The organism is Kitasatospora sp. NPDC101155, assembly GCF_044768305.1.
GTDB lineage: Bacteria > Actinomycetota > Actinomycetes > Streptomycetales > Streptomycetaceae > Kitasatospora.
On sequence record NZ_JBIWPN010000010.1, the window covers coordinates 1 to 55,384 of the forward strand.

Here is a 55,384-nt window from a genome sequence, read left to right on the forward strand (position 1 = left end):
TACTGCAGGGGGGACCCTGTGGGAGAGTAGGACGCCGCCGAACAATCATTCAGAAAAGGCCCCACCCGGTTTCCGGGTGGGGCCTTTTCGCGTTTTCGCGCCTTAGGGCACGGCTTGATTCAGGGTTCGATTCAGAGCTTGAGCTTGAATCCGAGGTGCGAGGCCACGAAGCCGAGTCGCTCGTAGAAGCGGTGCGCGTCGGTCCGCGTCGCGTCCGAGGTCAGCTGGACGAGGTCGGCCTCCAGCGCGCGGGAGCGTTCGACGGCCCACTGGATCAGTTCGGTGCCGAGCCCGTTGCCGCGTTCGTCGGCGTGGATGCGGACGGCCTCGACGATCGTGCGGGTGGCGCCCGCCCGGGAGAGGCCCGGGACGACCGTGAGCTGCAGGGTTCCGACCACGCGGCCGGCGCGTTCGGCCACCACCAGGTGCTGGTGCGGGTCGCCGTCGATGCGGGCGAAGGCGGTGCGGTACGGGGCGAGGTCGTCGGGGCTCTCCCGGGTGGCGCCCAGTGGGTCGTCGGCGAGCATGGCCACGATTGCCGGCAGGTCGCCTTCGCCGGCCCGTCGAATCGTCAGAACAGCCGTTTCAGTCATGATCAGAGGCTAGAGCGGCCCCGGGAGGCGGACCCACCCCTGTCTACGCCCGTAGCACCCCTTCACGGCCTTTCTGAGGGGTAATGCGCGGTAATGCGGAGTCAGTCCCCGGGCTCGGCACTCGTGATGACGGCGAAGACGGCGCCGTGCGGGTCGAGCAACTGGGCGAGGCGGCCGACGCCGTGGACGTCCGTCGCGGGGATCCGTACCTTCGCGCCGAGGGTGTCGGCGATGGCGAGGCTGGCGTCCACGTTGGGGACCTCGAAGTAGGGGAGCCAGTGCGAGCCGGTGCCGCGCGCGGTGTGTTCGGGGCCGAGCTGCATGATGCCGCCGTGGGCGTCGTCGGTGCCGCCGCCCGCCGGGGTGAGGACGGTGTAGATCACCTCGCCGAGCGGGACGTCCTGCTCCTGCCAGCCGAAGACCACGCGGTAGAAGGCCTTGGCCCGCTCGGCGTCGATGCTGTAGCACTCGGCCCAGCAGAGGCTGCCCTCGTCGTTGACGAGGTCCAGACCGCGGGTGTCGCGGGGTTGCCAGACCGCGAAGTCGGCACCGGTCGGGTCGGTGTAGCCGGCCATCCGGCCCGCCGTGAAGACGTCGAAGGGGGTGAACCGGACCCGGCCGCCGGACTGTTCCACGAGTTCGGTGGTGCGGTCGGCGTCGAGGGTGGCGAAGTACAGGGTCCAGCCGGGCAGGGCGCCCTCCTCGGCGAGCGGGCCGAGGGCCCCGACCGTGCGGCCGTCGAGCTGGAAGAGGCCGTAGCCGCCGGCCTCGGGGCCGGCCGAGTCGAAGGACCAGCCGAACAGCGCGGTGTAGAAGTCCACGGAGGCCCTGGTGTCAGGGCTGCTCAGGTCGAGCCAGTCCGGGGAACCGGGGCGGAAGGCGGTGTTGAGCATGGCGGCACTGCTCCTCGGACGGGGCCCGTGCGGTCGCGGGCGCGGTCGAGATCCCCTGGACCTCCCAGCCTGACACCTCGGAGGGGCCGGTGCACGGCGGGCTTCCGTCGGATTCCGCGCGGTTCCGGGCTTGTCGGCGGGGGGCGGTACGGTGCGTAACGGAAGGGTCCACCCGTACTGGTCGAAGAGGGGGCTCCGGTGGGCAAGCAGCCGCAGTCGGGGCAGCAGGCGCAGCAGGCGCCGCGCCAGCTGGCGCAGGTCGAGGGCGTGCTGGAGCGGATCACCTACGCCAATGAGGAGACCGGCTACACCGTGGCCCGGGTGGACACCGGCCGGGGCGGAAACGACCTGCTCACGGTGGTGGGCGCGCTGCTGGGGGCGCAGGTCGGGGAGTCGCTGCGGCTGCACGGCCGGTGGGGCTCGCACCCGCAGTACGGGCGGCAGTTCGTGGTGGAGAACTACACCACGGTGCTGCCGGCCACGGTGCAGGGCATCCAGCGCTACCTGGGCTCGGGGCTGATCAAGGGAATCGGGCCGCGGTTCGCCGAGCGGATCGTGGAGCGCTTCGGGGTGGACACCCTGGAGGTGATCGAGAACGAGCCGGGTCGGCTGATCGAGGTGCCCGGACTGGGACCGAAGCGGACCAGGAAGATCGCCGAGGCCTGGGAGGAGCAGAAGGCCATCAAGGAGGTCATGGTCTTCCTGCAGGGGGTCGGGGTGTCGACCTCGCTGGCGGTGCGGATCTACAAGCAGTACGGCGACGCCTCGATCGGCGTGGTGAAGAACGAGCCGTACAAGCTGGCGGCGGACGTCTGGGGCATCGGCTTCCTGACGGCGGACCGGATCGCCCAGGCGGTGGGCATCCCGCACGACAGCCCGGAGCGGGTGAAGGCGGGGCTGCAGTACGCGCTGTCGCAGAGCAGCGACCAGGGGCACTGCTACCTGCCGGAGGAGCGGCTGATCGCGGACGGCGTGAAGCTGCTGCAGGTGGACGTGGGGCTGGTGATCGACTGCCTGGCCGAGCTGATCGCCGCCGAGGGAGTGGTGCGCGAGACGGTGCCGGGCGAGGCGGGCGAGCTGATCACCGCGGTCTACCTGGTGCCGTTCCACCGGGCGGAGATCTCGCTGGCCAACCAGCTGCTGCGGCTGCTGCGTTCGGACTCCGACCGGATGCCGTGGTTCGCCGGGGTGGACTGGCCGGTGGCGCTGGAGTGGCTGGCGAAGCGGACGGGGGCGGAGCTGGCGCCGGAGCAGGAGCAGTCGGTGCGGCTGGCGCTGACGCGGAAGGTCGCGGTGCTGACGGGCGGTCCGGGCTGCGGGAAGTCGTTCACGGTGAAGTCGATCGTGACGCTGGCGCTGGCCAAGCGGGCGAAGGTGGTGCTGGCGGCGCCGACCGGCCGGGCGGCGAAGCGGTTGTCGGAGCTGACCGGGGTGGAGGCCTCGACGGTGCACCGGCTGCTGGAGCTGAGGCCGGGCGGGGACGCCGCGTACGACCGGGACCGGCCGCTGGACGCGGACCTGGTGGTGGTGGACGAGGCCTCGATGCTGGACCTGATCCTGGCGAACAAGCTGGTCAAGGCGGTCCCGCCGGGCGCTCACCTGCTGTTCGTGGGGGACGTGGACCAACTGCCCTCGGTGGGCGCCGGGGAGGTGCTGCGGGACCTGCTGGCCGAGGACGGGCCGATCCCGTCGGTGCGGCTGACCCGGATCTTCCGGCAGGCCCAGGAGTCGGGGGTGGTGACCAACGCGCACCGGATCAACGAGGGGAAGCCGCCCCTGACGGAGGGTCTGGCGGACTTCTTCCTGTTCGTGGAGGACGACGCGGAGCGGGCGGCCGGGCTGACGGTGGACGTGGTGGCGCGCCGGATCCCGCAGAAGTTCGGCTTCGACCCGCGCCGGGACGTCCAGGTGCTGGCGCCGATGCATCGCGGCCCGGCGGGGGCGGGGAACCTGAACACGCTGCTGCAGGCGGCGGTGACGCCGGCCCGGGAGGGGTTGGCGGAGCGGCGTTTCGGCGGGCGGACGTTCCGGGTGGGGGACAAGGTCACCCAGATCCGCAACAACTACGACAAGGGGCGGAACGGCGTCTTCAACGGCACAGTGGGAGTGGTGACCGCCCTCAGTGCGGACGACCAGCGGCTGACGGTGGTCACCGACGAGGACGAGGAGGTGGTGTACGACTTCGACGAACTGGACGAGCTGGCCCACGCGTACGCGGTGACGATCCACCGCTCGCAGGGCAGCGAGTATCCGGTGGTGGTGATTCCGGTCACCATGTCCGCTTGGACGATGCTCCAGCGAAATCTGCTTTACACCGCGGTGACCAGGGCCAGAAAACTCGTCGTGCTGGTCGGGTCACGGAAGGCGATCGCGCAGGCCGTGCGGGCCGTCAGTGCAGGTCGGCGGCATGCCGCCCTCGATCATCGGCTTGCTTCTGGATGATTATCCAGCAGGATGGTTGCCTCTAAGGTTCTCTTGACGTGAAGAGATTTACGGCAGAGCCTAGGGTGGTGCCGATCTTGTCCGGTTCGTACCGGCTGCGGCGGCAGGTTTTGTAGGGGCGGGCCCTTCCGGGCCACCCCGGGTGCGCGACTGTCCTCCGGATGGGGGATGGTAGAGACAGTCAGGGCACCTTGGAAGAGGATTCATTTCGTCGGTGAGGAAGACGTGAGCGACAACTCGGTAGTACTGCGGTACCAGGACGGCGAGTACGAGTACCCCGTCGTCGAGAGCACTGCGGGCAACTCCGGCTTCGACATCTCGAAGCTGCTCCCGCAGACCGGCCTGGTCACCCTGGACAACGGCTTCGGTAACACCGCTGCGTACAAGTCCGCGATCACCTTCGTGGACGGCGACAACGGCATCCTTCGGTACCGCGGCTACCCGATCGAGCAGCTCGCAGCGCAGGGCGGCTTCATCGAGACCGCGTACCTCCTGATCAACGGCGAGCTGCCCAACGCGGACCAGCTGGCGGAGTTCAGCCGCGAGATCACCCAGCACACGCTGCTGCACGAGGACGTCAAGCGCTTCTTCCAGGGCTTCCCGCGGGACGCCCACCCGATGGCCATGCTGTCCTCGGTGGTCGGTGCGCTCTCCACGTTCTACCCGGAGAGCCACAACCCCTTCGACGCGGCCCAGCGCCACCTGTCGACCGTCCGCCTGCTGGCCAAGCTGCCGACGATCGCCGCGTACGCGTACAAGAAGGCGATGGGCCAGCCCTTCGTCTACCCGCGCAACGACCTGAGCTACGTCGAGAACCTCCTGCGGATGACCTTCGCGGTCCCCGCCGAGGACTACGAGCTCAACCCGGTCGTCGTCAACGCCCTGGACAAGCTGCTCATCCTGCACGCGGACCACGAGCAGAACTGCTCGACCTCCACCGTGCGCCTGGTCGGCTCCAGCCACGCCAACCTGTTCGCCTCGATCTCGGCCGGCATCTCGGCCCTGTGGGGCCCGCTGCACGGCGGCGCCAACCAGGCCGTGCTGGAGATGCTGGAGAGCATCCAGAAGGACGGCGGCGACGTCGACGCGTTCATCACGAAGGTGAAGAACAAGGAAGCCGGCGTCAAGCTGATGGGCTTCGGCCACCGCGTCTACAAGGCCTTCGACCCGCGGGCCGCGCAGGTCAAGCTGCTCGCGCACGAGGTCCTCGGCCAGCTCGGCAAGAACGACGAGCTGCTGGAGATCGCGCTCAAGCTGGAGGAGCACGCCCTCAAGGACGACTTCTTCATCTCGCGCAAGCTGTACCCGAACGTGGACTTCTACACCGGCCTGATCTACCGCGCCATGGGCTTCCCGACCAGCATGTTCACCGTGCTGTTCGCCCTCGGCCGGCTGCCCGGCTGGATAGCCCACTGGCACGAGATGATCAACGACCCGACCAGCCGCATCGGCCGTCCGCGTCAGATCTACACCGGCACCGCGATCCGCGACTACGTCGCGCTCGACCAGCGCTGACGCACCGCGAGTGAACGGAGAGGGGCCCGGCCGCTGCTGAGCGGCCGGGCCCCTTCGCCGTCCCCGCGCCCCGGACCCGGAAGGGCCCGCGCGGGGACGGAACCGTACAGCGCACGACTCCGGGGCCGGCCGCAGCCGGGGACGGCCGCTCAAAGCGTCCCTGGCCCGCCACAACCCCGGCGCCGTGCGCGAAGGCCGTCGAGACCGACGACCGTTCCCGGGGCCCGCCGGAGCCCCGTCGGCGACAGCCGCTGGATGAGGGACGCATTGCCGTTAGTCGCGCCCCGACCCATCGGAAAAACTGCCGCACTACCAACCTAAGACGTATCAGCGTGCGAGAAGTTACGGCCGAGGGGTGTGAGCTGCCTCTCGCCACGCTCCGTAGGCGCGTCGTTCCGCGCTCATATCACACCTTCCCTCGCGCCCGACGTCACCCTCCCCGCAGTCACGGCAACCGAGCGTGATAGGAATCGTGGCATTCCGGTACGGACCGCCGCGCACCCTTGCAGCCCGGCGGCGGAACTGGGGAGGGAGTGCGCAGATGGCCAGGAACGTCGTCGTCACCGGCGGTGGTACGGGAATCGGGTACGAAGTCGCGCGGCGGTTCGCCGAGGCGGGCGAGCACGTCGTGATCGTCGGTCGGCGCCGGGAGGTCCTGGAGAAGGCCGCGGCCGAGCTCGGACCGAACGTGACCCCGCTGGTGTGCGACCTCGCCGACCCGGACGCAGTCGAGGTGGCGCTCGGCGGACTGCCCGAGCGGATCGACGTGCTGGTGAACAACGCCGGCAGCCGGGAGACCGTGGTCGGCGGCGGACCGCACGCCCTGCTGGCCCGCTGGCGCGGCGACTTCGAGCGCAACGTGCTGACCGTGGTGCTGCTCACCGAGTCGATTCGGGACCGGCTCACCCCCGGTTCCGGCCGGGTGGTTACCATCAGCTCCATCGCCGCCCTGCGCGGGGCCGGCTCGTACGGCGCCGCGAAGGCCTCGCTGCACGCCTGGAACCACTTCCTGGCCGCCCAGTTGGGGACCTCGGGGATCACCGCCAACATCGTCGCGCCCGGGACGGTCAGCGGCACCGAGTTCTTCGGACCGCGGCTGGACGATGCCGAGGTGGCCCGCCGGGCGGCGCGCACGCTGCTCGGCCGGATCGGCGAGACCGGTGAGGTCGCGGCGGCGGTGCACTTCCTGGCCTCGCCGGAGGCCGGGTTCATCACCGGCGAGATCCTGCACTGCAACGGCGGCGAGCTGCTGGGGCGTTGAGGCACGGCGAAGGCCCCGGACCGGTCGTCGGTCCGGGGCCTTCGCGCTGTTCGGGCGCGGTGTCGTCAGGCGGGCTGGAAGCGGCGCAGCCGGAGGCTGTTGGTGACCACGAAGACCGAGGAGAAGGCCATCGCGGCCCCGGCGATCATCGGGTTGAGCAGTCCGGCGGCGGCCAGCGGGATCGCCGCCACGTTGTAGCCGAAGGCCCAGAACAGGTTGCCCCTGATAGTGGCGAGGGTGCGGCGGGAGAGCCGGATCGCGTCGGCCGCCGAGCGCAGGTCGCCGCGGACCAGGGTGAGGTCGCCGGCCTCGATGGCGGCGTCGGTGCCGGTGCCCATGGCCAGGCCCAGGTCGGCCTGGGCGAGCGCGGCCGCGTCGTTGACGCCGTCGCCGACCATCGCGACCGTCCGGCCCTCGGCCTGCAGCCGCTTGACGGTGTCCACCTTGTCCTCGGGCAGCACCTCGGCGACCACATCCTGCGGGTCGATGCCGACCTCGGCGGCCACCGCCTCGGCCACCGCCCGGTTGTCGCCGGTCAGCAGCACCGGGCGCAGGCCGAGTGCCCGCAGCTCGGCGATGGCCTCGGCGCTGGTCGGCTTGACCGCGTCGGCGACCTCCAGGACGGCCCGGGCCTCGCCGTCCCAGCCGACCGCGACCGCGGTGCGGCCGGCCGCCTCGGCCCCGGCCTTGGCGCGGGCCAGGACGGGCGGCAGGTGCTGCGCGCGGTCGGCGAGCAGGGCCTCGCGCCCGGCCGTCACCGTACGGCCGTCCACGACGCCCTCCACGCCCCGCCCGGGCACGTTGCGGAAGTCCTCGACCACCGGCAGCGCACCGGTCCGCTCGGCGGCGGCGTCCGCGATCGCGCGGGCGATCGGGTGCTCGGAGGCGTGCTCCACGGCGCCGGCCAGGCGCAGCGCCTCGGCCTCGGTGACGCCCTCGGCGGTGTGCACGGCGAGCAGGGTCATCCGGCCGGTGGTGACGGTGCCGGTCTTGTCCAGCACGACGGTGTCGACCTTGCGGGTGGACTCCAGGACCTCCGGGCCCTTGATCAGGACGCCGAGCTGGGCGCCGCGGCCGGTGCCGACCAGCAGCGCGGTCGGGGTGGCCAGTCCGAGGGCGCACGGGCAGGCGATGATCAGCACGGCCACGGCGGCCGTGAACGACTCGGTGGGACTGCTGGTGGCCAGCAGCCAGCCGACCAGGGTGGCGAGCGCGATCAGGATGACCACCGGGACGAAGACGGCGGAGATCCGGTCGGCCAGGCGCTGGGCGGCGGCCTTGCCGTTCTGGGCCTCCTCGACCAGCTTGGCCATCCGGGCCAGTTGGGTGTCCGCGCCGACCCGGGTCGCCTCGACCACCAGGCGGCCGCCCGCGTTGACCGTGGCGCCGGTGACGGCGTCCCCGACGGTGACCTCCACCGGGACGGACTCGCCGGTGAGCATCGAGGCGTCCACGGCGGAACTGCCCTCGACCACCGTGCCGTCGGTGGCGACCTTCTCGCCGGGGCGCACCACGAAGCGCATGCCGACGGCCAGCCGGTCCACCGGCAGCCGGACCTCGCGTCCCACCCGTCGCCCACCACCACCCTTGTCCGAGGCCGCTTCGCGGCCGCCCCCCTCGAACTGAAGGACGGTGACGTCCTTGGCGCCGAGGTCGAGCAGGGCGTGCAGGGCGGCGCCGGCCCGGCGCTTGGAACGGGCCTCCAGGTAGCGGCCGAGCAGGATCAGCACCGTGACGGCGGCGGCGGTCTCCAGGTAGAGGGCGGAGGAGGCGTCGGCGTCGCCGATCGACAGCGAGAAGTCGTGGCGCATCCCCGGCATGCCGGCGTGGCCCCGGAACAGCGCCCAGCAGGACCAGCCGAAGGCGGCCAGGGTGCCGAGCGACACCAGGGTGTCCATGGTCGCGGCGCCGTGCTTGAGGTTGGTCCAGGCGGCGCGGTGGAAGGGCAGGCCGCCGTAGACCACGACCGGGCCGGTGAGCGCGAAGGCCAGCCACTGCCAGTTGGTGAACTGCAGGGCCGGGACCATCGACAGCAGGACCACTGGGACGCTGAGCACGGCGCTGATCAGCAGCCGGTCGTAGCGGGGGTCCTGGTCGGCGGGCCGCTCGGTGGCGGTGGCGGTGGCGGTGGCGGTGGCGGCCGGCTCGGGGGCCGGGGGCGGCGGGAGCTCGGCGGTGTAGCCGGTCCGCTCGACGGTGGCGATCAGGTCCTCCACCGAGACGCCGGGGCCGTAGTCGACCCGGGCCTTCTCGGTGGCGAAGTTGACGGTGGCCTCGACGCCGTCCAGCCGGTTGAGCTTCTTCTCGATGCGGGCCGCGCAGGAGGCGCAGGTCATCCCGCCGATCGACAGCTCGACCCGGTCCCGGGCCCCGACATCCGGGGCGGACGTGCTCATGCGGATCAGCTCCTTGGTGGGGGCGTACGGCGGGGGCCGTTCGGCCGGGCCCCCGCCGTACCGTGGTGGCTCAGGCGCTGTGGCCGACCAGTTCGTAGCCGGCCTCGTCGACGGCGGCGCGGACCTGCTCCTCGTCCAGCGGGGCGGCGGAGGAGACCGTCACGGTACCGGCCTGGGCGTCGGCGGCGACCTCGGTGACACCGGCCAGCGCGGAGAGCTCCTCGCTGATCGCCTTCTCGCAGTGGCCGCAGCTCATGCCGGACACGGTGTAGGTGATGGTGCTGGACATCGGGGGCCTCCGGAGGGTCGGTGCGGGTCTTGCTCTCTCTCGAACAACACCATACCCCTCTGGGGTATTTCTGGGAGGGGTGGGTGAGGTGGATCGCATCGTAGGCGACCGGGGTGGTCAGGCCGGGGAGGAGGGGTACTGGGCCGGGATCGGCGCCGTGGGCTCGCGTCGCAGCAGCAGGCGCAGCCAGAGCAGCCCGACCAGGGACACCAGGAGCAGGCCGGCCGCGTCGTAGGCGGTGTACAGGTGCACCTGCTCGCTGGTCGGGTCGGGCATGTAGCCGAGGTCGAACAGTGCGCGCTGGAAGGCGCTGGTGGTGGTCCGGGCGACCAGCCAGACGGCGATGCCGCCCGTGGAGTCCCAGAGGGCGTGGAGCAGCGACACGCCCAGGTAGGTGAGCAGGGCCGGGACGGTGAACCGGAAGTGGCCTCCGCGCCGCTCGCGGAACAGCACCCCGCCGATGATCGCGGTCCACAGGATGTGGCCGACCGGCGCGAGCACTCCGCGCAGGATCTCGGTCTCCACCAGGTCGTTCAGTGAGAGGCCCTGGATGCTCAGCACCGCGTTGAAGGCGTACCCGGCGCTCTCGAAGGCGGCGAACCCGGCGCCGACGGTGGCGCCCAGCACCAGCCCGTGCCGCAGGCCGCTGACCCGCAGCCGTCGGCTGACCGTCACCAGGGCGGCCAGCTTGACCGCCTCCTCGATCAGGCCGACGCCGACGTGCATCCACACCGAGGGTGAGAGCAGATAGCTCTCCAGTACCGAGGCGCCCAGGACGCCGATGATCCCGCCGATGCCGAAGCAGGCGAGGATCCGGTCCGGGCCCAGGTCGGCGGCGTAGCGCTCGTACGCCCAGATCGCCACGGTGACCGGGACGAGGAAGCTGCCGAGCAGCACGATCGTCGGGACCAGGTTGCTGTTGTCGGTGAAGAAGGTGACGAGGGCGGTGCAGGCCCAGAGCGCCAGGCCGGTCAGGAAGAACGTGAACCAGTGGTGGGGCCTGGCGGCCGTAGCGGTCTGAGGGGTGGAGAGGCGGTGAGTGGGTCGGTAACCGGACACCGGGAAGGGCCTCCTCTGAGTAGCCACGTTGGTCGAACTTTATGACAAATCAGGCAAGTGGGTGCAATCTGGACGGGCGTGGGGAGGGGTGGCGGCCGATCGGGACGAGGGTGGGCCCGATGGGGCGAGTGGGTGGTTCGGCGCCGCGATCGTCCCTTATGTTCGATATGTGTCTCCGATCCGCGGTGCCCAGTCGCCCTCGGCACCCACCGCCGCCGGACTGCCGACGGACCGGCAGCGTGACGCGCTGCTGGCCGCCGACCTCCAGGACGTGCCGTTCTGGCGGCGGGCGACCCCCGCGCTGATCGCCGTCCTGCTGGTCGGACTCGCGGACCTCCTCTCCGGCAAGGACCGCTACCTCGCGCCTCTGATGACCGTCGTCCCGGCCGTCGCCGCGCTCACCCTCAAACCCCGCGAACTGCTCGCGGTCTGCTCGGTCGGGCTGCTCGCGGTCTACGGACTCAGTCGCTACGACCAGGTCGACAACATCAACGACGCACGCTTCCTCTACGGTGCGATGGTCAGCTACCTGGTTCTGACGGTCTTCTCGGCCTGGGTGGCCAAGATCCGGATGCGGCGGGCGGCGGCCTTCGCGGCGGTCAGCTCCGTCGCCGAGGCCGCCCAGCGGGCCCTGCTGCGGTTGCCGGGGCCGGCCGTCGGGCCGCTGCGACTGGCCGTGCGGTACGTGTCGGCGGCGGACGCCTCGCGGATCGGCGGGGACCTGTACTCGGTGCTGGAGACGCCGCACGGGACGCGGGTCGCGGTCGGGGACGTCCGGGGCAAGGGGCTGGCGGCCGTCCAGACGGCGGCGGTGGTGCTCGGCGCGTTCCGCGAGGCCGCGTACGACGAGGCCGGGCTGCGGGGCGTCGCGGCGCGGATCGAGGCCAGCGTCGAGCGGCACGTACCGGACGGGGAGTTCACCACGGCGCTGTTCGCGGAGTTCCGCACACCCGGGGAGATGGAGCTGCTGCAGTACGGGCACGTGGCGCCGATCCGGGTGGACGGCGACGGGCACGCGCACGTGCTGGACGCGCCGGACCCGTGGGTGCCGCTGGGCCTCGGCCGGCTGGCGGCCGGGAAGCCGGCCACCTGGGGGCAGCCGTTCGGGGCGGAGGACGTGCTGGTGCTCTGCACGGACGGGGTGATCGAGGCGCGGCACCGCAGGAGCGGGGAGTTCTATCCGCTGGCGGAGCGGGTCGGGCCGCTGGTACGGGGAGCCGCGCGCTCGGCGGGGGAGCTGGAGGCGGCGGTGGGGCGGGTGTACGCGGACCTGCTGGCGCACACGGGTGGGGAGTTGCGGGATGACGCCTTGTTGTTGCTGATCACGCGGACGGATTAGGGGGCGCGGGGCTGGGCGGGGCGCAGCGGGGTGCGGGAGGGCGGGTGCGGGTTGGGGACCTTCCGCTTCGCGCGGTTGGGTCGGGGGATCAGGGGACGGGGTGGGTGCGGCTCAGCCGGTGGTGACGTCGGCGAGGGCGCGGAAGAGCAGAGCGGTGGAGGTGGCACCGGGGTCCTGGTGGCCGATGCTGCGTTCGCCGAGGTAGGAGGCGCGGCCCTTGCGGGCCTGGAGGGGGACGGTGTCGCGGGCGCCCCGGTCGGCGGCCTCGGCGGCGGCCGCGGCCGCCTCGGGGAGGGCGGCGCCGGTGGCGGCCGCGTGGCGGAAGGCGGCGACGGCCGGCGTCCAGGCGTCGACGATGGTCTTGTCCCCGGGTTCGGCCTTGCCGAGGGTGCGGATGGCGTCCAGGCCGGCCGCGAGGGCCTCGGCGACGTCGGCCGGGGCGGCGGGCTCGGGGAGGGCGGCGCCGATGGCGCGGAAGGCCTTGCCGTAGAGCGGGCCGGAGGCACCGCCGACCTTGGAGATGAGGGTGGTGCCGGTCTTGGTGAGGACGGCGCCGGGGCCCGCCGGCTGGAGGCCGTCCAGGGCGGTCAGGACGGCGGCGAAGCCCCGCTGGAGGTTGCTGCCGTGGTCGCCGTCGCCGATCGCGGAGTCCAGTTCGGTGAGCCGGGTCTGCTCCTTCTCGACGGCCGCGGCGATCGCACGGATCCAGGCTTCGGCCAGTGGGATGTCGAACAGCGGGGTGTCGAAGTCCATCGCGTCTCCTTCGAACGGCTCAGGCCCGCTTGAGGGCGGGGGTGTCGACCGGGGCGTCCCAGAGTTCCAGCAGCTGGGTGTCGGCCTTGGTGAGGGTGAGTGAGAAGCCCGCCATGTCCAGGCTGGTGACGTAGTTGCCGACCAGGCTGCGGGCCACCCCGATGCCGCGCGCGGCGAGCCGGGCGGCGACCTCGCCGTAGACCACGTACAGCTCCAGCAGCGGCGTCGCGCCGAGGCCGTTGAGCAGGGCGATCACCTCGTCGCCCGGGGTCAGGTGGTGGTCGGTGAGGATGGTCTCGACCACCTCGGCGGCCAGTTCGTGGGCCGGGCGGAGCTTCTCGCGGCGGCGGCCGGGCTCGCCGTGGATGCCGACGCCGACCTCGATCTCGTCCTCGGGCAGCTCGAAGCCGGGCTTGCCGGCGGCCGGGACGGTGGCCGCGGTGAGCGCGATCGCGAAGGAGCGGGAGGCGGCGTTCACCCGCTCGCCCAGGGCGGCCACCTCGTCCAGCGGGGCGCCGCGTTCGGCCAGCGCGCCGGCGGTCTTCTCGACCAGGACGGTGGCGCCGGTGCCCCGGCGCCCGGCCGTCCAGGTGGAGTCCTCGACCGCGACGTCGTCGTTGACCAGGACGGTGCGGACCTCCAGGCCCTCCTCGGCGGCGAGTTCGGCGGCGAGCTCGAAGTTCATCACGTCGCCGGTGTAGTTCTTCACCACGAAGACCACCCCGGCGCCGTTCTCCACCGCCTTGGCGGCGGCCAGCATCTGGTCCGGGACGGGCGAGGTGAACACCTCGCCGGGGCAGGCGGCGTCGAGCATGCCGGGGCCGACGAAGCCGCCGTGCAGCGGCTCGTGGCCGGAGCCGCCGCCGGAGATCAGCGCGACCTTGGGGCCGGCCGGGCGGGCGGCCCGGGTGATCACCCGGTTGGGGATGTCGACCGTCAGCTCGGGGTGGGCGGCGGCGACTCCGGCCAAGGCGTCCTCCAGGACGCTCTCCGGGGTGTTGATCAGCTTCTTCAACGCTCTTCGCTCCCTAGGTGGCCTTGAGATCAGGACGCTGTGGCGGACGCTGCTGACGCCGACGCTACGCCAGACGGGGGTGCGGGGCACGGGGTGCGACACGCGCGATTCCGGTCACTCTGTCGGAGCAGCGGGACGGGGCCGTAGGGTCGCGGGCATGAGTGAGCGAAGCGAGCGAATCATTCGAAGGTGCGCGTCTCGCGAAGCGACCGGCGAGCGAAGCGAGGCGGGCGCATGAGCGAACACGTGGGCATTGTCCTGGTTTCGCACAGCGCCAAGCTGGCCGACGGGCTGCGCGAGCTGCTCGGTGAACTCGCCCCGGGCGGCGTGCGGGTGGCGGTCGCGGCCGGGACGGAGGACGGCGGGCTCGGCACCAGCTACGAGCTGATCGCCGGGGCGATCGCGGAGGCGGACGGCGGGGCGGGCGTGGTCGTGCTGCCGGACCTCGGCAGTTCGGTGCTCACCGCGGTGACGGTGCTGGAGGACGAGCCGCGTCCGGGCGTGCGGCTGGTGGACGCGCCGTTCGTGGAGGGCGCGGTGGCGGCCGCCGTCACCGCCTCGACCGGGGCGGGGCTGGCCGAGGTGGTCGCGGCCGCCGCGGACGCGCGTACCTTCCACAAGCTGTAGGGCTCACTTGGCGTCCGCGTAGCAGTCCACCACCGCCGTGTTGAGCGGGAACCGCACCGGGGTGTCGCCGAAGACCAGTCGCCGGGCCTCGTCGCCGGCCTCGGCGACGGCGGTGGCCACCTCGTCGGCCAGGTTGGCCGGGGTGTGCACGATCACCTCGTCGTGCTGGAAGAACACCAGGTGCGGGCGGTCCGCCGGGCCCGCCACCGGCAGTTCGCCCAGCCGTCGGCGCAGCGCCGCGAGCAGGGCCAGTGCCCAGTCGGCGGCGCTGGCCTGGATGACGAAGTTGCGGGTGAACCGGCCGCGGGCGCGGGCGGTGCGCCCGCCCGCCTCGCCTGCGGTGTCGGCCTCGGTGAGGTCGAGGAAGTCGGCGGAGGCGGGCGGGCAGACCCGGCCGAGCCGGGAGGCGACCACGCCGCCGTCCTCGCCGGTCCGGGCGGCGGCCTCCACGTAGCCCATCGCGGCGGGGTAGCGGCGGCGCAGGGTGTTCAGCAGCGGGCCGATGTCGCCGCTGGTCTGCCCGTACATGGCGCCGAGCAGACCGAGTTTGGCCTTGTCGCGGTCGCCCTGGAAGGCGTTGGCGGCGAGCGCCTCGTAGAGGTCGCCGCCGGCCGCGGTGCGGGCCAGGCCGGCGTCCTGGGAGAGCGCGGCGAGCACGCGCGGTTCCAGTTGGGCGGCGTCGGCGACGACCAGCAGCCAGCCCGGGTCGGCGACCACGGCGCGGCGCAGGATGCGCGGGATCTGCAGGGCGCCGCCGCCGCGGCTGGCCCAGCGGCCGGAGACCACGCCGCCGACCACGTACTCGGGCCGGAAGCGCCCGCCGCGGGCCCAGGCGTCCTGCCAGGCCCAGCCGTGGGCGACGTGGATCCGGGCCAGCTCCTTGTAGCGGATCAGCAGCTGGGCGGCCGGGTGGTCGATGCCCTTGAGCTCCCAGGAGCGGGTGGAGCCGAGCTGGATGCCGGCCTCGGCGAAGGCGCGCAGCACCTGGGTGTGCGAGTCGGGGTTGAACGGCTTGGCGCCGAGGGCCTGTTGGAGCTCGACGGCGAGTTCGGCGAGGCGCCGGGGCTGGGTGCCGGGGACGGTCGGGCGCGGGCCGAGCAGCTCGGTCAGCAGGTGGTCGTGGACGTCGGCGCGCCAGGGCAGGCCGTCGTGGGCCATCTCGGCGGCCGCCAGCGCGCCGGCCGACTCGGCGGCGACCAGCAGCCGGAAGCGCTGCCGGGCGGCCGGGTCGGCGATGGCGGCGATCCGCCGCTGCTGCTCGGCGTGCACGGCCACCACGGCGGCCAGCGGGTCGGCGCCGGGCGGCAGTTGCAGCCGGTCGGGGGCGAACAGGGTGTCCTGGCCGTCGTCCGCGTCGGCCAGGCCCGGTTCCGGCAGGTCGTCCGGGACGGGCAGGCCGCGCAGCCGGGACCAGGCGGCGCCGAGCGAGCGCGGCGCGCCGAAGCGGCCCTCGTGGCTCAGCAGCAGGGCCTCGACCAGCCGCAGGTCGTGGCAGCGGGCGAGCCGGTCGGGCAGCCGGGGCAGCAGCGGGGCGTACCCGGAGTCGGCGGCGGCCCAGACCCAGCGCGGCCCGGGCGGACGATCGCTCCCGGCGGCCTCCCGGGCGGCGACGGCGGCGGCGAGGTCGCGGACGGCCTCCGGCGGGCCGAGCGGCGCCCCGGCGTCGTCCAGCGGCTGGAGGCGGCCGCCGGGGCCGTGGGGGTCGGGCGCGAGGGCGGTTCTGGGGGCCACGGGGGCGTCTCCTCTCCGGCGGGCGGTCTGACGTGCGGGTGGGGTCACGGGCGTGCGGGTCGACAGGTCTGCGGCGTCGACGTTAACGGGTGGGGCCGACAATCGGGATCGGGGGCGTGTGGGCAGGGCGGATGACACCGCGTATGGTCGGCGAAATGACCGAGAACCCGTTCTTCACGCCCAGCCCCCTGGTCTACCAACTGCCGCCCTACGCCGAGATCCGGCAGGAGCACTACCTGCCCGCGTACGAGCGCGGGATGGCCGAGCAGCTGGCCGAGATCGCGGCGATCACCGACACCCACTCGACCCCCACCTTCGAGAACACCCTGGTGGCCCTGGAGCGCTCCGGCGAGCTGCTGAGCCGGGTGGACGCGGTGTTCCGCAACCAGTCCTCCTCCGACACCACCGAGCTGCTGGACGAGGTGGAGGCGACGGTGAGCCCGCTGCTCGCCGCCCACCACGACGCGATCCACCTGGACCAGAAGCTGTTCGCCCGGATCGAGGCGCTGTACGAGGCCCGGGCCGGTCTGGAACTCGACCCGGAGTCGCTGCGGCTGCTGGAGCGCCGGTACACCGCCTTCGTCCGCTCCGGCGCCCGGCTCGGCGCGGCCGAGCAGGCCCGGCTGCGCGAGCTGAACGCCGAACTGGCCGCGCTGGGCACCACGTTCCAGCAGAACGTGAACGCCGCCACCCGGGCCGCCGCGCTGGTCGTGGACTCCGCCGAGGAGCTGGCCGGGCTGTCCGAGGGCGCGATCGCCGGCGCCGCCGAGAACGCCAAGGTGCTCGGCCGTGAGGGCGCGTACGTGCTGAGCCTGAAGAGCACCTCCGGCCAGCCCGAGCTGGCCCAGCTCAGCGACCGTTCGGTGCGCGAGCGGCTGCTGGCGGCCTCGCTCGCCCGCGGTGGCGAGGCCAACGGCCCGCTGGCGATCCGGATGGCCGGGCTGCGCGCCGAGCGGGCCGCGCTGCTGGGGTTCCCGAGCCACGCCGCGTACGTGGTGGCGGACGAGACGGCCGGGACGGTGGAGGCGGTCTCCGGCCTGCTGGCCCGGCTGGTGGAGCCGGCCGTGGCCAACGCCCGCCGGGAGGCCGCCGAGCTGGCCAAGGTGGCGGCCGCGGACGGGATCGAGGAGATCGCCGCGCACGACTGGGCGTACTACTCGGAGAAGGTCCGGCAGGCCTCCTACCAGGTGGACGCGGCGGCGCTGCGCCCGTACTTCGAGCTGGAGCGGGTGCTGAAGGACGGGGTGTTCTTCGCCGCGAAGCTCGCGTACGGGCTGAGCTTCACCGAGCGGCCGGAGCTGACGGCGCACCACCCGGACGCCCGGGTCTTCGAGGTGTTCGAGGAGGACGGCGGCTCGCTGGGCCTGTTCATCGGGGACTTCCACGCCCGGGCGTCCAAGCGCGGCGGCGCCTGGATGGACGAGCTGGTCGGCCAGTCCGGACTGACCGGGCAGCGGCCGGTGGTGCTGAACAACCTCAACATCCCGCGGCCGGCGCCCGGCGAGCCGGCGCTGCTCAGCTGGGACGAGGTGCGCACGCTCTTCCACGAGTTCGGGCACGCGCTGCACGGGCTGTTCTCGGACGTCACCTACCCGCTGTTCGCGGGTACGGCGGTGCCGCGGGACTTCGTGGAGTTCCCCTCGCAGGTCAACGAGATGTGGATGGTCCGGCCGGAGGTGCTGGCCAACTACGCCCGCCACCACGAGACCGGGGAGCCGCTGCCGGCCGAGCTGGTCGAGCGGATGACGGCGGCCGAGGGCTTCGGGCAGGGCTTCCGGACGGTGGAGTACCTGGCCGCGACGCTGCTGGACTGGGCCTGGCACACCCTGCCGCAGGGCCACGAGGTCGCGGACGCCGGGGAGTTCGAGGAGCGGGCGCTGGCGGAGGCCGGGATCGCCTTCCCGGCGATCCCGCCGCGCTACCGCACGCCGTACTTCCAGCACATCTTCTCCAGCGGCTACAGCGCCGGGTACTACGCGTACATCTGGTCGGAGGTGCTGGACGCGGACACCGTGCGATGGTTCGAGACCAACGGGAAGTCGGTGCGGGACAGCGGTGAGCTGTTCCGGCGCGAGCTGCTGGCGCGCGGCAACAGTTCGGACCCGCTGGAGTCCTTCCGAGCGGTGGTCGGCCGGGCGCCGGAGACCGGGCCGCTGCTGGAGCGCCGGGGCCTCGCCTGATCGTCAGCGCGGTGTGAGTCCGACCGTCACCGGGGTGCCCGGACGGGCGTGCGGGAGCCGGATCCGTACGGTTCCCGCACGTCCGTCCGCGGGCTGTTCGACCTCGACGCGGGCGCCGGCGGGGGAGACGGCGACCTGGACGCCGGGCGGGAACGCGGTGGGCGGCAGCACGAGTTCGGTGCTGCGCCCGGTGCCGTCGGCCGTCCAGCGGACGGTGGCGCCGTCGGTGCGGACGTCGGTGCGGACGTCGGTGCCGGCGACGGCCACCGGGTACGGGCCGAAGGCGGGCTCGTCCCCGGGGGCCGGGTGCCCGGCCGGGTCGAGCGCGCAGTAGCCGCCGGTGCCGTGGCACCAGTACCACATCGTCCAGCCCTCGGCGAAGCCGTCCATCGCGGCGACCTGCCGGCGGACCAGCTGGCGGTTGCCCGGGGTGCGGGAGTCGGGCGGGCCCCACTCGCCGACCAGGACCGGCAGGCGGTTCGCCGTGGGGTAGCCGCTGATCGCGGCGGTGTACTGCTCCACGAAGCCGTCGGCCGGGTTCCAGTCGGCGCCGTTCTCCACCGCGGTGTCGTAGAAGTGCGGGGCGTAGCCGAGCCGGGGCGCGCCCGGGCGGGGGTCGGTGAAGCCGGGCAGCCGGGTGGGCACGCCCTGGCCGACCAGGACGGTCGGTTCGACGAACAGCCAGGCGCGGGAGTCGACCCGGCGTACGGCGGCGATCAGGCGGCGGTACATGTCGGCGAGCCGGCCCTGCTCCAGGGCGGCGGAGGCGGCGGCGAGCACCGCCGGGTCGCTCGGGTCGCCGTCCACCGGGCCGAACGGCTCGTTGAACAGGTCGTAGCCCAACAGGGAGCGGTGGCCGCGCAGTTCGCCGGCCAGTCGGGTGTAGAAGTCGGCCTGCCAGGCGCGCAGGTCGGGGTCGTCGTAGAGGTGGCGGAAGGCGGCCTGGACGGCGGGTTGGAAGTAGCCGGCGAACCAGTCGTTCGGGTCGGGGGTGAAGGGCAGGCCGTCGTCGCGGGTGGCCCAGGGCGGGATGCCGTTGGTGCCGCCGCCGAACCTCGGTCCGTAGACGTCCTGGTGGAAGTCGACCAGGACGAGCAGGCCCAGGCGGTCGGCCCAGCCGAGGAGTTGCTGCAGCCGGTGCAGTTCGGTGGGGTCGAGCCGGCCGCGTTCGGGCTCCAGCCTGGTCCAGGAGATCGGCAGTCGGAGCAGGGTGAAGCCTTGGGCGGCAAGGGACTTGAGGTCGGCCTCGGTGGCCTCGGCGTACTTGTCGAGGTTGAAGCCGTGCAGCTGGAGGTGCCGGCCCTGGGCGTCGGTGAGCGCGGTGCGACCGTCCGGGGCGGTGGCCGTTCCGGTGGGGAAGTGGTCCCGGTGCCCGTCGTGGGCCGAGGCCGAGGCTGGGGTGGCGGGGGCGTTCAGGGCCGCGGTGGCGGCGAGCAGCAGGGCAACGGCGGTGCGGCGCAGGCGCATCGGGGACCTCGCACGGCGGGGGGTGGGGGCCCTGATGATGCCCGCGGCGCCGGGGGTGGCACAAGGGTCGTGCGCGAAACGGAAGTTCGGCTCGCTGCGGCTCGGCTCGCTGCGGCTCGGCCCATGCCGGTCCGGCTCGCGGCGGTTCAGTCGGCGGCGGGCTCGGCCGGGGTGGGCGGCAGGACGGCGGTCGGCAGGTCCGCGGCGGCGGCCAGGCGGCCCCAGAGCAGGTCGGCGAGCGCCTGCACCATGCGGGTGCGCGAGCAGGGCTTGGTCTCCAGCCACCAGTCCCCGGCGGCCAGCACCATGCCGGTGATGCCCCGGCCCCAGGCCTCGGCGAGCAGGTCGCGGTCGGCGCCGAGGTCGATCTGGCTCTGCACGGCCCGGGTGATCTCCTCGGCGATCTGCCGGAGGGCGGGGGCCAGCGCGTTGCCGGCGCCGCTCGGGTCGCCGGGCTCGGGGTGGGTGAGCAGCCGGTAGACCTGCGGGCGGGCCTCGATTCCGGCGAGGTAGGTGTCCAGCACGTGTTCGACCCGGTCGCGGCGTTCCAGCGGTTCGGCCAGAGCGGCCCGGATCGCGGCCAGCAGCCCGCCGGTGTGGCGTTCGGTGAGGGCGCTGATCAGCCCGTTCCGGTCGCCGAAGTGCCGGTAGAGGATCGGCTTGGTGATGCCGGCCTCGGCGGCGATGGCGTTCATGCTGGCGCTCGGCCCCTCGCGCTGGATGACCCGGTCGGCGGCGTTGAGCAGCTGCTCGCGGCGGGGCTCTCGGGACATGCGCTGCTCCTCGGGATCGGGGCCGGGATCGGGTCTACGGGGTCTGCGGGGGCGTTGACACCGGTTACCAATCAGTAGCAGACTCCGACGATGTTACCCGAGGTAACACCCCGGTCGGCCGTACCCCTTCTTCGGAGGCATGCACCATGAGCAGCACGTTCTCGCTGGACCCGGGCGCGGACCAGCTCGCCGTACGCGACTGGCTGCACGGCTTCGCCGCCGACGTGATGCGCCCGGCCGCCGCCGAGTGGGACGAGCGCGAGGAGACCCCCTGGCCGGTCATCCAGGAGGCCGCCAAGCTGGGCATCTACTCGCTGGACTTCTACGCCCAGCAGTACTTCGACCCCTCCGGCGTCGGCATCCCGATCGCCATGGAGGAGCTGTTCTGGGGCGACGCGGGCATCGGGCTGTCCATCGTCGGCACCACGCTGGCCGCCGTCGCGGTGCTCGCCAACGGCACCGACGAGCAGATCGGCACCTGGACCCCGCAGATGTTCGGCACCCCGGACGACCTCAAGGTGGCCGCCTTCTGCTCCTCCGAGCCGGACGCCGGCTCCGACGTGGGCGCGCTGCGCACCCGGGCCGTCTACGACGAGGCCAAGGACGAGTGGGTGCTGAACGGCACCAAGACCTGGGCCACCAACGGCGGGATCGCGGCCGTACACGTCGTGGTCGCCAGCGTCGACCCGGAGCTCGGCACCCGCGGGCACGCCTCCTTCGTCGTCCCGCCGGGCACTCCGGGACTGAGCCAGGGTCAGAAGTTCAAGAAGCACGGCATCCGCGCCTCGCACACCGCCGAGGTGGTGCTGGACGGCGTCCGGGTGCCCGGCAGCTGCCTGCTCGGCGGCAAGGAGAAGCTGGACGAGCGGCTGGCCCGGGCCCGGGAGGGCGTCAAGCGCTCGGGCGGCAAGGGCAACGCGGCGATGGCCACCTTCGAGGCCTCCCGCCCCGCCGTCGGCGCGCAGGCGATCGGCATCGCCCGGGCCGCGTACGAGGTGGCGCTGGACTACGCGAAGACCCGGGAGCAGTTCGGCCGTCCGATCATCGACAACCAGGGCGTGGCCTTCCAGCTCGCCGACATGAAGACCCGGATCGACGCGGCCCGGCTGCTGGTGTGGCGGGCGTCCTGGATGGCCGTCAACAACCAGCCGTTCACCGCCGCCGAGGGCTCGATGTCCAAGCTGTACGCGGGCGAGACGGCCAAGTTCGTCACCGCGCAGGCGATGCAGATCCTCGGCGGCAACGGCTTCACCCGGGAGTACCCGGTGGAGCGGATGCACCGGGACAGCGCGATCTACTCGATCTTCGAGGGGACCAGCGAGATCCAGCGGCTGGTCATCGCCCGGGCGATCTCGGGGATGCCGATCCGCTAGGGCCTGTCTCCCGGCGGCTACCGGGCCAGCCAGAAGGTGAGCCCGGCGGTGACCGCGCCCACCACCGCGCCGACGATCGTCTGCGCGGTGGTGTGGTCCCGCAGCACCACCCGGGACCAGCCGATCACCGCGACCAGCGGGTAGAGCAGCAGCCACAGCGGGCCGAGCGCGATGCCGAGGCAGGTCACCGCGCCGCCGGCCACGGCGGTGTGCACGGAGACCTTCCACCAGACGGTGATCGCCAGGATCGGGAACAGCGAGGCGAACATCGCCGCGACCATCGCGGTCAGGTCTGCGGGGGCGTCCAACCAGATCATCACCGCGAAGCTGGTCAGCACCGAGCCCATGATGAAGGGGATGACGGTCAGCCGGCGCTGCCGGTGGCCGACGTGCCGGTCCTCCAGGGTGCCCTTGCGGATGCCGCGCTGGATGAACAGGGTCGGTATGACGGCGGCGAACAGCGCCGCGAAGGCGGCCCAGCCGAGGCCCGCCAGACCGTAGCGGAGGCCGCCGATCAGCAGGCAGATCGCGATGATCACGTTCTTCGGCTCGACGCCGTCGGTGACCCGGCGGGCCCAGGTCGTCCGGCTGGTGGGGGCGGTCGTGGCCTCGGTGGTCATCGGGGTCGCTGCTCCGGGTCGTAAGGGCGGTCGGCGGCTCGGTAGGGTCGTCGGCGGCTCGGCGCCGGTCGGATGATCGTACGTGAGCCGCCGGCGCCACCACCCGCCACTGCCCGTCCGGACCGGCTCAGAACCGGGGCGGGCGGCCCTCCAGGAACGCGGCCAGGCCCTCGTGCACGTCCGAGGCCTCCCGCGAGCGCCGCTCCCACGGCTCCAGCGCCTCGGCCGCCCGTTCGGCAGGGACGGCCAGCGCGGACTTCACCGCGCCGATGGTCTGGGTCGAGCGGGTGGTCAGCAGCCGGGCGAACTCCAGCGCGGCGGCGTCCAGTTCGGCGACCGGCAGGACCTTCTCCGCGAGGCCGAGCGGCAGCGCGTCCCGGCCGGACACCAACTCGCCGGAGAACAGCAGGTACTTGGCCCGGGCCGGGCCGACCAGCCGGGCCAGCCGCAGGGTCGGCACGGCCGGGTAGACCACGCCGAGCTTGGCCGGGGTGATCCCCAGCCGGGCGTTGTCGGCGACGAAGCGCAGGTCGCAGGCGACGGCCAACTGGCAGCCGCCGCCCACGCAGGCGCCGTGCACCACGGCGATCGTCGGGTGCGGGAAGGCGGCGAGCGCCTCCTCGGCGGCCACGTTGATCGCGTGGTAGGCGTCCGCGCGCTGCGGATCGCCGTACACCTCGGCGAGTTCGGTGATGTCCGCGCCGGCGCTGAAGGTGTTCCCGGCGCCGGTCAGCAGCAGGGCGCGCACGCCCTCCTGCTCGGCGATCTGCGCCAGGACCTTGGGCAGCGCCTGCCAGATCGCCAGGGTCACCGCGTTGCGGCGGTGCGGGCGAGCGAACTCCAGCACCGCGACGCCGTCCTCGCCGACGTAGGCGTTCAGGCCGTCGGCCTGGGCGGGCAGGGTGGAGCGGTCCCGCGTGAGCAGCGGCTGGTCCATGCGTGCCTCCGGTCGGTCGTGGTGCGCCCACTCTCTCAGGCGGCGCCGGCGCAGTAGTCGCCGAGGCCTTGTTCGACCAGGGCGAAGGCGCGGCGGGCCTCGGCGAGGGCGGCGGGCAGGGCGTCGGCGGCGCGCTCGCCTTCCAGCATCCGCCGGTGGTTGTCGCCGATCAGGGTCAGCCGGACGGCCAGCAGCTGGGCAGCGGCGACCCGGGAGGTCAGCTCGTCGTGGGCCGGGTCCTGGGCGGCCAGCTCCGCGGCGAGCAGGGACTGCGCGCGCCGGTCGAAGGCGGCGGTGGCGCGGATGGCCAGCGCCGGGGTCTGGTGGATCAGCCGGACCACGTCCAGCACCACCTGGTCGTCGTTCAGGCCGGTGGCCGGGTCCAGGCGCTCCAGCGCGGCGAGGAAGTGCTCGCGCAGCGCCGCGACCGCCGAGGTGCCCGGGACGCGGTCGCGCACCGCCCGGGCCGGCTCGTCGAGGTGCTGCTCCATCGGGCCCATGACCAGGTCTTCCTTGGTGGGGAAGTAGTTGAAGACGGTCATCTTGGACACCTCGGCGGCGGCCGCGATCTCGGCCACCGAGACCTGGTCGAAGCCGCGCTCGGCGAACAGCCCGATGGCCGCGCGGAAGATCCGGATGCCGGTCTGGATCTTCTTGCGCTCGCGCAGCGGGAGCGCGTCGAGGTCGCGGTCGGGGCCGAGGTCCAAGCCGGAGTGGGTCGCCATGGGCTGACTGTACCAGGATCAAAGGTTGACCAGGATGAATGATGATCCTGGATGAAAGATAAGCCGGGATGAAAGATTGGTCTGGCTGAAGAATTGACCGAGTCTAAGAATTCTGCCATGGTGGTGACGAGCCCGCCGGACCACGCCGGTCCGGGCCGAACTCCACCGAATCCGGGGGGACTTCCCGATGGCATCCGCCGCTCCGAACACACCCGCCCAGGCCGGCACCGGCCTGATGACGGAGGCCCAGCGCAGTCTGGGCATGCTGCTCTGCCTGGTCACGATCGTGCTGGCCGTACTCGACTCGAACATCGTGTCGGCGGCCACCGTGCCGATCGTCCGCGACCTCGACCCCGTCCACGGCGTCGACCGACTGCCCTGGCTGGTCAGCGCCTTCGCCCTGGCCGCCACCGCGCTGCTCCCGCTCTACGGCAGGCTCTGCGACGTCTACGGCGCCAAGCGGGTGCTGCTGGGCGCGCTCGGCACCTTCCTGCTCGGCTCGGCGCTGTGCGGGGCCGCGCAGTCGATGGGCCAGCTGATCGCCTTCCGGGCCGTCCAGGGCATCGGCGGCGGCGGGCTGATGAGCGTCACCATGGTGGTCATGGCCCACCTCCAGGACCCGGCGGAGCGTGGCAGCGGCAAGGGCGGCGCGATGGGCGGCATCGTCGCGGGCCTCGGCATGGCCGTCGGCCCGCTGGTCGGGGCGCTGTTCACCGACCACCTCAGCTGGCGCTGGATCTTCTACGTCAACCTGCCGCTCGGCCTGCTCGTGGTGGCCGGCGTCGCCCTGGTGGTCAAGCTGCCGCAGACCGTCCGCCGGCGCGGCCTGGACTTCCTCGGCGCCACCCTGGCCGCCGCCTTCGCCACCGGGCTGCTGCTGGTCACCGAGTGGGGCGGCAAGGACTACGCCTGGACCTCCCCGGAGATCCTCGGACTGTCCGCCGCCACCCTGGCCGCCCTCGCCCTCTTCCTGTGGCGCCAGGCCACCGCCGCCGAGCCGGTGCTGCCGCTCTCGCTGTTCCGGATCCCGGTCGTACGGATCGGCTTCGCCGTCCAGGGCCTGGTCGGGATGGGCATGATGGGCTCGATCGTCTACGTGATGATCTACCTGCAGCTCGCCCGGGGGATCGCCCCGACCACGGCCAGCCTCTACCTGATGCCGATGGCGGCCGGGATGACCGGGGTCGGCCTGCTGGCCACCCGGCTGATCGCCCGCGGCCACGCGCCGCGCACCTTCCTGGCGGCCGGCGCCGTCTGCGGGACGCTCGCCCTGGTGCTGCTCGGGTTCAGCGGGCCGGACACCCCGCTGTGGGCGGTGGGCGCCGAACTCGCCCTGCTCGGCGCCGGGTTCGGCCAGCTGATCGGGCAGCTGGTCACCCTGGTGCAGGACAGCGCCCCGCGCCACCAGCTCGGCGTGGCGACCACCGGCATCCGGTTCTTCCAGACCCTCGGCGGAGCGCTCGGCGCGGCGTTCTTCGGCAGCCTGCTGGCCCGGGTGTTCGAGGCCGGTGAGCCGGGGCGGCCGCTCGGGGCGGTCCGGGTGCTGACCGGTGCGGCCCGGGAGCACGCGGTGCGCAGCTTCGCGGACGCGGTGGACGTGGTCTTCCTGTCGGCGGGCGGGGTGATGGCGCTGGTGCTGCTGCTGGCGCTGCGGCTGCGGGCGACGGAGGAGGCGGCCTCCGAGGCCGCCGGGAAGCCGGTGCTGGCGGCCTGAGCCGACAGTCCGAGCGGGCGTCGGCGGACGCCAGGGGGAAGCGGGGCCCGGTGGACTGCGGGGGAGTCCACCGGGCCTTGCTGCTCGTGCCGGGCCCCGCTGCTCGTGCCGGGCCCCGCTGCTCGTGCCGGGCCTCGGCCCGCTCCGGTCGAGCCCGGTCCGGGGTCAGGCCTTGGCGGCGGCCCACTCCGAGGCCAGGATCGCCCAGATCTCCTTGTCGTGGCGGACCCCGTTGTGCAGGAACCACTCGCGCAGCACGCCGTCCCGCCGCATGCCGACCCGCTCGGCCACCGCCCGGCTGCGGGCGTTGACGGCCGAGCACCACCACTCGGCGCGGTGCAGGCCGCGGGTGACGAAGGCGTAGTCGAGCAGCTGCCGGACGGCGGCGGTGATCAGCCCGCCGCCCTCGCCGGCCGGCTCGGTCCAGGCGCCGATCTCGCAGTTGCCGCTCTTGGTGTCGAAGTGCACGAACATCACGCCGCCGACCAGCGTGCCGTCCCGCCAGATGCCGTAGATCCGGCGTTGGTCGGCGGCCTGGCCGTCGGCGTAGCCCTGCAGGGTGGCGCGGGCCGAGTCCAGGTCGGTGGAGCGGGTGGCCCACGGGATCCACGGGTCGGTGTGGGCCCGGGCGCGGTCGATGTGGGCCAGGAACTCGGGGGCCTGCCAGGGCTCCAGCGGGCGCAGTTCGGCGTTCTCGGCGAGCGGTACGGAAAACACGGGCGGGCCTTTCACGGGTGAAGCGTGAGCGGTCGGAATCCATTCATAACAAACGTTTGGTATGTACGATAGCCCCCATGACGCCAGCCCGTGGAGACCACGACGCCCGCCGCTCGGAAGTCTCCGAGGGGGTGTGGCGGGTGCTCTCCAGCAAGGGCTTCGAGGGGCTGACCCTGCGTGCGGTGGCCGCCGAAATGGGCGCCTCCACCGGGCTGTTGACGCACTACTTCCCGAACAAGCGGGCGCTGCTGAGCCACGCGCTGGAGGAACTCGACCGGCGCTCGCTGGTCCGGCCCCGGCGCACCGCACCCGTCGACGGCGCCCCGCCGCCGGTCGGACTGGCCCGGCTGCGGGCCGCGCTGCTCGACGTGCTGCCGCTGGACGAGGCGGCCGTGGCGGGCAACCGGATCTGGGTCGGCTCCTGGGACGTCGCCCTGGCCGACCCGGAGCTGGCGGCCGCGCACGCCGCCCGCTACGCCCGCTCGCGGGTGGCGCTCACGGCGCACGTGGCGGACGCCCAGCGGCTCGGGGAGCTTCCGGTCGGGGCGGACCCGGCCGGGCTCGCGGCGGGGGCGCAGGCCTTCGTACTGGGGCTGGTGGTGCAGGTGCTGTTCGCCCCGGCGGAGTTCCCGGCCGAGCGGCAGACCGCGCTGCTCGACGCCTACCTGGCGGGGCTGACGGGGTCGGTGGGGCCGGGGGCCGGCCGGGGCCCAATCGCCGCTTCCGGCGGGTCGGTTTAGCGCGGGGGCGGGGGATTCGCCCGGAATTCCGGGAGATTTCGCGGCGGGCATGACACGCATTGTCACGGCTTATGCGCGGTGGGTGCTGGATTACCCGGAGGTTCGAAACGACCACGGAAAGTGTTCATCGACGCGATGGCCTGCGGGAATTGCGGGGTGGTGCCCCCAGCAGGATTCGAACCTGCGACCTACCGCTTAGAAGGCGGGTGCTCTATCCGCTGAGCTATGGGGGCGGGACGGGCGGCGCCCGTGGCGGGCGTGACCGTGGCCGGGATCGGGCAGCGAGCGCTCGGGGCGCGCGTTGTCCGTCCCCGTACCTGGGGGTGGGGGTGGGGGTTGGTGGGCCCTCGCCCTGTCGGGGACAGGATAAGGGTGTTCAGTTCCCCGGCCGGGTGTGACGACACCGCCGTTGGTGTGTCGGTTCGGTGGAGCGGTCCGATAATCGCAGGTGAACGCCGTGAGTGCAGCGGTATGGCACTCTTCCGTGCCGGACGTTGTGCAGTCGTTACGGGGCTGCCTCCCCACCCGTTATGGATTCGGCACGGAGAATGTGCCGCCGCCGCCGCGGGTGGGGGCCGTATTCGGCTTGTGCCGGTCGGATGACGTGCGCGGACGGCGGCCGGTGCGGCTTCCGCCGCGCCCGGACGGGGGCGGCGATCTGCCGGTTTGTTGTCATGGCCGCGAAGAGATGGCTGCCTGGCGGTGTACGAAGGCTGAAATTCACCCCTGCGGGTGACGGCGGCTTTCCGTTGTGCCGAGTTATCCACAGGATTTCGGAACTCGGTGGCCGGGATTTCCCCCGGAGCGCACTCTCAACTCGCACCGCTCGATTCCGTACGGTGCATCGGCGAGAACGGAGAGTGTGCTGTGAGCGAGGCGCATGTGACGGTGCTCGGCAATGTCGCGACCGAGGTGACCTACGGGGAAACCGCCAACGGCGTGCCGATGGCGAACTTTCGGATCGGCTGCACGGAGCGCCGGTACGACCGCGAGCGGGCGTGCTGGGTGGACGGCGAGACACAGTGGCTGAGGGTGACGGCCTGGCGGGCGCTCGCGGTCAATCTGATCGGCTCGCTGGCCAAGGGGGACCCGGTGCTGGTGACGGGCCGGCTGCGGGTGCGGGAGTGGACGGAGGGTGAGGTGAGGCGCAGTCGGGCCGAGATCGACGCCAGGTCGGTCGGACACGACCTCACCCGCGGTACCTCGGCCTTCCGTTGGGCGACCGGGGTGCGCGGACAGCCGCCGGGCGGTGCCGGGTCGGCCGCGGCGGAGGCGGCGGAGAGGGTGGACGAACCGGTGCCGGGGTGGATCGCCAACGCGCTGGAGGCGCGCAGGGTCTCGGCGGTGGCCGCCGCGCCGCGGTTGTCCGAGTTGCCGCCGGGTGTGCGGTCGGTGACGGAGCAGCAGGAGGACATGTCCGAGGGGGAGAGGAGCAGTGAAGACCGGGCGACGCTGAGCTGACCGGTCGGTGACCTTCCCTGTCGACAAATGTGTTGATCGAGAAGGTTGTTGTGCCCGCACGTGCAATCTCGACCGGATAACAGAAAGTGGCGAGGTGATTCTGGTTGATCGTCAGCTTGTGTGGATCCTGAGGGGGTTGATAACGATACAGATACGGAATCGTCCTGATTTCGCATGGCGGTTTCGGGGCCCCTGGGGCTCAATAGGATTCGTCTGGTTCATACCCGCAGCAGTGCCACAGGGGGCACGCGCGGCACGGCAAGTCGGCGGGCTGCCCACTCGGTGTGGCCTGTCCCGGAGGGATCCCAGATGTTCAAGAGGCAGGGGCGGAGTCTGTCCCGCATAACCACTGTCATGCTCACGACCAGCGTCGCGCTGGGTGGAGGCCTGTTCGCGGCCGGTACGGCGGCCGCGGCGAACACCCCGACTTCGGGCGTGACCTCGGCGATCATCCAGCAGGACATGGTGTCGGAGACGGTCACCGTCAAGGGCAAGGGCGACGTCAACGCCGGTCTCTTCACCCTCAAGACGGACAGCGGTGTGCTGCAGACCTACTGCATCGACTTCGACAACCCGGTGTACACGGACAGCGGCGCCGAGTACCACGAGGCGGACTGGGGCGCGAGCTCCCTCGCCGCCAACGCGAACGCCCCGATGATCCGGTGGATCCTGGACAACTCCTACCCGCACGTCAACCTGACGGCGCTCGCCGCGGCCATCAAGGTCGACGGTCTGACCCCGGAGCAGGCCGCCGCGGGCACCCAGGCCGCGATCTGGAAGTTCTCGGACAGCAAGGAGGTCACGCTGCCCGATGACAACGCCACGAAGCTGCGCGACTACCTGATCGGGAGCAACAACAAGGGCATCGCCGCCGAGCCGAAGCCCTCGCTGACGCTCACCCCGGACTCGGTCTCCGGCAAGTCCGGCAGCAAGCTCGGACCGTTCGTCCTCAACTCCAGCGCGGGCGAGGTGAAGCTGGCCGTCGCCGGCGCGGCCGCCGACAAGGCCAAGCTGGTCGACAAGGACGGCAAGCCGGTCGGCGCCACCCTGGCCGGTCCGATCGCCAAGGACACCCAGCTGTTCCTGGACGTGCCGGCCGGTACCCCGGACGGTGCGGTCACCCTCAACGCCAGCGCCTCGACCGTCGTGCCCAGCGGCCGGGTCTTCATGACCGGTGTGGACAAGTTCGGCAAGCACAGCCAGACCATGATCCTGGCCAGCTCCGACCAGCTGAGCGTCGCCGCCGCCGCCAAGGCCACCTGGAAGCAGGGCAAGGGCGCGCTGATCGACAGCAGCGCCAAGGTCGAGTGCGCCAACAACGGCGTGCGCGTCTCCGTCACCAACAGCGGTGACGAGGCCGGTGCCGTCACGGTCGGCTCGCAGCAGGTGACCGTCCAGCCGGGCAAGACCGAGACCGTGCTCGTCAAGGTCGCCGAGAAGGCCGAGTACAAGATCGCCGTGGCCGGCCCGAACGGCTACGCCAAGACCTTCACCGGCGTCCTGGACTGCAAGGTCGGCGTGACCCCGACCGGCGCCCCGACCACCCCGGCCCCCACCGGCACCACCACCGCCACCCCGACCTCCTCCCACTCGGGCACCCCGAGCGCCGGTGCCGCCCAGCCGGCTCCGTCCACCACCAGCGCTGCCCCGGGCACCGGTGGCCTGGCCCAGACCGGTGCCGACAGCAACACCCCGCTCCTGGCCGGCGTCGCGGGCGCCCTGGTCGTGGCCGGTGGCGCCGCGGTCTTCTTCCTGCGCCGTCGTGGTCGCCACGGTCGTACCACCGCCTGAACCGCCTGAGCGGGCCGGGGGAGTCGACCTCCTGAGGCCCTGAGCAGCGGAACCGGCCCGGCTCCCCGCGATCGATGCGGGGAGCCGGGCCTTCGCCGTTCCCGGGGCCGGGAGAAGGGGCGCCGGATCCGGGGAGGTGGCCGGGCACCGGGAGGGGGAGGCGGGCCGGACGGCTGGAGGACGGCGGGCCGTGATCGGGGATACCCCGGTGGGTCACCTGGGCGGTTCGGGGGTTCGGGCCGGGTGCGGCACAATGGAAGGCTGCAAGCCGAACTACTCCCGACGACGCCGGAGCGATCTCACGTGGCGGAATACATCTACACGATGCGCAAGGTGCGCAAGGCTCACGGAGACAAGGTCATCCTTGACGACGTGACGCTCAGCTTCCTCCCCGGAGCGAAGATCGGCGTCGTGGGCCCCAACGGTGCCGGTAAGTCCACCGTGCTGAAGATGATGGCCGGCCTGGAGCACCCCTCCAACGGCGACGCCTTCCTCTCGCCCGGCTTCACCGTCGGCATGCTGCTCCAGGAGCCCCCGCTCGACGAGTCCAAGACGGTCCTGGAGAACGTCCAGGACGGCGTCAAGGAGATCAAGGGGAAGCTCGACCGCTTCAACGAGATCGCCGAACTGATGGCGACCGACTACTCGGACGCCCTGCTCGACGAGATGGGCAAGCTCCAGGAGGAGCTGGACCACGCCGAGGCCTGGGACCTGGACGCCCAGCTGGAGCAGGCCATGGACGCCCTGGGCTGCCCGCCCGGCGACTGGCCGGTCACCAAGCTCTCCGGTGGTGAGAAGCGCCGCGTCGCGCTCTGCAAGCTGCTGCTGGAGGCCCCCGACCTGCTGCTGCTCGACGAGCCCACCAACCACCTGGACGCCGAGTCGGTGAACTGGCTGGAGCAGCACCTGGAGAAGTACAAGGGCACCGTCGTGGCCGTCACCCACGACCGGTACTTCCTGGACAACGTCGCCGAGTGGATCCTGGAGCTCGACCGCGGCCGCGCCTACCCGTACGAGGGCAACTACTCGACCTACCTGGAGACCAAGCAGTCCCGTCTCAAGGTCGAGGGGCAGAAGGACGCGAAGCGCGCCAAGCGCCTCAAGGAAGAGCTGGAGTGGGTCCGCTCCAACGCCAAGGGCCGCCAGGCGAAGTCCAAGGCCCGCCTCGCCCGTTACGAGGAGATGGCGGCCGAGGCCGACAAGATGCGGAAGCTGGACTTCGAGGAGATCCAGATCCCGCCGGGCCCGCGTCTGGGCAGCGTCGTCATCGAGGTCGAGAACCTCTCCAAGGCCTTCGGCGAGAAGATCCTGATCGACGACCTGAGCTTCACCCTGCCGCGCAACGGCATCGTCGGCATCATCGGCCCGAACGGCGCCGGCAAGACCACGCTGTTCAAGATGCTCCAGGACCTGGAGACCCCGGACGCCGGCAAGGTCAAGGTCGGCGAGACCGTCAAGATCAGCTACGTCGACCAGTCGCGCGCCAACATCGACCCGAAGAAGACCCTCTGGGAGGTCGTCTCCGACGGTCTGGACTGGATCAACGTCGGCCAGGTCGAGATGCCGTCCCGCGCCTACGTGTCGGCCTTCGGCTTCAAGGGCCCGGACCAGCAGAAGCCGGCCGGTGTGCTCTCCGGTGGTGAGCGCAACCGCCTGAACCTGGCGCTGACCCTCAAGCAGGGCGGCAACCTGCTGCTCCTCGACGAGCCCACCAACGACCTGGACGTCGAGACCCTGTCCTCGCTGGAGAACGCCCTGCTGGAGTTCCCCGGCTGCGCCGTGGTCATCTCCCACGACCGCTGGTTCCTGGACCGAGTGGCCACCCACATCCTCGCCTACGAGGGCGACAGCAAGTGGTTCTGGTTCGAGGGCAACTTCGAGTCGTACGAGAAGAACAAGGTCGAGCGGCTCGGCGCCGACGCGGCCCGTCCGCACCGGGCCACCTACAAGAAGCTGACCCGAGGCTGACATCCAGCTGTCACGACGGCCCGGCAGACTGCCCTCCGGGGCGGTCTGCCGGGCCGCGGCCCGTCGCCGGTCCATGACGACGGGCGACCGGACACCGAGGAGAACACCCGTGGCTCGCCACATCTACGCCTGCCCGCTGCGCTGGTCCGACATGGACGCCTTCGGGCACGTCAACAACGTGGTCTTCCTGCGCTACCTGGAGGAGGCCCGGATCGACTTCATGTTCACCCAGGCCGCCGAGGCCGGTGCCGGGGAGTTCGCGGGCGGCTCGGTGGTGGCCCGCCACGAGATCGACTACAAGCGCCCGCTGGTGCACCGGCCGGAGCCGGTCACCATCGAGACCCGGGTGACGCACATCGGCGGCGCCTCGCTGACCGTGTCCTACGACATCAAGGACGTCCACCCGGACGGCTCCGAGACGGTGTACGTCCGGGCCTCCACCGTGGTCGTCCCCTACGACCTGGCCGAGGGCCGGCCACGCCGGATCTCGCCGGTCGAGCGGGAGTTCCTCTCCCGTTTCATGGACGAGGCCCCGGCCGTCGCGGCAGTCTGAAAGTCCCACCCCGCACGATCGAACCCCACGACGATTCGAGCTGAGCCGCGTTGACCATCACCGCCCGCCTCGCCCTGACCGACACCGGCGAGGCCGCCGACCTCTCCGCCTTCCTGCTGCGCCTGTTGCGCTTCGACAAGGCGGCGGCCGTGCGGCTGCGGGCGGTGGCCCCGGACGGGGACGACGGCGTGCTGGCGGTTTTCGGGCGGCTGCCGCTGGGGACCTCGGGCGCGCTGGCGATCCGCACCGCCCGGCTGAGCGGCCTGGCGGAGCCGGTCGACCTGACGGTCTCGGCCGGTCAGCTGCTGGACGGCGTGGACGCCGAGGCGGGCACCGTGGCGCTGCCCGCGCCGGTGACCGGCCCGGCCTGGGCCGGGCTGCTGCCGCCGAAGGCCGGCTGGCGGCCGGTCGGGGCCCCGCCGGCGGCCGAGGTGTACCCCGAACTGATGGCCGGGGTGAGGGAGTTCCGCGAGCGCAGCGAGGCCGTCCCGGCGCACCACCGCACCCGCGAGGTGCTGGACCGGCTGGCCGACGAGATCTGGTCCCGCCCGGTCGGCGCGCTGCCGGAGCTGCCGCTGCGCGCGGTGCACGCCGCGTACGTGATCGGCTTCCTGAAGCCCGGCGCCCCGCTCACCGTGCACCGGGCGGGCGGTTGGCTGCGGCTGAGCGCCCCGGCGGGTTCGGTGGTGGTGCGGACGGTGGCCGCGCCGGGCGCGGGGCTGGGGCTCGGCCCGGCCCGGTGACCGGGTACGGCGGTTCGGTGTACGGCGGTTCGGTGTACGGCGCGTCCGGTGTGCGGCGGCTCAGCCCGGGGTGTTGATCATCGACGCGGCGGCGTACGTCAGGTAGTCGAGCAGCTGCCGCTCGTGCTCGGCGGGCAGCTCCAGGCTGTGCACGGCCGCGCGCATGTGGGTCAGCCAGGCGTCGTGCGCGGCCTTGTCGACCTTGAACGGCGCGTGCCGCATCCGCAGTCGCGGGTGGCCGCGGTGGTCGCTGTAGGTGCGCGGGCCGCCCCAGTACTGCATCAGGAACAGAGCCATCCGTTCCTCGGCCGGGCCGAGGTCCTCCTCGGGGTACATCGGCCGCAGCAACTCGTCCTCGGCGATGCCCTCGTAGAAGCGTCGGGTCAGGAGCCGGAAGGTCGGCTCACCGCCGACCTGGTCGAAGAAGGTCTCCTCGCTGAACGTGTCTCGCCGGATCTCTGTCACCCGACCATGGTCGCAGACGCAGGCTGAACGGTACACCGGGACCAAAGGCGTACGACCGTTGCTGAGAGCAGCTGTCGTCTCTCAGCAATCCGGGCGTTTTCCGCCCGGAAGGTCCGTAGCGGTGTCACCAGAGCGCGAGCTGCGCTGTGGTGTCCTGATGACGGTCTCCCGTTTCCTTCCGCCGCTGGCGCGGCAGGGTTGCACCACCTGCCCGCCCCGCCCCGGCCCGGCCTTGCGGCCGAGACGGGTGGCGCGGGTCTTGCGGGAGGCTCCACGGGGTTTCGGCGACGTTCAGGTCCTCGATCACCACCGTGCCGTACTCGGTGGTGATCGTCGTGGTGAGCTTGTGGAGCGCATCCATGCGCAGGTTCGCCACCCGGTGGTGGACGCGGCTCGAACTTTCGCACTGAACACCCCCCCACCTGAACGAGAGCGACAATCACGGCGACCCCAACAGCCACCACTGACATTGATGAGCCGTGTGCAGGGCCCGGCAAGTGGCACGGGGGAGCGGATCGGTGGGCAACACCGATCCGCTCCCCCGTGCCGGTTCAACTGGGAAGGTCCTAGGTCAGGCGTCTTCCCACTTGAACAGCTTCCAGGCGATGCCGGTGAGAACGGCCGCGAAGAGCAGCAGTCCGCCCATCGTCGGCAGGGCGTCCATCACGCCGCCACCGCGGGTCAGCACCGACTGGGCGGCCGTCACCAGGTGCTTCAGCGGCATGACCTGCGAGACGGTCTTCAGCCAGCCCGGGGCGCCGTCCAGCGGGAAGAACGAACCGGACAGGAAGGACATCGGCAGCACGATGAGCTGCGAGATGCCGTTGGCCGCCTCCTCGGTCTTGGCGACCGAGCCGGCCAGCAGGCCGATCGACATGAAGGCGAGCGTCGCGCAGGCCACCAGCGGGAGGACCAGCCACCAGTTGCCGGTGAGCTTGAGCCCGAAGAAGCTCGTGGCGACCACCAGGAAGACGGTGGTCTGGAGGAAGGCGGTCAGCAGCGAGACCACGATCCGGGAGCTGACGACCGTACCCGCGCTGATCGGGGCCAGCCGCAGGCGCCGCAGCACCTTGGACTTGCGCCAGCCGACCAGGGTCAGCGCGGCGCCGAACACGGCGCCGGTGGCGACGGCCCAGCCGAGCAGGCCGGGGGTGAGGAACTGGATCGGCTTGAGCGACTGGTCCTCGACCTGCTGGGCGTCCACCACGTAGGCCGGCTTCTGGCCGGTGGCCGCCTGGTTGGCGCTCTGCACCACCGAGTTGACGATGCCCTGGAGCGCGCCGGCGCGGACCGTGTCGGCGGCGCTGAAGCGCAGCTCGACCTTGCCGTCCGGGCCCTGCATGATCATCGCGTCGAAGTCGCCCTTGCGGACCTTCTGCAGCGTTCCGGCCTCGTCGTCGGTGCGGGTGATGGTGAGGACCTTGTCCAGCTCGGTCCGGCCCTCGCCCTGCATCGAGTCGAACAGCTTCACCGCGCCGACCTGGGCCACCTTGGCGTGCGGGCTGTTGTTGCCCTTGGCCACGCTGCCGAAGAAGACCAGGAACACCAGCGGGAAGAGCAGGATGAAGAAGGTCGCGGTGCGGTCCCGCTTCATGCCGAGCAGCATCGCGCGGGACAGGCTCCAGAACGCGCTGACCCGCTCCTGCCCGCCGGCGGCGCCGGCCGAACCGCCGCGCGGGGCGGGCACCTTCGGCTCGGTGGAAGTGGAGACGGTCATGCGCGGAACTCCCGTCCGGTCAGCTGGAGGAAGACGTCCTCCAGGGTGGCGCCGCGCACCTCTAGGCCGCGCAGCGCGTTCTGCTCGGCCAGCACGCTGAGCACCGGGGCCGGGTGCCGGGTCGAGACGGAGAGCGAGACGGTGTCGTCCTCCAGGGTGGCGACGTCGGCGCCGACCGCGGCGAGCAACTCGCGGGCCCGCTCGACCGGCAGCTGGCCGGAGGCCACGCTGATCCGGACGGTGTCGTCGATCTCGCGGATCAGCGCCGCCGGGGCGCCGGTGTGCAGGATCTTCCCGTGGTCCATGATCGAGACCCGGTCGCAGAGCACCTCGGCCTCGTCCAGGTAGTGGGTGGTCAGGACGACGGTGCGGCCCTCGTTGTTGATGTCCCGCAGGAGGTCCCAGAGGTTGCGCCGGGACTGCGGGTCGAGGCCGGTGGTGGGCTCGTCCAGGAAGACGAGCTCCGGGTCGTGCGCCAGCGCGCAGGCGATCGACAGGCGCTGCGCCTGGCCGCCGGACATCTGGTCGGTCAGCGTCTCGGTCTTGTCGGCGAGGCCGACCCGCTCCAGCATCGCATCGGCCCGCTTGGGACCGACCCCGTAGAACGACGCGAAGGTGCGGATGGTCTCACGGGCCGTCAGTTTCCGGAAGAAAGCCGAGGCCTGGAACTGCACGCCGATGCGCGGCAGCAGTTTCGGATTGCGCGGCCAGGGAGCCATCCCCAGCAGCTCGACCCGACCCTCGTCGGGCTTGCGGACCCCTTCCAGGATCTCCATTGTGGTGGTCTTCCCGGCCCCGTTGGGGCCCAGGATCCCGTAGAACTCGCCGGCCTCGACGGTGAAGGACACCCCGTCGACGGCCTGCACATCCCCGTACCGCTGACGGATGCCGTCAGCGGATATAGCTGCAGTCATGTGCCCTGAGAATAGGGCTTTCGGTGCGTCTTGTGCACACCCGGGACGTGAATTTGGGGATTTGCTGAGGAAGCCGGAAGAAAGCCGGGCCGGGCGAAATGTTGAATTCCGCCCGGCTCGGACCGAGTTGTGGCTGATCCACCATCAACAGGGCATTCAGGCGCGGTGCACCGTGATCGTCGTCCAGGCGCCGATGTGGATCCGGTCGCCGTCGTTCAGCGGTACGGCGGTGTGCGGGGTGATCGGTTCCGCGCCGCCGTTCACGGTGGTGCCGTTGGTGGAGTCCTGGTCGACCAGTACCCAGTTGCCGTCCGCCTGCTCGGCGAGCAGCGCGTGCTGGTGCGAGGCGCCCGGGTCCTCCGGCGGCACCGACAGGTCGATCTCCGGGACGGTGCCCCGGTGCTGGCTGCGCCGGCCGATCCGCAGCTGGCCGCGGCCGGTCAGCGGGATGCGGCGCTCGGGGCAGTACGGCGGGAAGAACAGGCCGGCCGCCTCGGGACCGCTGCGGGCCATCATCTCGGTGAAGTAGTCGCGGTCGGCCGAGACCACCGCGATCCAGTTGGACCGGACCGGCTCCGCCGGGGCGGCCTCCGGCTGGGGCTGCTGCACCGGCGGGGCGAGGTGGAAGGACGTGCCGAAGTCGCCGCCGCGGTTGTTCGGGCCGGGGCCGGCCGGCTGGGCGTACACCGGGCCGGAGTCCTCGCGCACCGGCGCCTCGGGGAAGGCGCCCTCCGGCATGGGCCCCTCCTGCCCGTTGGCGGGCAAGGAGGGAGGGTAGCCGTAGGTGTGCGGGTACTCCGGCTGCGGAGGCGCCGGAGGCTGCGGCTGCTGGGGGGCGACCGGGGCCTCGGGAGGCAGGACGGTGCCGCCGTAGGCCGCCGGGATGTTCAGCGGCGGGGGCTGGGCGGGGCCGGGTGCGGGTGCGGGCGCGGGTGCGCCGGCGGCCGGGGTCTGGCGGCGCGAGGGCGTGGACAGCTCGTAGTCGTAGCCGCACTCCTCGCAGAACCGGCCGGTCTGCGGGCTGCGGCAGATCGGGCAGACGGCCAGGCCCTCGGTGAGGCCCTGCGGCGCGCCCGGCGGCACGGTCCCGGGGGGCGGGTAGCCGCCGGGAGGCGGTACGGCGCCGGGCGGCGGGAAGGCCCCGGGCGGCGGGAAGGCGCCAGGGGGCGGGAAGGCACCGGGCGGGGGCGGCGGGACCGCGCCCGGAGGCATCGGCGGAGGCGGCGGCGCGCCGAAGGACGCACCGCCGTGCTGCGGGTGCCCGGCGGGTGCGCCGGGCGCGGGGTCGCCGCCGGGCGCACCCGGGTAGCCCCCGTGGGCGCCGGGCGGCGGGACCGGCGGGGTCATCGGGAAGCCGCAGAAGTCGCACCAGTCCTCGGCCTGCGACTCGTGGCCCCTCGGGCAGATCGGCATCAGGTCCCCCTCGTTTCGGGCCGGCACGGTGCGGCGTCGCGCCGGGCGGCCGGCCCGATCACGTCTTCAGCGGTCACTTCTTCACACGTACCGTCTTGGTCGACCGGGTCTCAAGGGTCATCGAGTCGGCCTCGCTCACGTTCTTACGGAATCGAACCGTACCCTCCTTCGGGTCCACCACGTCCACCACCTTCTGCAGCAGCTTGTAGGTGCCCTCGTTCCCGGTCGCGTGCGCGATCCGGACGGCGGCGCCCAGCTTGGCGGTGGCGGTGTCGGCGTCCCCGGCGCGGTGGGCCTCCAGGCCCTCCTGGATCGAGGAGGCGAGCTCGGCCTGCCCGGTGTAGTGGGCGACCTGCGGGCTGATCCGGGTGGAGGAGGCCAGGTCGTCGGTCCAGACCGCCTTGACCAGGCCCTGGGAGAGCACCTCGGGGGTGCCGCCGCCGACCTGCGGGGGCAGCACCAGGCTGACCCGGGCAGCGAGCATCTCGTTGCCGACCGCGGCGGCCGGGACCTCGACGCAGACGTGGTAGTCGCGGCTCTCGTCGCCCCAGGAGCCGGTCGGGTAGTCGCCGGCCCGGGGGCCGGCCTCGGCGCGGCGGGCGGTCAGGTCCTCGACCGCGGGGGCGACCTGCTTGACGAACTTCACGGTGGCGTTGGCCGGGGTCCAGATCCGCAGGGCGACGTCGGCGACCTGCTTGCCCATCGCGCCGGCCATCATCGAGCGGAAGTCCTCGGCCAGGCCGGAGGGCTCGGCGACGATGTCGACGGTGCCGAGCAGCGCCGAGGAGATGGTGCGCAGCTCGTCGATCCGCCAGTCGGTGCCGACACCGCGGCAGTCGGCGGTGAAGTGGCCGGTGACCCGCTCGATGTTGCGGGCGAGGTCCGCGGCCGACTCGTGCTCGTTGTTGCCGTCGGTGAGCAGGATGGCGTGCCGGATGGCGATGTCGCGGCGGGTGAGGAAGAGCTTGTCGGCCTTGGCCAGCCAGGTGCCCATCGCGGTGCCGCCGGCCGCGGTGAGGCGGCGCAGCGCCTCCTTGGCCTGGTCGCGGGTGCTGGGCGAGGCGGTGGCCAGGGTGCCGTCGCCGGGGAAGATGTCGCGGGCCTCGTGGGTGCCGGCCACCACGGCGAAGGCGGTGCCGTCGCGCAGGGCGTCGATGGCGGCGGCGGTGGCCTCGCGGGCACCGTTGATCTTGGTCTTGGGATAGTCCATCGAGCCCGAGCAGTCGACCAGGATCACCACGGCCGCGTTGGCGTCGGCGCCCTGGGCGGCGGCGTCGGTGAGGCCGAGCGGGCGGCCGCCGGAGGTGCCGCCGCCGGTGGCGGTGACGGTGACGATGGCGTTGACCTCGCGGGCGCCGTCGGCCAGGTACTCGTTCTGGAAGATCTCCACGTCGAACCTGGGCAGGTTCGGCTTCGCCAGTGTTGCCATGGGGCGGTCGGCTCCCGTCGGGTGAGGGGTGGATGTGATCAGGTCGGTGGGTGGTCCGGCGGTCCGGCGGTCCGGCGGTCCGGCACTCCGGCACTCCGGTGGACCGGGGGCCGTCGGGCCGGGCGTGGCCGGGCCGGTCAGGCCGTCGGCGGCTGCGGCGGGACGGGCGGCAGGGGCGGGGCGGCGGGCGGCGCCGGCGGTGCGGGCGGGACCGCCGGGACCGCCGAGGGCGCCGTCGGAGGCGCGGGCGGAACCGGCGGCGCGGGCGGCGCCGGGGGCAGCGGGGCGGCGGGGGAGCCGATCACCGGCAGGTTCGGGAGGGTCGGCTCGTAGTCCTCGTAGTCCTCGTCGTCCTCGGGCGCCCGGGCGGCGGCCGGAACGATGATCGGCAGGTCGAGCGCGGTGGGCGTCTCCTCGACCTCCTCGGCGCCCCTGACCTCGTTGACAGCAGTGGTGGGCGGGTCGATCGGGAGCACGGCGACGGTGATGTTGTCGTGGCCGCCAGCCGCGACCGCGAACTTCACCAGGGTCTGGGCCGCCGCGAGCGGTTCGGTCCGGGCGTCCGGGCGGACGTAGTACGCCAGGTCGGTGGCCGCCTCGGCGTAGTTCCACAGGCCGTCGGTGCAGATCAGCAGCACGCCGGGGACGTGCGGGGTGAAGTCGAGGGTGTGCGGCACGATCTCCTCGGCGTCGGCGCCGAGCCAGCCGGTGATGGCGTGGGCGCGTGGGTCGGAGTAGGCCTCGGCCTCGCTCATCAGCCCGGCCTCGACCATCCGGGCCGCCCAGGAGTCGTCCTGGGTGAGCCGGAAGGGTTCGGCGGCGGCGCGGTCGTCCGGGATCCAGTAGGCCCGGGTGTCGCCGACCCAGCCGATGGTGACCCGGCCGCCGGCCGCGATGGCGCTGACGTAGGTGCAGGCGGGGGCGTTGAGGTCGGGGCGGGCCGGGCCGGCGCCGTCGGTGGCGAGGTCGGCGACGGCCTTGGCGGCGTCGGCGATGGCGGCGCGCATCGCCTCGTTCGGGTTCCGGCCGGCCTCCAGGGAGGTCAGCAGGGACTCCGAGGCGGCGTCGACGGCGGTCTCCGAGGCCTCGTCAGGGCGGTCGGAGGAGGAGACGCCGTCGCACACCACGGCGACCACGACCGGCTCGCCGCCGGGCAGCGAGCTGGCGGCGACGGTGAAGGAGTCCTCGTTGCGGTGGTGGCGCACGCCGCGGTCGCTGACCCCGGCGACGCCCGCGAGGGCCTTCTCCATGTGGTCGCGGGGGCGCGGCTGGGCGCTGCCGCAGCCTTCGCAGTAGCCGTCCTCGGTGACCTGCGCCTGCCCGCAGGTCACGCAGACCGGCCCGCGCTGCGGCGGGACGGCCCCACCGCGGGCGGCGGCCCAGCTGGCGGGCATCGAGCCCGGGGCCGCCCGGCCGTCCCGGCCGGTCCCGCAGCGCCCGCAGAAGGCGTCCTCCGGCTCCATCGGCTCGGAACAGCTCGGGCACTCGGTCTGCTGCGGCATCGGCTACACCCACGTCCTGGGGCGGGCCCGGTTGGCCCGTTCCACCATCTCGATCCTGGTCTCGGCCCGGTCGGCCAACCGGGCGAGTACCCGGTAGGACTGTTCCAGGGCGAAGCGCAGTTCCCGCTCCACGGCGGGTCGTCCCAGCACCACGGTGGCGCCGGCCTGCTGGGCGCCCGCGGAGCCGGCCATGACCCAGCCGAGGGCGGCGCCGAGCACCTCGACGGAGAGCTCCTCGCGGCGGCGGTCGTCGAGGCGCAGCGCGGTGAGCTGGTCGGAGCCGGCGGCGAGGTCGGTGGCGAGCGGGTCGGTGGTGGGGCGTTCGCGCAGCCGGGCGCGGACGGCGGCGATCCGGGCGGCGGTGTACTGGCTGGAGGTGGCCGGGACGGACTCCAGCACGCGGACGGCGCCGGGCCGGTCGTCCTCGGAGAGGCGGACCCGGGCGAGGCCGAACGCGGCGCTCAGGTACGAGTGGTCGGTGGCCCACACCAGGCGGTAGAACTCGGCCGCGTCGCCGGCGTCGCCGAGGAGTTCGGCGCAGATGGCCAGGGCCAGCTTGGGCGCGGCCTCGCCGGGGAAGGCGTCGTAGACGGCGTCGAAGGCCTCGGCGGCCGCCCGCAGATCAGTTTCACTGCCGTTCTCGGCAGCCCCCACCAGGGCGACCAGGCCGCGGTACCAGACCACCCGCCAGTCGTCGGGGTGGTCCTTCTCCAGCTCGGCCAGCTCGTTCACGGCCATGCCCTGGCGGCCGAGTTCGAGCAGGGCGCGCAGCTCGCGCAGCCGGCTCTCGATCGAGACGGCGGGGGCGCCGCCCAGTGCGGCGAGCGCCTCCTCGGGGTCGGTGGCGAGCAGGGTGGCGAGGAAGCCGGCGTTGGGGTCCCCCGGGTCGACCCGGGGGACGGGCAGGGCGAGGGCGGCGGCGGACGGGTCCAGTGCGGTCACCCGCAGCTGGCCCAGCTGGTCGGTGGGCAGCACCAACTCGGTGTCCACGACGCGCAGTTCCGGGCCGAACAGGGTGGAGGGCGCGGGCCGGGGCCGGTCGTCCTGGAGGGCCAGGACCTCCCGCAGCACGCCGGTGAGCTGGTCGGCCATCTCCTCGGCGGAGGAGAAGCGGCGGGCCGGGTCGGGGTCGGTGGCGCGGACCAGGAAGCGGTAGTACGACTCGTACGTGGCGAAGACCTCGACGTCCTCGGGGCCGGGCAGCGAGTCGCGGTAGGCGGTGCTGTAGCCCTGGAAGTCGAAGGTGAGCACCGCGAGGGTGCGGGCCACGGTGTACAGGTCGGAGGCGGGGGAGGGGCCGTGGGTGGCGATCTCGGGGGCCTGGTAGCCGACGGTGCCGTAGATCGGGCCGTCGTGGTCGAGCCGGCAGACCGCGCCCATGTCGATGATCTTGAGCGCGTCGCCGCTCTGGATCACGTTGTCGATCTTGAAGTCGCAGTAGATCAGGCCCCGGGCGTGCAGGTACCCGAGCGCGGGCAGCGCCTCCAGCGCGTACGCGATCGCCACCTCCACCGGCAGCGGCTCGCGCCGGCCGTCCGGGGTGCGGCGGTCGTTGGCGATGTCCTTGAGCGACTTGCCGCCGACGTACTCCATGACGATGTAGCCGTCGGTGGAGCCGGAGTCGATGTCCAGGTGCTCGGCGAAGTTGATGATCCGGACGATGTTCGGGTGGTCCACCTCGGCCAGGAAGCGCCGCTCGGCGACGGCCGCGGCGAGCGCGTCCTCGTCCCCGGTGTTCAGCAGGCCCTTGAGGACGACCCACTTGTCGTTGACCCGGCGGTCCACCGCCAGGTATATCCAGCCGAGCCCGCCGTGCGCCAGGCAGCCGACCACCTCGTACTGCCCGCCGACCAGGTCGCCGCGGCGCAGTTTGGGGGTGAAGGAGTACGGCGTGCCGCACTTGGTGCAGAAGCCGTCCGGGCGGCCCGGCCGGCCGTTCTTCTCCCGGCCCACCGGCGTCTCGCACTTGGCGCAGAAGCGCTTGCGCTCGGGCACCTCGGGGTTGGCCAGCACCGCCAGCGACGGGTCGGCCGTCTCCACGGTCGGCACGGTGACCAGGCCGGCGCCCAGCCGGTTGCGGGTGCCCGCGCTGACGCTGCCGCGGGTGGCGCGCACCGAGACCGAGCGGCTGGAGCCGGTGCGGGTCGAGCGGTGCGAGCGGGAGCGGCCGGACATCGAGCGGGAGGAGCCGGTGCGGGCCGACATGGAGCGGATCGAGCCGCTGCGGGCGGAGTCCGGGCTGACCCGCGCGGACGGGACGTAGGGCTGGGTGATGCCGGTGTCGGCGCCGGGCGCGGTCAGGCCGCACTCGTCGCAGTAGCCGTCCGCGTCGATGGTGCCGGAGCAGTCGCGCGGGCAGGGCGAGCCGGGGCCGGCGGCCGCCGCCGCCTTCGGCGGCGCCGCGGTGGTGCCGGTGCCGCCTCCGCCCGCCGGCGCCAGCCCGCACTCGTCGCAGTAGCCGTCGGCGTCGATCCTGCCGTTGCCGGAGCAGTCCGGCCGTACGCACGTCTCGCCCATCAACCTCAGCCCCCCTGTACCTGTCCGTCGACCGGCGTCTGGCCGGCCGGGTTGTGCGGTGTCTCCTGCTCGGCCTGGGCCGGGCGCAGCGACTGCTGGAAGCGGGCCACCGCGGCGGCCGCCGCCCGTAGGTCGCAGGGCGCGCTCCACAGCAGCCAGCGCGCCTTCTCGTACCGCTCGATCACTTCCGGGTCCTCGGCGACCCGCATCCGGGCCGCCATCGCCTTGTAGGCGTCCAGCCGGCCGCGCAGCTCGGCCCGGACGGCCAGCGGCTGGGTCACCTCGGTGAGCGAGTGCCGGGCCCGGGCCAGCTCCTTGGCGGCGGCGTCCTCCAGCGCGTCCAGCAGTGGTGCCAGTCGGCCCCACTGCCCGCCCTGGCGCAGCTCCAGCGCGGTGACGATCCGTTCGCGCAGCGCCGAGGCCGGGCCGGGCACCGCCGGGACGTCGCTGGACGCTATCTTCGCCAGCACCTCGCCGCGGGCCCGGCGGGCCTCGGCCAGGGTGGCGTCGGCCCGCTGGAGCAGGTCGCCGACGCCCTGGAGGCGCTCCTCGGCGTCGTCGCGCAGCCGCAGCAGGTTCTCCAGCTCCAGCCGGACGCCGTCCAGCGCCCGCCCGGCCCGGTCGAAGCGCTCGGTGTCGACCACCCCGGCGGGGGTGGCGAAGGCCGAGCCCTCGGGCACCGTGCCGCGCTGGGCGGGCACCCGGGCCGGGCGCCACAGCGCGAGCGGGTCCTCGCGGACCTCGGTGCGCAGTTCGGTGAGGTCGCGCTCCAGTCCGGTGAGGTCGTCGCCGAGCGGGTGGGCGCCGGCCCGGACGCCGAGCGAGGCGGCCAGGGTCCGCACCCGGTGGAGTTCGGCCAGCAGCAGGTCGATCCGGGCCGGCAGCGCCGACCAGACCGCGTCGGCGGCGCTGACCACCTCCAGCACGGTGGCGTACCAGGAGTTCATCCGGGCCATCAGCGCGTCCAGGCTGATCCGCTCGACCAGCTTGGCGGGCGCGCCGAGCAGTTGCGGGCCGTCCGGCACCGCGCCGCCCGGAACGGTCACCGCGTCGCCGGTCAACAGCTCGCTGAGCTCGGCGAGTTCGGGTGCGCCGGGCTTGGCCTTGCGGGCCCGTACGGCGCGAGCCGAGGCCAGTGCCTCGGAGTAGCGGTCGAACAGCGCCCAGAGCAGCGGCAGGCCCTTGCCGGCGACGGCCCAGCGCTCCAGGGTGCGGCCGGACAGCTCGGCGCCGTCCAGCAGCCGCAGGCCCGGGTGGTCCTGAAGGGCGAGCAGCGCCGACTCGACCGCGTCCCGCTCCGCGCCGAGGCGCGCGAGCGCGCGGTCCACCTCCTCCCGGCTCAGTACCGGGCCAGCCGATGCCGCCACCGCGGTGTCCTTCCTTCCTCGCGTGCGATCCCGACGTTCGTGACGCGTGATCCCACGACAACCCCCGTGTTCACCACCGGTCTCCCCGTGGTGATCGTCCCGAACCCTAGCCGGTGGCCGTTCGGGCGGCGCGGGCGCGGGGCGTCAAGACCGCGTCAACGCCCCGCGTCCGCACTGGTCCGTACCCGACTCGGTACGGCCCCGGCGCGGGCCTCAGTGCGGCACCGGCCAGTAGTGCTCGGCGTCGTTGAGCATGTACGGCTTGAGCCAGCGCTCGTACGAGCGCCCCCAGTCGCCGTCGGCGTGGTAGTCGGCCAGCACCTGGTTGACCCGGGCTGTCAGGTCGGTGCTGGTCTTGAGCATGGCGACGCCGATCACCTCGGGCTGGGTGTCGCCGTCGACGATCCGCACGGTCTGGTCCTGCGCCGCCTGACCGGCCGCCAGGCCGTCGTCGGTCATGGTGGCGTCGACCTTGCCGAGCTGCATCAGGACCAGGCAGTCCAGCTGGTTGTCCACCGGGACGACCTGCTTGGCGGTCTTCTTGGCGTCCAGCACGGTCGCGGCGGTGGAGCCCTTGGCGGCGCAGACGGTCCTGCCGTTGATCGCCTCGTCGAGGCTGGTCGCCGGGCTCGCCTTCGGGACCAGCACGCGCTGGGAGATGCTGAAGTACGGCTTGGAGAAGGCCACGTCCTTCATCCGGTCGCAGTTGACGGTCATGGTGCGGACGATCAGGTCGACCCGGCCGTTCTTCACCGCGTCGACGCGGTCGGCGGTGGCGACCGGCTTGAGCACCACCTGGCCCTGGTTGCCCATGATGGCGGTGCCGATGGCCCGGGCCAGGTCGATGTCGAAGCCCTCGATCTGGCCGGTGTTCGGATTGCGGGAGCCCCAGCGGTAGCTGTTCTGGTCCACGCCGATCACCAGGCTGTGCCTGGCCTTGATAGCCTTCACGGCCAGGCCGTCCACCGTGCTCGGCGGCACGCTGCCGTAGATGTCGCAGGTGTCCGACTGGTCCTGCGTCTGCTGTACGGCCTGCGGCGCGCCGGTCGCGGCGGCCGGTGCGGCGCCGGAGGGGCCGCCTCCGCCGAGCACGGTCGCGCAGGCCGCGAGCACTGTCAGCGCCGCGGCGCTCCTGGTCCGTACGGTTCTGGTGCGCATCTGTCCGTTCCCCTTACCGGTACTCGGCCAGTCGCCGGCCGAGGCCCCGCAGCGCGGCGGCCGCGGCCACCAGGGCGAGCGCGGCCGCCGCGCCGGCCGCCAGCCGCAGGTCCGTGGCGGTGCCCTTGGCGGCGTCGGTGAACTGCGCCTGCTCGGCGTCGGCGGCCTGGCCGAGGGCCTTGTCGGTGGCGTTGAAGGCGGCGTCCGCCGTGCTGGTGGCGTCGGTGGCCGACACGGTGGCGTTCAGCGCGGCCTGGTAGTCGGCGTTGAAGACCTCCAAGGTCCGTGCCTTGTCGTGCCGTTGGCGCCACTCGTCGTACTGCGCGGCGGCCTCGCGGACGGGCTGGGCGGCGGCCGGCGGGGCGAGCCGGACGGCCTCCGGGAGCGAGCCGCTGCGCCGCTCCAGCGGGACGTCCTTGGCGTTGTCGCCGGACAGGTGCTTGGTGGCGCTCGCCCACTGGTCGGCGTACTTGGTGGTGGAGCCGCGCGCGACCAGGTGCAGGTTCTCCGCCAGCCGGGCGGTCAGCACGTCCACCCGGGCGTTGTCGAGCGCCCGCAGCGGGGTCGCGCCGTCGTGGTCGCTCCGCTCCAGCGCCGAACTGGTGGTCAGCCCGGCCACGGTGAGCCAGAGCGCGCCCGCGAGGACGGCGGCGGTGGCGCCCAGCAGGCCGATGTTGAACACCCGGTTGGTGCGGCGGAACAGCGTCAGCTGCACCCAGCCGAGCGCGGCCAGGGTGAGCACCGCCAGGCCGTACGCACCCCACGGCACGGACTTGGCCCCGGCGTAGTCGTCCGCCAGCTCCTTGTCCTCGAAGCCCTTCAGCTCGGCGGCGGCCGGCAGCAGGACGTTCTGCATCTGTTCGGAGGCGTGCCGCAGGTAGGCGCCGCCGAGTGGGATGCCCTGCCGGTTGTCGGCCCGCGCGGTTTCCACCAGGCCGGCGTACACCGGGAGTTGCTGGTTCAGCCGGGCGAGTGAGTCCTGCGCCGGAGAGGTTGACGTGGTACGGGCGGCGGCCTGGGCGATCAACTTGGCGGCCTGGGCGAGATCCTGCTCGTAGCGGTCCCGGACGTCCTTGGGCTCGGTGCCGGCCAGCAGGAAGCCGGTGGCCGCGGTGGTGGCGGCGTCCGCCAGCGAGCGGTGGATCTCGGCCGCGTCCCGGCTGAGCGGCTGGCTGTACGAGACCACCCGGTCGGCGGCCGAGGCCCTGCTCTCCAACTGCCAGGCGGTGAGCCCGCCGAAGGCCACCGTGAGCACCGCGAGCACCACCCCGGCCAGCCGCAGCCGCCCCGGGGGCGTCCGGGTGGCCTGGGCCAGCCGGGCGCGCGCGCCGCGTTCCACGGCACCCGCCCGGGGGCGCTGCGCGGGCGGCGCCGCGCCGGGCCCGGCTGTGGGCGCGGGGAGGCCGGGCGGCGCCGTGCCTCGTACCGCCGCCGGTGCCGCTGCCGGCACGGCCGGTGGACCGCTCGGCCGCGCCGGGAACGCGGCGCCGGGCGCGCCGTTGCCTACTGGTGTTGCCACCCGCCTCATCCTCCCCTGGGTACGGACCCGACACCCGGGGCCCGACCGATGGCAGCAGTATGGCCGTGACTCCTCCCGGCCACACCCGACTTGCGCCGATCTTGAGCATGTCGTGCACGGTTTCCGCACGCTCTCCCACGGTTCGGTACGTCTTGTGCGGTGGCGTACGTCCGGCACGGCGGCGTACAGCGGCGCACGGCTCGTACGGCTCGCGCTAAGAGGTGGCGACCCGTGCGACGCGGGCGGCGCCCCGCGCGGTTCCATCAAGCGGCTCCCGAGGTGGGGCGCCGACCCGCTCCGTACCATGGGCCCCATGCGACTGCTTGGAACGATCTCACCCGACCGCCCGCTGCTCGTCGTCGCCGTCCGCGAAGAGGCCGCCCACCTGGACGAGCGACTGCCCGTGCTGCTCACCGGGATAGGGAAGGTCAACGCCGCCGTGGCCCTGGCCACCGTGCTCGCCCGGGGTGAGAAGCCCAGCGAGGTGATCAACCTCGGGACGGCCGGCGCGCTGCGCCCCGGCTGGGAGGGCATCCACCACGTGGTCCAGGTGATCCAGCACGACCTGAACACCGAGGTCCTGCAGACCCTGACCGGCCGCAACTACGGCGCCCCGCTGATGGTCGGCAAGGGCGACGGCCCGGTGCTGGCCACCGGCGACCTGTTCGTCGACTCCCCGGCCGCCCGCGAGCGGCTGGCCGAGCACGCGGACCTGGTCGACATGGAGGGCTACGCCGTCGCCACCGTCGCCCACCGGGCCGGGGTGCCGGTGCGGCTGGTGAAGTACGTCAGCGACGAGGCCGGGGACGGCGCGGCGCACACCTGGCGGGAGTCGGTGGACCACTGCGCCCGGCACCTCGCGGACTGGGCGCACAAGCAGGGCTGGTGACGGTTCGCCGGGCCTCGGGGTGGCGCGGTGACCGGCCGTTGAGCCGTGGGGTGGGAGGGTTTCGCGCCCTCCCACCCTTCTCTGTGTCCTAGTCGCGGAAGGCCGAGAGGTCGAAGGAGGCCAGCCGCTCCGGGTCGAGGATCACGTCGATCGCGGCGATCGCGCCGTCCACGACGGTGAACGCCATGATCGACAGCGCCCGGCCGTTGTCGCCGATGACCACCGCGCCGGCGGTGCCGTTGACCAGCGCCGGGCGGGCGAACGGCGACAGCTTGCCCCACAGGACGGCCTGGCCGGCGACCGTCGCGGCGCCGCTGAGCACCACGGTGTGCCGGGCCAGCCCGGCCCCGCCGTCCGAGCGCAGCACCACGTCCGGGTCGAGCACCGCGACCAGGGCGTCCAGGTCGCCGTTGCGGGCGGCGGCGAAGAAGGCGTCCACGGCGAGGCGCTGGCGGCCCAGGTCCGGGTCGGGCGCGGGCGCCTGCCCCTGCACCTTGCGGCGGGCCCGGCTGGCGAGCTGGCGGGTCGCGGCCGCCGTCCTCTCGATCAGCGGGGCGATCTCCTCGAACGGCACCGCGAACATGTCGTGCAGCACGAAGGCGACCCGCTCGGCGGGCGACAGCGACTCCATCACCACCATCAGCGCCAGGCCGACCGAGTCCGCGAGCATCACCTCCTGCTCCGGGTCGACCACGCCCTCGCGCCGCAGCAGCGGGTCCGGGATGCGCTCCGGGCCGGTCTCCCCGTCCGGCCCGGTCGGCACCAGCGGCTCCTCGCGGCGCTGGGCACGGTCGCGCAGCAGGTTCAGGCAGACCCGGGAGACCACCGTGGTCAGCCAGCCGCCGAGGTTCTCCACCCCGGCGGTGTCGGTGCGGTCGTACCGCAGCCAGGCCTCCTGGAGCGCGTCCTCGGCCTCGCTGATCGAGCCGAGCATCCGGTACGCGACCGCGCGCAGATGCGGCCGGTGCTCCTCGAACAGCGCGGTCCGGGAAGATTTCTCGTCCACCGTGTCACATTCCTTCGTCGCCTCGGGTCAGGGCAGCAGGAGTCACCCAACAACGGCTGCGGCGGGGAGATCAACTCCCGGCCCGGGACGAATCGGAGACGATCGTGACGAACAACCCGGTACTGGTCACCGGCGGCACCGGCACCCTGGGCCGGCAGGTCGTACCGCTGCTGCGCGCGGCCAGCCGGCCGGTGCGGGTGCTGAGCCGGCGGGAGCGCGCGGCGCAGGACGGTGTGGCGTACGTGCGCGGCGACCTGCTCGGCGACCCGGCCGAGGCGGACGCCCGGCTGGACGAGGCGCTCGCGGGCGTCGACACCGTGCTGCACCTCGCCGGCGGCCCCAAGGGCGACGACGAGGCGACCCGGCGGCTGGTCGCGGCCGCGCGGCGGGCCGGGGTGCGGCACCTGGTGTACATCTCGGTGATCGGCGCGGACAAGGTGCCGCTCGGCTACTTCCGGGCCAAGCTCGGCGCCGAGGAGGCGGTGGCCGGCTCGGGCCTGCCGTACACGGTCCTGCGCGCCGCGCAGTTCCACGACCTGGCGTTCAGCGTGGTCGAGAAGATGGCGAAGCTGCCGCTCGTCCCGGCCCCCGGCGGGGTCCGCTGGCAGCCCGTGGACGTGCGCGAAGTCGCCGCCCGGCTCGTCGAGTTGGCGCTCGACGCGCCCGCCGGGGCGGTGCCGGACCTGGCCGGGCCGAGGGTGTACGGGATGGGCGAGCTGACCCGGGGGTACCTGGCGGCGCAGGGGCGCAGCCGCAAGCAGCTGCCGGTGCGGGTGCCCGGCAAGGTCGGGCGCGCCTACCGGGCGGGGGCGAACCTCACCCTGGCCGGGGCCGAGCACGGGCGGCGCACCTGGGAGGAGTTCCTGACGGAGCGGCTGGCGGCCTGAGTGTCCGTCCGGCCCCCTAAGGTGTCCGCCATGTCCTTCCTCGACCGCCTTCGCGCCACCCCCGTCGCCGCCGACTACCTGCTCTGGCCGGGGGACTTCTCCCTCGACGCCTACTCGCACGTGGAGGAGGTCGTGCTCGCCTCCGGGGAGGCCCTGGAGGAGGTGGCCAAGTGCGGTGCGGGCGGCACCTTCTTCCTCTGCGGGGAGGGCGGCGACGAGCGGCCCGTGCTGTACGCCGACTCCGAGGGCGGTGCGGCGCTGGTGGCCGCCGGGCTGGAGGAGATGGTCCGGCTGCTGTTGGCGCTGCCGTGGTGGCGGGACTGCGTGCGGCTGACCGAGGAGGAGAGCGCGGAGGCGGCCGAGCAGTACCTGGAGGACGAGCCCGACCTGTTCGCCGACCGGGACGCGGCGGCGGCCGCGCTCGGGCTCGAAGTCCCCACGGTGGCCGAGGCGTTGGCGCGGCTGCGGGAGGCCGCGTTCGGCCTCGGGGAGCGGTACACGCTGCTCAACGCGGTGGAGGGCAACGCGTACGAGCCGCTGTTCAGGCCTTAGCGGCCCGGAGCAGGGCCTCCGTGGTGACCACCTTGGCGAAGCGCATCGCGTGCAGGGTGGTCGCGGTGGCGCGGGCGAGTTCGGCGGCTGGGACGGTGGTGCCGTCGGGGCCGGTCAGGGCCGGCCTCGGGAGGAAGGATAGCTTCGGGGGCCCGAACGCCCGTCCGCCCGTTACAGGAGGAGCCCCGATGGCCTGGTTCACGCTGGAACGCTTCGACCCGTCCTTCTTCGAGACCGCGCGGCACCGGCACTCGTACACCATGGACCTGCCGGTGGCGCCGGAGACGGTGTGGCGGGGGCTGGCCGGGGACGTGCCACTGGCCTGGTGCCGGGGCCTGGCCGGCGGGCGGTACACCTCGCCCGCGCCGCACGGGGTCGGCACGACGCGGGAGATCACCGCGCTCGGACTGCTGCACCTGCGCGAGGAGTTCGTGCGGTGGGAGGAAGGGGAGCGGCACTCGTTCTGCGTCACGGAGGCCAGCCTCCCGCTGTACCGGCGGTTCGGCGAGGACTACGTGGTCCGGCCGCACGCCCACGGCACCCGGTTCACCTGGACCTTCGCCTACGAGCCGAACCCGCTGCTGGCCCGCCCGGCCGCGCTGACGGACCTGCCGGGGACGTCGTTCCTGAGGAAGCTGATCGCCGACACCAAGCGGCACTTCGGCGCGGCCTGAGACGGGAACCGGCGTTGCACGGGAGGTCGGCCCGGCCGACTTCCCGTGCAGGTCGGCCGCTCAGCCGCCCCGGTTCAGCACCCGGGCCGCGCCGCCCGCGACGGCGGTGGCGAGGATCCAGCCGGCGACGGTGAGAGCGAGGGCGGCGGCCTTGGCGGCGCCGGACGGGTCCCAGGCGGCGCGTTGGCCGAGGCTGGGGAAGGGGACCACCAGGTCCATGACGTAGAGCAGCGGACGAACTCGCCGCCGCCGTGCGGGAGTTCCTCGCGACGCTGTAACAGGCCGGCCCAGGGAGCCGAGACAGCCGAGACAGCCGAGACAGCCCAGAGGGCCCAGAGGGCTCAGTGAGCGAGGGCGAGGGCGAGGGTGGCGACGGCCAGGGCGAGGTAGAAGCCGGGGAAGTAGATGTTGTGGAGGACCCCGGTCCGCACATGGGTGATCACGGCGCCGATGTAGAACAGCACCAGGCCCACCGCGGCGGCGGTGCCGAGGGGCGGGAAGGCGGCCAGGCCGATCAGCAGGCCGGCGGCCCCGGCGGTCTTGAGCGCGGCGAGCCACGGGACCCACTGCGGCTGGACGTTCACCTCGGCGGAGTTGGCTAGGACGAAGGGTGCCTTGGCGAAGTCCGCGGCGGCGATTCCGGCGTTGGCGACGATGGCGACGACGGCCACGATCACGTAGGCGGTGGACATGGGACTCCTTCGGTGCTGACGCGGGTGCTTCCTCGTCCTCCAGCCTCGTCAGCGCCTCGCCTTGGCGTCCAATACCTGCTTCCATAACCTGATGGAATGGATGTGGACACCCGGCTGCTGCGCTTCTTCACCGCCGTCGCGGAGGAGGGCAGCCTGACCCGCGCGGCCGAACGGCTGTACGTCTCCCAGCCCGCGCTGACCAAGCAGATCCGGCAGCTGGAGACCGGCCTCGGCACCCCGCTGTTCGTCCGCTCCCGGGCCGGGATGGCGCTCACCGAGGCCGGCCGCACCCTGGCCGCGCGGGCGCCCGGGCTGCTGGCGGCGTGGGACGCCGCGCTGCGGGAGACCAGGGCCGCGGCGAGCCGGGCCGAACGCGTCCTGCGGGTCGGCTTCCTGGCCAGCGCCGCCAACGAGGCCACCCCGCGGATCGTCGCCGAGTTCACCCGCCGCCGCCCGGGTTGGTGGGTCGACATGCGGCACGCCACCACCTGGTCGGACCCGACGGCCGGCCTGGCGGCGGGGGACGTGGACGCGGCGCTGCTGCGGCTGCCGTTCCCCGGGCAGGAGCGGCTGCGGGTGGCCGAACTGTCCACCGAGCCGCGCTGGGTGGCGCTGCCCTCGGCGCACCCGCTGGCCGCCCACGAGGTGGTTCCGTTCCGGGAGCTGTGGGACGAGCCCTTCGTCGCCGCCCCGTCCGAGACCGGAGCCTGGCGGGACTACTGGACCGCCGCCGACGAGCGCGAGGGGCACCCCGTCCGGATCGGTGCCGTGGTCGACCAGCCGGACGACTGGCTGAGCGCCATCGCCAACGGCTACGGGGTTGCTCTCGCCCCCGAGTCCACGGCCCGTTTCTACGCCCGGCCCGGGATCACCTACCGGCCGGTGAGCGGCGTCAGCCCCAGCCGGGTCGGGGTCGCCTGGGCGCCGGTGGACGACGACAACCCGGTGGTGCGGGACTTCGTGCGGTGCTGCCTGGAGTCCCTGGAGGGCCCGGACGAGTGAGCTTCGGCGAGCGGAGGGGTGGCGGCCCTCAGCGCCGCCACCCCCCGTTGGCTTCTCGGCAGCCGGGCGGTGGTTCGTTGAGCCAAACCCCACGGTGGGGTGACATCCGGTGAGGATCCGCGCGGGGTTCAGCGCGGTTTCGGTGAGCGTCCCGTCCGGTGCAGCAGGCGGGCCTGTCGGGATGCTGCGGGGGCCGGTTCGCCCGGCGGCCCGCCCGGTCCGGCGGGTTCCGGACCTCGCGCCGGGGCGTTTCCCCGCGCTCTTCCGGCGGGGAGGGAAACGCCCCGGGCGGGGTCAGCCCGTGTAGGAGTCGCGCAGCCGCTTCTTGTCCGGCTTGCCCACCGAGGTGAGCGGGATCTCGGCGACCATGTGCAGGGCCTCCGGTGCGTAGATCCGGCCCTTGTGCGCGGTGACGAAAGCGCGGACGTCCTCCAGCTCCGGCTGCTGCCCCGGCGCGGGGACGACCGCGACGTGGACGTGCTCGGCCTCTTGGGCGTCGCGCACGCCGAACACGGTGCACTGGGCGATCGCCGGGTGGGTGAGCAGCAGGTCCTCCACCTCGGAGGGGTAGACGTGCCCGCCGACCACGATGATCTTGTCCTTGACCCGGTCGGCCAGGTAGAGGTAGCCGTCCTGGTCGAGATAGCCGATGTCGCCGGTGTTCAGCCAGCCGTCGCGCATCACCTCGGAGGTGAGGTCGGGCTGCTTCCAGTACCCGGCCATCAGGGTGGCCGAGCGGACGTGGATCTCGCCCTGCTCGCCGATCGGCAGTTCGGTGCCGTCGGCGGAGCGGATCACCACCTCGGTGCCGGGAACGGGCCGGCCGACCGAGACCTGGCCGCCGTGCCCGACCCGGTCGTGCTCGTGCGGGCCGAGCATGGCGATGTACTGCGCCTCCGACATCCCGTAGCCGCCCGCCAGGACCGGCCCGAACACCTTGAGCGCCTCGCGGATCCGGGTCGGCGAGGCGGCGCAGCCCCCGTAGATGATGTTCCGCATGCTGGACAGGTCGGTGCGGCCGATCGCCGGGTGGTCGAGCAGCCGGTAGAGCAGCGGCGGCAGGACCCACATCTCGGTGATGCGCTCGCGCTCGATGGCCGCCAGGACGTCGCCGGGCTCGAAGGAACGCTGGATGACCACCGAACCGCCGTGGAAGAGCGCCAGGTCGGTGAAGATCCCGGACATGTGGGCGATCGAGGTGGCCGCGAGGTAGCGGGTCGGCGCACCGCCGACGGGGCCGGAGTACGGGGCGTCGAAGATGCTCCGGTAGGGGCCGTGCAGGCTGAGGATGCCCTTGGGGATGCCGGTGGTGCCGCCGGTGTGGCGGATGCCCAGGTGGTCGTCCGGGCCGAGCCGGACGTCCGGCTGCTCGGCGGGGCGGTGGGCGGAGGCGGCGATGGCGTCCTCGCCGATCGAGGCCGGGCCGGGGCCCAGGGTGAGGACCGTCGGCACGTCGACCAGGGCGAGCAACTCGGGGGCCGTCGCGTAGCGTTCGGCGTCCACCAGCAGGACGGCGGTGTCGACGCTGGTGACGATCTCGGCCAGGACCGGGGCGCCCATGCCGTCGTACAGGCTCACCACGCGGGCGCCCGCGAGGCCGACGGCGTAGCGGGCGCTGAGTGCCTCGGCGGTGTTGCCGGCGAGCAGGGAGACGGTCACGCCCCGGGTCACGCCCCGGGCGATGAGTTCGTGGGCCAGTCGGTAGGTGGCCGCGGCGAACTCACCGGCGGTGATCTCCACGCCGTCGGCGGTGGTGATGGCCGGCCGATCGGGGTCGGAGGAGAGGGACCGGAGGATCAGGGCCGGGCCGCTGACGAACTCCGCGTCGGTCATGGCCACTTCTTCTTTGTAGTTTGCAACCATGTTCGACAGACTAACTCCATCCTCCCGCTCTTAGCAGCGAGTTGATGGTCACTCAGCGATCAGGAATACCCGGGTGAGCCGAAGCGCGCCAGGTAGTGCCAGACCTTCTTGACCGCCTGCGGGTCGTGCCCGCCGGTGGCGGC

General features: G+C 72.9%; 50 protein-coding genes and 1 tRNA gene (1 of these 51 cut by a window edge). 19 read left to right on the forward strand and 32 right to left on the reverse strand.

Translation table 11 applies throughout. The annotated features are described in order from the left end of the window. Window positions 1–131: 131 nt before the first annotated feature. A complete protein-coding gene (locus ACIRYZ_RS16945) occupies window positions 132–593 on the reverse strand; it encodes a GNAT family N-acetyltransferase (protein WP_402944657.1) in 462 nt (153 codons plus the stop codon). A gap of 101 nt (window positions 594–694) precedes the next feature. Further along, window positions 695–1,486 carry a VOC family protein gene (locus ACIRYZ_RS16950; protein ID WP_402944660.1) on the reverse strand — a complete coding sequence of 264 codons (792 nt, stop codon included), beginning with the start codon at window positions 1,484–1,486 and terminating at the stop codon, window positions 695–697. Between the two features lie 198 nt (window positions 1,487–1,684). Here ACIRYZ_RS16950 and ACIRYZ_RS16955 point away from each other — a divergent pair, with 198 nt between their 5' ends. From ACIRYZ_RS16955 to ACIRYZ_RS16965, 3 genes are all read left to right on the forward strand, one after another. Then, window positions 1,685–3,928: an ATP-dependent RecD-like DNA helicase gene (locus ACIRYZ_RS16955; RefSeq protein WP_402944662.1), complete on the forward strand. Its 2,244-nt coding sequence runs from the start codon at window positions 1,685–1,687 to the stop codon at window positions 3,926–3,928. Window positions 3,929–4,153: 225 nt separating this feature from the next. Beyond that, a complete protein-coding gene (locus ACIRYZ_RS16960; RefSeq protein WP_402944665.1) occupies window positions 4,154–5,443 on the forward strand; it encodes a citrate synthase in 1,290 nt (429 codons plus the stop codon). A gap of 541 nt (window positions 5,444–5,984) precedes the next feature. Next, entirely contained in the window at window positions 5,985–6,704 is a 720-nt protein-coding gene (locus ACIRYZ_RS16965) for an SDR family NAD(P)-dependent oxidoreductase (protein ID WP_402944668.1), read from the forward strand. A gap of 65 nt (window positions 6,705–6,769) precedes the next feature. On the opposite strand, the gene ACIRYZ_RS16970 is transcribed toward ACIRYZ_RS16965, so the two are convergent. The 3 genes from ACIRYZ_RS16970 to ACIRYZ_RS16980 all read right to left on the reverse strand — a co-directional run bounded on the left by ACIRYZ_RS16970 (window position 6,770) and on the right by ACIRYZ_RS16980 (window position 10,448). Further along, window positions 6,770–9,100: a heavy metal translocating P-type ATPase gene (locus ACIRYZ_RS16970; protein WP_402944671.1), complete on the reverse strand. Its 2,331-nt coding sequence runs from the start codon at window positions 9,098–9,100 to the stop codon at window positions 6,770–6,772. Window positions 9,101–9,170: 70 nt separating this feature from the next. Next, window positions 9,171–9,389, reverse strand: a complete 219-nt coding sequence (locus ACIRYZ_RS16975) for a heavy-metal-associated domain-containing protein (protein ID WP_387622602.1) — start codon at window positions 9,387–9,389, stop codon at window positions 9,171–9,173. A gap of 117 nt (window positions 9,390–9,506) precedes the next feature. Next, entirely contained in the window at window positions 9,507–10,448 is a 942-nt protein-coding gene (locus tag ACIRYZ_RS16980) for a PrsW family intramembrane metalloprotease (protein ID WP_402944674.1), read from the reverse strand. A gap of 169 nt (window positions 10,449–10,617) precedes the next feature. On the opposite strand from ACIRYZ_RS16980, the gene ACIRYZ_RS16985 reads away from it, so the two are divergent. Next, entirely contained in the window at window positions 10,618–11,787 is a 1,170-nt protein-coding gene (locus ACIRYZ_RS16985) for a PP2C family protein-serine/threonine phosphatase (protein WP_402944677.1), read from the forward strand. 111 nt (window positions 11,788–11,898) lie between these two features. Here the strand turns inward: ACIRYZ_RS16985 and dhaL are convergent, their stop codons facing one another. Further along, on the reverse strand, window positions 11,899–12,540 hold the full coding sequence (dhaL, locus tag ACIRYZ_RS16990) for a dihydroxyacetone kinase subunit DhaL (protein ID WP_402944680.1): 642 nt from the start codon (window positions 12,538–12,540) through the stop codon (window positions 11,899–11,901). 19 nt (window positions 12,541–12,559) lie between these two features. After that, the gene (gene dhaK, locus ACIRYZ_RS16995) at window positions 12,560–13,555 is read right to left on the reverse strand and encodes a dihydroxyacetone kinase subunit DhaK (protein WP_402944683.1); all 996 of its coding nucleotides are present in this window, start codon (window positions 13,553–13,555) and stop codon (window positions 12,560–12,562) included. A 234-nt stretch (window positions 13,556–13,789) separates the two neighbouring features. Here dhaK and dhaM point away from each other — a divergent pair, with 234 nt between their 5' ends. After that, a complete protein-coding gene (dhaM, locus tag ACIRYZ_RS17000; RefSeq protein WP_402944686.1) occupies window positions 13,790–14,182 on the forward strand; it encodes a dihydroxyacetone kinase phosphoryl donor subunit DhaM in 393 nt (130 codons plus the stop codon). Window positions 14,183–14,185: 3 nt separating this feature from the next. Here the strand turns inward: dhaM and ACIRYZ_RS17005 are convergent, their stop codons facing one another. Further along, complete coding sequence (locus ACIRYZ_RS17005; RefSeq protein WP_402944687.1) at window positions 14,186–15,913, reverse strand: bifunctional 3'-5' exonuclease/DNA polymerase; 1,728 nt, start codon at window positions 15,911–15,913, stop codon at window positions 14,186–14,188. Window positions 15,914–16,068: 155 nt separating this feature from the next. Between ACIRYZ_RS17005 and ACIRYZ_RS17010 the strand changes: the two genes are divergently transcribed. Further along, window positions 16,069–18,093 (forward strand): M3 family metallopeptidase, encoded by a 2,025-nt coding sequence (locus ACIRYZ_RS17010; RefSeq protein ID WP_402944689.1) that lies wholly within the window; start codon window positions 16,069–16,071, stop codon window positions 18,091–18,093. Window positions 18,094–18,096: 3 nt separating this feature from the next. On the opposite strand, the gene ACIRYZ_RS17015 is transcribed toward ACIRYZ_RS17010, so the two are convergent. After that, window positions 18,097–19,560 carry a cellulase family glycosylhydrolase gene (locus ACIRYZ_RS17015; RefSeq protein WP_402944692.1) on the reverse strand — a complete coding sequence of 488 codons (1,464 nt, stop codon included), beginning with the start codon at window positions 19,558–19,560 and terminating at the stop codon, window positions 18,097–18,099. Window positions 19,561–19,706: 146 nt separating this feature from the next. Next, entirely contained in the window at window positions 19,707–20,333 is a 627-nt protein-coding gene (locus tag ACIRYZ_RS17020; protein WP_393025806.1) for a TetR family transcriptional regulator, read from the reverse strand. Window positions 20,334–20,479: 146 nt separating this feature from the next. Here ACIRYZ_RS17020 and ACIRYZ_RS17025 point away from each other — a divergent pair, with 146 nt between their 5' ends. Next, window positions 20,480–21,706, forward strand: coding sequence for an acyl-CoA dehydrogenase family protein (locus ACIRYZ_RS17025; RefSeq protein ID WP_380614221.1), 1,227 nt, complete (start codon window positions 20,480–20,482; stop codon window positions 21,704–21,706). 17 nt (window positions 21,707–21,723) lie between these two features. Here ACIRYZ_RS17025 and ACIRYZ_RS17030 read toward each other — a convergent pair whose 3' ends face one another. The 3 genes from ACIRYZ_RS17030 to ACIRYZ_RS17040 form a co-directional block, all read right to left on the reverse strand. Beyond that, the gene (locus tag ACIRYZ_RS17030) at window positions 21,724–22,326 is read right to left on the reverse strand and encodes a hypothetical protein (RefSeq protein ID WP_402944696.1); all 603 of its coding nucleotides are present in this window, start codon (window positions 22,324–22,326) and stop codon (window positions 21,724–21,726) included. A gap of 127 nt (window positions 22,327–22,453) precedes the next feature. Further along, window positions 22,454–23,263: an enoyl-CoA hydratase/isomerase family protein gene (locus ACIRYZ_RS17035; protein ID WP_393025815.1), complete on the reverse strand. Its 810-nt coding sequence runs from the start codon at window positions 23,261–23,263 to the stop codon at window positions 22,454–22,456. A gap of 35 nt (window positions 23,264–23,298) precedes the next feature. Beyond that, a complete protein-coding gene (locus tag ACIRYZ_RS17040) occupies window positions 23,299–23,988 on the reverse strand; it encodes a TetR family transcriptional regulator (RefSeq protein ID WP_402944699.1) in 690 nt (229 codons plus the stop codon). A 187-nt stretch (window positions 23,989–24,175) separates the two neighbouring features. Between ACIRYZ_RS17040 and ACIRYZ_RS17045 the strand changes: the two genes are divergently transcribed. Next, a complete protein-coding gene (locus ACIRYZ_RS17045; protein WP_402944702.1) occupies window positions 24,176–25,702 on the forward strand; it encodes an MFS transporter in 1,527 nt (508 codons plus the stop codon). Window positions 25,703–25,867: 165 nt separating this feature from the next. On the opposite strand, the gene ACIRYZ_RS17050 is transcribed toward ACIRYZ_RS17045, so the two are convergent. Next, the gene (locus ACIRYZ_RS17050) at window positions 25,868–26,419 is read right to left on the reverse strand and encodes a GNAT family N-acetyltransferase (RefSeq protein WP_402945231.1); all 552 of its coding nucleotides are present in this window, start codon (window positions 26,417–26,419) and stop codon (window positions 25,868–25,870) included. Window positions 26,420–26,496: 77 nt separating this feature from the next. On the opposite strand from ACIRYZ_RS17050, the gene ACIRYZ_RS17055 reads away from it, so the two are divergent. Continuing rightward, on the forward strand, window positions 26,497–27,159 hold the full coding sequence (locus ACIRYZ_RS17055; RefSeq protein WP_402944704.1) for a TetR/AcrR family transcriptional regulator: 663 nt from the start codon (window positions 26,497–26,499) through the stop codon (window positions 27,157–27,159). A gap of 157 nt (window positions 27,160–27,316) precedes the next feature. On the opposite strand, the gene ACIRYZ_RS17060 is transcribed toward ACIRYZ_RS17055, so the two are convergent. Next, a tRNA-Arg gene (locus tag ACIRYZ_RS17060) sits at window positions 27,317–27,392 on the reverse strand. A 634-nt stretch (window positions 27,393–28,026) separates the two neighbouring features. Here ACIRYZ_RS17060 and ACIRYZ_RS17065 point away from each other — a divergent pair. From ACIRYZ_RS17065 to ACIRYZ_RS17085, 5 genes are all read left to right on the forward strand, one after another. Further along, a complete protein-coding gene (locus ACIRYZ_RS17065) occupies window positions 28,027–28,620 on the forward strand; it encodes a single-stranded DNA-binding protein (protein WP_402944706.1) in 594 nt (197 codons plus the stop codon). A 354-nt stretch (window positions 28,621–28,974) separates the two neighbouring features. Next, the gene (locus ACIRYZ_RS17070; protein WP_402944709.1) at window positions 28,975–30,411 is read left to right on the forward strand and encodes a Cys-Gln thioester bond-forming surface protein; all 1,437 of its coding nucleotides are present in this window, start codon (window positions 28,975–28,977) and stop codon (window positions 30,409–30,411) included. Between the two features lie 303 nt (window positions 30,412–30,714). After that, window positions 30,715–32,379: an energy-dependent translational throttle protein EttA gene (ettA, locus tag ACIRYZ_RS17075; RefSeq protein ID WP_402944712.1), complete on the forward strand. Its 1,665-nt coding sequence runs from the start codon at window positions 30,715–30,717 to the stop codon at window positions 32,377–32,379. A gap of 109 nt (window positions 32,380–32,488) precedes the next feature. Next, window positions 32,489–32,932, forward strand: a complete 444-nt coding sequence (locus tag ACIRYZ_RS17080; protein WP_393025839.1) for an acyl-CoA thioesterase — start codon at window positions 32,489–32,491, stop codon at window positions 32,930–32,932. Window positions 32,933–32,982: 50 nt separating this feature from the next. Beyond that, the gene (locus ACIRYZ_RS17085) at window positions 32,983–33,675 is read left to right on the forward strand and encodes a hypothetical protein (protein ID WP_402944715.1); all 693 of its coding nucleotides are present in this window, start codon (window positions 32,983–32,985) and stop codon (window positions 33,673–33,675) included. A gap of 60 nt (window positions 33,676–33,735) precedes the next feature. On the opposite strand, the gene ACIRYZ_RS17090 is transcribed toward ACIRYZ_RS17085, so the two are convergent. From ACIRYZ_RS17090 to ACIRYZ_RS17140, 11 genes are all read right to left on the reverse strand, one after another. Continuing rightward, window positions 33,736–34,140 carry a globin gene (locus ACIRYZ_RS17090; RefSeq protein ID WP_393025845.1) on the reverse strand — a complete coding sequence of 135 codons (405 nt, stop codon included), beginning with the start codon at window positions 34,138–34,140 and terminating at the stop codon, window positions 33,736–33,738. A gap of 124 nt (window positions 34,141–34,264) precedes the next feature. Continuing rightward, window positions 34,265–34,579, reverse strand: a complete 315-nt coding sequence (locus ACIRYZ_RS17095; RefSeq protein WP_402944717.1) for a transposase — start codon at window positions 34,577–34,579, stop codon at window positions 34,265–34,267. A 132-nt stretch (window positions 34,580–34,711) separates the two neighbouring features. Next, the gene (locus ACIRYZ_RS17100; RefSeq protein ID WP_402944719.1) at window positions 34,712–35,857 is read right to left on the reverse strand and encodes an ABC transporter permease; all 1,146 of its coding nucleotides are present in this window, start codon (window positions 35,855–35,857) and stop codon (window positions 34,712–34,714) included. Beyond that, complete coding sequence (locus tag ACIRYZ_RS17105; protein WP_393025854.1) at window positions 35,854–36,771, reverse strand: ABC transporter ATP-binding protein; 918 nt, start codon at window positions 36,769–36,771, stop codon at window positions 35,854–35,856. The genes ACIRYZ_RS17100 and ACIRYZ_RS17105 overlap by 4 nt, the downstream gene beginning before the upstream one ends. 156 nt (window positions 36,772–36,927) lie before the next feature. Beyond that, the gene (locus ACIRYZ_RS17110) at window positions 36,928–38,184 is read right to left on the reverse strand and encodes an FHA domain-containing protein (RefSeq protein WP_402944723.1); all 1,257 of its coding nucleotides are present in this window, start codon (window positions 38,182–38,184) and stop codon (window positions 36,928–36,930) included. A 73-nt stretch (window positions 38,185–38,257) separates the two neighbouring features. Continuing rightward, window positions 38,258–39,613, reverse strand: a complete 1,356-nt coding sequence (locus ACIRYZ_RS17115; RefSeq protein ID WP_402944726.1) for a VWA domain-containing protein — start codon at window positions 39,611–39,613, stop codon at window positions 38,258–38,260. Window positions 39,614–39,750: 137 nt separating this feature from the next. Next, entirely contained in the window at window positions 39,751–41,115 is a 1,365-nt protein-coding gene (locus ACIRYZ_RS17120; protein ID WP_402944729.1) for a PP2C family protein-serine/threonine phosphatase, read from the reverse strand. A gap of 3 nt (window positions 41,116–41,118) precedes the next feature. Next, window positions 41,119–43,632, reverse strand: coding sequence for a tetratricopeptide repeat protein (locus tag ACIRYZ_RS17125; RefSeq protein WP_402944731.1), 2,514 nt, complete (start codon window positions 43,630–43,632; stop codon window positions 41,119–41,121). 5 nt (window positions 43,633–43,637) lie between these two features. After that, a complete protein-coding gene (locus ACIRYZ_RS17130) occupies window positions 43,638–44,999 on the reverse strand; it encodes a hypothetical protein (protein WP_402944734.1) in 1,362 nt (453 codons plus the stop codon). Between the two features lie 213 nt (window positions 45,000–45,212). Next, a complete protein-coding gene (locus ACIRYZ_RS17135) occupies window positions 45,213–46,157 on the reverse strand; it encodes a glutamate ABC transporter substrate-binding protein (RefSeq protein ID WP_402944737.1) in 945 nt (314 codons plus the stop codon). A gap of 13 nt (window positions 46,158–46,170) precedes the next feature. Then, window positions 46,171–47,676 (reverse strand): hypothetical protein, encoded by a 1,506-nt coding sequence (locus ACIRYZ_RS17140; RefSeq protein ID WP_402944739.1) that lies wholly within the window; start codon window positions 47,674–47,676, stop codon window positions 46,171–46,173. 313 nt (window positions 47,677–47,989) lie between these two features. Here ACIRYZ_RS17140 and ACIRYZ_RS17145 point away from each other — a divergent pair, with 313 nt between their 5' ends. Continuing rightward, window positions 47,990–48,565, forward strand: a complete 576-nt coding sequence (locus tag ACIRYZ_RS17145) for a nucleosidase (protein ID WP_402944741.1) — start codon at window positions 47,990–47,992, stop codon at window positions 48,563–48,565. Window positions 48,566–48,653: 88 nt separating this feature from the next. Here the strand turns inward: ACIRYZ_RS17145 and ACIRYZ_RS17150 are convergent, their stop codons facing one another. Beyond that, window positions 48,654–49,571 carry a sigma-70 family RNA polymerase sigma factor gene (locus tag ACIRYZ_RS17150; protein WP_402944743.1) on the reverse strand — a complete coding sequence of 306 codons (918 nt, stop codon included), beginning with the start codon at window positions 49,569–49,571 and terminating at the stop codon, window positions 48,654–48,656. 104 nt (window positions 49,572–49,675) lie between these two features. Between ACIRYZ_RS17150 and ACIRYZ_RS17155 the strand changes: the two genes are divergently transcribed. Together ACIRYZ_RS17155 and ACIRYZ_RS17160 are read left to right on the forward strand one after the other, a co-directional pair. Beyond that, complete coding sequence (locus ACIRYZ_RS17155; RefSeq protein WP_402944746.1) at window positions 49,676–50,458, forward strand: SDR family oxidoreductase; 783 nt, start codon at window positions 49,676–49,678, stop codon at window positions 50,456–50,458. Between the two features lie 30 nt (window positions 50,459–50,488). Next, window positions 50,489–51,010, forward strand: coding sequence for a hypothetical protein (locus ACIRYZ_RS17160; protein ID WP_402944749.1), 522 nt, complete (start codon window positions 50,489–50,491; stop codon window positions 51,008–51,010). Here ACIRYZ_RS17160 and ACIRYZ_RS17165 read toward each other — a convergent pair. After that, the gene (locus ACIRYZ_RS17165) at window positions 51,000–51,212 is read right to left on the reverse strand and encodes a hypothetical protein (protein ID WP_402944752.1); all 213 of its coding nucleotides are present in this window, start codon (window positions 51,210–51,212) and stop codon (window positions 51,000–51,002) included. The genes ACIRYZ_RS17160 and ACIRYZ_RS17165 overlap by 11 nt on opposite strands. On the opposite strand from ACIRYZ_RS17165, the gene ACIRYZ_RS17170 reads away from it, so the two are divergent. Next, window positions 51,199–51,684 carry an SRPBCC family protein gene (locus ACIRYZ_RS17170; protein ID WP_402944755.1) on the forward strand — a complete coding sequence of 162 codons (486 nt, stop codon included), beginning with the start codon at window positions 51,199–51,201 and terminating at the stop codon, window positions 51,682–51,684. The genes ACIRYZ_RS17165 and ACIRYZ_RS17170 overlap by 14 nt on opposite strands. A 60-nt stretch (window positions 51,685–51,744) precedes the next feature. Here ACIRYZ_RS17170 and ACIRYZ_RS17175 read toward each other — a convergent pair whose 3' ends face one another. Together ACIRYZ_RS17175 and ACIRYZ_RS17180 are read right to left on the reverse strand one after the other, a co-directional pair. Beyond that, window positions 51,745–51,903, reverse strand: coding sequence for a hypothetical protein (locus ACIRYZ_RS17175; RefSeq protein WP_402944758.1), 159 nt, complete (start codon window positions 51,901–51,903; stop codon window positions 51,745–51,747). 122 nt (window positions 51,904–52,025) lie between these two features. Continuing rightward, window positions 52,026–52,376, reverse strand: coding sequence for a DoxX family protein (locus ACIRYZ_RS17180; protein WP_402944761.1), 351 nt, complete (start codon window positions 52,374–52,376; stop codon window positions 52,026–52,028). 96 nt (window positions 52,377–52,472) lie between these two features. Between ACIRYZ_RS17180 and ACIRYZ_RS17185 the strand changes: the two genes are divergently transcribed. Next, complete coding sequence (locus tag ACIRYZ_RS17185; protein WP_402944764.1) at window positions 52,473–53,378, forward strand: LysR family transcriptional regulator; 906 nt, start codon at window positions 52,473–52,475, stop codon at window positions 53,376–53,378. Window positions 53,379–53,672: 294 nt separating this feature from the next. Here the strand turns inward: ACIRYZ_RS17185 and ACIRYZ_RS17190 are convergent, their stop codons facing one another. Together ACIRYZ_RS17190 and ACIRYZ_RS17195 are read right to left on the reverse strand one after the other, a co-directional pair. Then, window positions 53,673–55,211, reverse strand: a complete 1,539-nt coding sequence (locus ACIRYZ_RS17190) for an AMP-binding protein (RefSeq protein ID WP_402944766.1) — start codon at window positions 55,209–55,211, stop codon at window positions 53,673–53,675. A gap of 89 nt (window positions 55,212–55,300) precedes the next feature. Beyond that, window positions 55,301–55,384 carry the final stretch of a DUF3626 domain-containing protein gene (locus ACIRYZ_RS17195; protein ID WP_402944769.1) on the reverse strand. 762 nt of this gene lie beyond the right edge of the window, so 84 of the gene's 846 nt are visible here — the last part of the coding sequence; its start codon lies beyond the right edge, outside the window; its stop codon occupies window positions 55,301–55,303.

Excerpts from the sequence above, each read along its gene's own strand:
- ACIRYZ_RS16945 (WP_402944657.1), bottom strand. The coding sequence starts at position 593 with ATGACTGAAACGGCTGTTCTGACGATTCGACGGGCCGGCGAAGGCGAC.
- ACIRYZ_RS16950 (WP_402944660.1), bottom strand. The coding sequence starts at position 1,486 with ATGCTCAACACCGCCTTCCGCCCCGGTTCCCCGGACTGGCTCGACCTG.
- ACIRYZ_RS16965 (WP_402944668.1), top strand. The coding sequence starts at position 5,985 with ATGGCCAGGAACGTCGTCGTCACCGGCGGTGGTACGGGAATCGGGTAC.
- ACIRYZ_RS16970 (WP_402944671.1), bottom strand. The coding sequence starts at position 9,100 with ATGAGCACGTCCGCCCCGGATGTCGGGGCCCGGGACCGGGTCGAGCTG.
- ACIRYZ_RS16975 (WP_387622602.1), bottom strand. The coding sequence starts at position 9,389 with ATGTCCAGCACCATCACCTACACCGTGTCCGGCATGAGCTGCGGCCAC.
- dhaL (WP_402944680.1), bottom strand. The coding sequence starts at position 12,540 with ATGGACTTCGACACCCCGCTGTTCGACATCCCACTGGCCGAAGCCTGG.
- dhaM (WP_402944686.1), top strand. The coding sequence starts at position 13,790 with ATGAGCGAACACGTGGGCATTGTCCTGGTTTCGCACAGCGCCAAGCTG.
- ACIRYZ_RS17010 (WP_402944689.1), top strand. The coding sequence starts at position 16,069 with ATGACCGAGAACCCGTTCTTCACGCCCAGCCCCCTGGTCTACCAACTG.
- ACIRYZ_RS17015 (WP_402944692.1), bottom strand. The coding sequence starts at position 19,560 with ATGCGCCTGCGCCGCACCGCCGTTGCCCTGCTGCTCGCCGCCACCGCG.
- ACIRYZ_RS17020 (WP_393025806.1), bottom strand. The coding sequence starts at position 20,333 with ATGTCCCGAGAGCCCCGCCGCGAGCAGCTGCTCAACGCCGCCGACCGG.
- ACIRYZ_RS17025 (WP_380614221.1), top strand. The coding sequence starts at position 20,480 with ATGAGCAGCACGTTCTCGCTGGACCCGGGCGCGGACCAGCTCGCCGTA.
- ACIRYZ_RS17030 (WP_402944696.1), bottom strand. The coding sequence starts at position 22,326 with ATGACCACCGAGGCCACGACCGCCCCCACCAGCCGGACGACCTGGGCC.
- ACIRYZ_RS17035 (WP_393025815.1), bottom strand. The coding sequence starts at position 23,263 with ATGGACCAGCCGCTGCTCACGCGGGACCGCTCCACCCTGCCCGCCCAG.
- ACIRYZ_RS17040 (WP_402944699.1), bottom strand. The coding sequence starts at position 23,988 with ATGGCGACCCACTCCGGCTTGGACCTCGGCCCCGACCGCGACCTCGAC.
- ACIRYZ_RS17045 (WP_402944702.1), top strand. The coding sequence starts at position 24,176 with ATGGCATCCGCCGCTCCGAACACACCCGCCCAGGCCGGCACCGGCCTG.
- ACIRYZ_RS17055 (WP_402944704.1), top strand. The coding sequence starts at position 26,497 with ATGACGCCAGCCCGTGGAGACCACGACGCCCGCCGCTCGGAAGTCTCC.
- ACIRYZ_RS17070 (WP_402944709.1), top strand. The coding sequence starts at position 28,975 with ATGCTCACGACCAGCGTCGCGCTGGGTGGAGGCCTGTTCGCGGCCGGT.
- ACIRYZ_RS17100 (WP_402944719.1), bottom strand. The coding sequence starts at position 35,857 with ATGACCGTCTCCACTTCCACCGAGCCGAAGGTGCCCGCCCCGCGCGGC.
- ACIRYZ_RS17105 (WP_393025854.1), bottom strand. The coding sequence starts at position 36,771 with ATGACTGCAGCTATATCCGCTGACGGCATCCGTCAGCGGTACGGGGAT.
- ACIRYZ_RS17110 (WP_402944723.1), bottom strand. The coding sequence starts at position 38,184 with ATGCCGATCTGCCCGAGGGGCCACGAGTCGCAGGCCGAGGACTGGTGC.
- ACIRYZ_RS17115 (WP_402944726.1), bottom strand. The coding sequence starts at position 39,613 with ATGGCAACACTGGCGAAGCCGAACCTGCCCAGGTTCGACGTGGAGATC.
- ACIRYZ_RS17120 (WP_402944729.1), bottom strand. The coding sequence starts at position 41,115 with ATGCCGCAGCAGACCGAGTGCCCGAGCTGTTCCGAGCCGATGGAGCCG.
- ACIRYZ_RS17125 (WP_402944731.1), bottom strand. The coding sequence starts at position 43,632 with ATGGGCGAGACGTGCGTACGGCCGGACTGCTCCGGCAACGGCAGGATC.
- ACIRYZ_RS17135 (WP_402944737.1), bottom strand. The coding sequence starts at position 46,157 with ATGCGCACCAGAACCGTACGGACCAGGAGCGCCGCGGCGCTGACAGTG.
- ACIRYZ_RS17145 (WP_402944741.1), top strand. The coding sequence starts at position 47,990 with ATGCGACTGCTTGGAACGATCTCACCCGACCGCCCGCTGCTCGTCGTC.
- ACIRYZ_RS17160 (WP_402944749.1), top strand. The coding sequence starts at position 50,489 with ATGTCCTTCCTCGACCGCCTTCGCGCCACCCCCGTCGCCGCCGACTAC.
- ACIRYZ_RS17170 (WP_402944755.1), top strand. The coding sequence starts at position 51,199 with ATGGCCTGGTTCACGCTGGAACGCTTCGACCCGTCCTTCTTCGAGACC.
- ACIRYZ_RS17175 (WP_402944758.1), bottom strand. The coding sequence starts at position 51,903 with ATGGACCTGGTGGTCCCCTTCCCCAGCCTCGGCCAACGCGCCGCCTGG.
- ACIRYZ_RS17180 (WP_402944761.1), bottom strand. The coding sequence starts at position 52,376 with ATGTCCACCGCCTACGTGATCGTGGCCGTCGTCGCCATCGTCGCCAAC.
- ACIRYZ_RS17185 (WP_402944764.1), top strand. The coding sequence starts at position 52,473 with ATGGATGTGGACACCCGGCTGCTGCGCTTCTTCACCGCCGTCGCGGAG.
- ACIRYZ_RS17190 (WP_402944766.1), bottom strand. The coding sequence starts at position 55,211 with ATGACCGACGCGGAGTTCGTCAGCGGCCCGGCCCTGATCCTCCGGTCC.